Genomic DNA, 57,671 nt, shown 5'->3' with positions numbered 1-57,671 from the left:
GAATCCAATTGAACCCGCAGCCGCAACGGAACTGCCTTCTAAGAGTAAAACACTAACAGCAGCGGCAATTTTTATCCATAAAGTTTGTTGACCCAAACCTTTAGCAATATCTTCTCCCAAACTTAAAATTGTGATTTGTCTTGCTAAACCAAATGCCAAGATTGTGCCAATACAAATGTAAGGCAAGACTTGTAAAATAATGCTTTCATCAATACCCGCCAAGGAACCAGCTAACCAAAAGCGAATTTCTTCCAAAGTTCGCTGGCTGACTATTAAAATTCCCGTTGTAAGTGAAGCGAGTAAGCTACTAATAGCTGCACCTGCAATTGTCAAATTTAAGGGAGTTATTCCGCTACGACCAAGAGAAGCAAAAACATAGACAGTGACAACGGTGACACCTGCACCAATAAACGCAAACCAAATATAAACATTTGGAGCAGATGTACCAAAGAGAAAAATACTAATGACTACAGCAAAAGCTGCACCTGCATTCACCCCCAAAATACCAGGATCAGCTAATGGGTTACGAGTCACACCCTGCATAATTGCACCAGCAGTAGACATTGCTGCACCCACCAATATTGCCAAAAGCGATCGCGGTAAACGAATAGTTTGAATAATCAAATGTTCTCTGGAACCGTCAAACTGAATAAAGGCAGTGAGTATCTGATGCAGAGAAATATCTGCTGCACCAAATGAGACGCTGAAAATTAGACAACCCAGCAGAATTAGCAATCCCACAATTAAACCCGCAATGGGAAATGTTAGGGATGAAAACAATCCTCTGGTCGATGAGGGCACTGATCTACTCATTGTTCAAATTACTGGCTTCAAGCAGTGTAATTGTTGCTTGTGAAGATAAGCCAACACAAGCTGCTAGTTCTTCTAATGCCAAGCGATCGCGTGCGTTTGTATTTAGCATTTCCGTTGCCGCTGCAACATAGTCAGGATTTGCCATTTGACTAACTCGATCCGGTAAAGTTACTTGGGATTTCACGCTACCAATCAGCTCAGTTTTTGCTCCTACAAGGGCAAGCTGTTGCATTCGATAAGCGGCGATTTTTGTAGCTTGACGGGCTTGTAAGTAAGCAAGATAGTATTGTACAACTGCTACCCGTTTTTGCTGTTTGACTTCATGCCAGCGAGCTTTTCTCACCGGTAATTGCTGAATGATGTTCAAAAGTTTAATCGGGTCAATTGTCATTGCGATCGCAAAACTACGTTGACTTTCGGATGTTACATCGGGCAAGTTGTAGTTGGTGTTGGTTTGAGATGGTGAAAATTCAACACTCAAAACATCGGTGAAAGCACTCCATCCCATTGCAGCTTTTGCCTCCTGTACCTGCGAAGACTGACGTTGGGCGATCGCAACTAACTGCTCAATGATTTTCAGATCGCGATCGCTAATCTCAGTCTGAAGAATTTGTGGTTGATAATTATTCAGTTGTTTTTTTTCTGACAACGCTGGCAAAGGCAGATTAATAAGTGCGATCGCCAGGGCAATTTTCCAACTGTAAAGACAGACAATTGATCCATAACTCATAGCTGTCAAAAAGTTTTGCGTTCCTCCAAATGTGCTAATACTTCTGTACGAGTTCGCCAAACAGGACGCAGTTCCTTGCGAGTAAACAGTGGTAGTTGGTCGGTAATGTGGGGCGAACCGGTTTGAGTGGCGTTACCGTAGCTGATGAGAGCCATTGCTTTTACTGGTTGCGAAAACTCAATGGCCGCAACATAACTATCACCAGCGACGGCTTGAAAGCGTTCATCCTTAGCTGGAGCAAAATTGAGGACGCGGAATATTCCTAGATCCCCATCGCCACCATTGGCAGGTAAATCTAAGTTTCCGCTACCCACTCGGAAGACTTCACCCCAAGCAACATCTAGTTTTCCATAAGCTTTTTCAACTTTCGCAGCAGCTATTTGCAGTGCTTTTGCCGCACTTTCTGGGTCTTTTAAACCATCGGGTGTGGTATTCCACGAGTTCTCACTCCAAGGAATACTGAAGGTTTGGTTTTTATCCATTTCTTGCCACCAAAAAGAAAACAATACCGCGCCTCGACTATCAGCATCAGCATTGCGATTCCAAGCAGCCAAAATATCAGCAGCACGACCAGCTAATTGATCGCCATATTTTTGAGCCGCGGGAATTAAATCATCGAGGATGCGTTCTGCAAGTTCCATTTTGGTGGAATGTTTGTACTTAATCATTTCCGCAAAAGAAATTTTTGGATCTTCAGCCAGCATTTTTGCAGAACTTTGGGCGCGGAAATCCATTTCTCCTCGTGGAGCCATATAAGCAGGATAATCATCTGCTTTGATGACAGTGGGGAAAGTCGTTGTCCAAGGTGCATCATTAGCATTTTGCAACCAACCGCTAGGCGGGTCAATTACACGCGGTAAATCTTTGTATGGGTGCATTTTTGTCCACAAAGTCTTAGATATGTCACCAGGAATTAAACCTTGCCAGTATTGAAAGTCTCCCTGTTGACGAATTGGCACCAGACCGTTGAATAAGTGCATGATATGTCCTTCTCGGTCTGCATACATGACGGTAAACATCGGTAGTTGCAAGCGTTTCAATACCTTTTGAAATTGGCTTAAGTTTTGGGAACGCGCCATATCCCACCACTGTTCCAACACACGGGGACGATCTGCACCGACAACCCGCAGCGCCACAGCAACCCCATCTTTTTCTTGAACGACTGCGCCGTGGACGGAACTTTTGACTAATAATGGTTGTTCGACTAACGAGCCATTTTTTTGCTTAACTTTTAACAAAAACTTTGACGTTGTAAAAGGACGGACTTTGTTATCGAGAAGATAACCATCATCAGCCAATTTCAACTTGTATACATCCCAACCATCGTGAGTATTGACGGTATGAGTCCAACCCAAATAATCGTTAAAAGCGATTGTTAAAACTGGAATTCCCACCAGCGCTGCTCCAGAAGCATTCATTCCTGGGGCAGTAATTTGTGCTTCGTACCAGACAAATAAATCCGACCATAACAAGTGGGGATTTGCCAGCAACATCGCCTTGCCACTGGCAGAATGTTTAGGTGCGATCGCCCAACCGTTAGAACCAGCTTCCGATTGAGTATGAGTAATACCTGTTACCTGTTCTTGGCTGACGACAAAAGTAAAATACAGCACTCTTTGCAAATGCGCCAATACATCCTCTGGCTTGACAGGTAATACTATTTTTACTTGATCGTCAATTAAATCAGGATGGGCTTTGGCATAAGTATTTATTCCATTGGCAAAGGCATTTATATAACTACGAAAAGCTGGACTTTGTGCCCGATACCAAGAATTAGCACGATCGGGTACTCCCATCGTCAGTACCCATTTATCAGATTCTAAATACTCTTCTCCCCAGTATTCGGCTGCTTTTCCCCTAGCTTGACCATAGAGGCGCAACAGCAAGTTAGCGTGACTCTGCATTTGTGCCCAACCAAATACCTGGAAAGCGCTTGGAGCATCTTTACCATATATATGCGGTATGCCGTAAGTATCCCATAATATTTCTGTCGTTTTCGGTGCAGTCGCAAAACTGTTATTTGCCAAAACTACAACTAAAATGGCACTAAGGATAAAAGCTAAAAATCTAGAGAATTTTTTTTTCAGTATTGGCTGATTAAATTGCCACAAATACATCCCAATATTCAACATGATGGTTCGATTAAATTAATTTGACTGGAAAAATTTAGTGACTTTCGTCTATACTCTGTAACAAACGGACATTAAATCCAAACACACCCACTAGCAACATACATAAAGAACATAGAACGTATAACAGTGGCATCCCAGCAGCTTTGTCTATGCCAAACTTACTCCCAAAAAGCCATGCTAGCTAACCATCTGGTTTCATTGCTGGTTCAAAAACTTGATGAACTTCTTTAAATGGTGGTTGTAAGATGTGTATTAAAAGCACAGTAGTAATTGCACAAGTAAAAATCAGGATATCAATCAGCGAAATTCCCACCAAGCCGATTACATGGTATGAGTAGCCAGCAAAAGCTGGCGCTATAATTTTTGCACCATAAGTTGATAAAAATTTCATACTACTAGTGCGGGAATAATGCTTTTGAAGTAGCATCAAGCCCACAGATGCCGAATAGGCCAGCGATTGCATATTATCAATAATGCTTGACACTAATTCTAGAAATCCTTAAAAGCTATCTGCGACTAATTTGCATCTAACTTTAGTGCTATTAGGAGACATTATCATAAAGGGTACGCCTGAGCAAGCATTTATCAAAACTTCTGAATTTTATAAATCTGACTAACGTTGTGCGATAAATCCTTATATATAAGTCTTTTTAAGGTATCGATTTAGAATAAACTCAGTTTTGTCATCTATCTTGTGATAGATTTTTTAGCGGTTATTTTTTGAGTAAAAGATAATAATATTTTTAATTAAAAATTACTTGCTATCTTAGCTAAGTTGCTTTAAAGTCATAAGATTAATTGCAAATTAGTAGCAATACTATACTATTGCTCGATTATAAAAGCACAAGCAGCGACTCGAAATTATTGAGAGTTAGATCAATATAGTAGAGCGATCGCATCTCAACTCCAAATTTTAGAATTCACTGGAGAGCATGAGATGAACATTGAAGCACTTAAATACCAGTAAAATAATTTACTTTCTCAGCGCGTTGGTAACAAAATAACCAATTTTTAATTGCTAGAAGCCTTGGTTTTTAAAGCTCTCTGGGGAATGAAACACCCCTGCCCTTAAAAAGCTATCCATTACCCGGATCTTTCTTAACATTTGCAAGAGTCTTGACTCAGGTTTTTATAACCCTGATTTGTTCGTTGTTCATTCTCAATAAAAACGCAGTTTTAGCGAGAAGATTAAAAGCAAATTTGTCAAGTATGTCTAAATTCTCAGTGTCTAAGACGGTTATAGAACATGGGTTTCAAGATTGTAAAGAAAGATGTGGGTAACGCATAGCCTTAAAAAGGGGGGGGACTGGAATTAAAGCCCCCCGATAAATTGGGGGATTTAGGGGGATGTAAAACTTTTTGTTACCGAGAAGAGAACTTTTCAAACAACCCCTTATTATTAGATTAACCTACGGCTTCTTTAGACGTAAACATCGGCAACAGCGATCGCTACTACAACAAAAACAATGGCGACTAGAGCCAATTTCCAGATGTAGTAATCAGAAAAATTGTGGTTTAAAGAATCAAATGTCCGCAAAAGTATTGCTGGAATGCTTATTATTCCGTTGTGCAGGAACTAGAGCGATCGCTCAAATAGCAGTTGCAAAAGTTAATTGCATTCAAATAGTCTCAAACTCCTTTAAATGTTAAGTTCTGACTTGGAGGCACTTAATGTAAAAACAACTACATTATTCTTTAAGTTACACAGCGATTTGTAACTGTAAATCTAGTTTGCTTTCCCCTACATGCAACGGAGGAAGAGGAGGGATAGGTATAGGCTTTATTGGCTCGACTGTAGACAAATTAATGTCCACGTTAAGCACTAGTTGAGACTTACTTACACTTAGTGTTTCTACTAGAATTTTTTCAGGGACTAGTTGTTGAAGATTACTTCCAATTAGTGTTCCTCCTATAATTTTTTCAGCCTCCACAGATGTGATGTCTTGCTCAACAATTGATTCAATATAATCTAAATCCAGGATTTTCATTTTTAAGGAATAATGCATAGTAATCACCCAATTGATTATTTTTTCTTAGAGGTAAAATCACCTCTATTTAATAACCCAAGTTGCAGCATAAATTTTTCTGCAAATTGTGCAATTTATTCACAAAACTTTATAATCTTTGCTGTCTAAACTGCACACAAAGGCCCGATCATTTCTGTTATTAAGGGAAATTGATCAAATGACTGAAAACTTAGGCGGTTCGTGCTGGCTTTTAAGGTTAATGATTTCTTTAGCTCTTAGTGTCACATACCTCAATACTGGAGATTGCACCTTTGCTCAAATTACGCCTGATGGCACTTTACCGAATAATTCCACTGTCAAATTAGAGGGGAATACTAGAATTATTGAAGGAGGAACTCGAACTGGAAGTAATCTTTTCCATAGTTTTGAGCAGTTTTCTGTACCCGGTGGCACTCAGGCTGACTTCAACAACACTTTAGATATTCAAAATATTATCAGCCGTGTTACAGGTGGTTCTGTTTCTATAATTGAGGGTCTGATTAAAGCCAATGGCTCTGCTAATTTGTTTTTTCTCAATCCCAATGGAATTATTTTTGGTACTAATGCTCAATTGGATATCAAGGGTTCTTTGATCGCAACTACAGCAAACAGCCTCAAATTTGCAGATGGCGCTCTGTTTAGCGCATTTCCTACGCAAAGCACACCTCTACTAACAATAAATGTTCCCATTGGCTTGCAATTTGAGGGAACAGCAGGAAGTATTCGTGTAGAAGGATCTGGACTAAAAGTACAACCTGGTAAAACTTTAGCACTCGTGGGCGGTAAGGTGACGTTGCAGGGAGGTGAACGAGCAGCTTTAGAACCACGACAACCAAATTTGGCAGTTCCAGGAGGACGGATTGAGCTAGGTAGTGTGGCTGGTGTTGGAGAAGTGAGCTTGAACCAGAAAGACAATCATTGGGTATTGGGGTACGCCTCTGTAAATAATTTTGGCGATATTGGATTGGAAGATAGAGTGTATGTTGATGTTAGCGGTGCTGAGGGTGGTGATGTTCAGATTCAGAGCAATAATTTGGCTTTGAATCAAGGCTCATTGATTTATGCCGACACACAAGGTACAGAAGCTGGTGGAGAGGTGCTTGTCCACACAAAAAATACGGTGACTCTCACTGAAGGTTCGCAGATTACAGCCGATGTTGATCCTCCAGAAGCAATAGGAACCGGAGGAAATGTGACGATTCAAACCGGACAGTTAAGTATTCAGGGGGATAGGTCAAGGATAAGAACTGGTACCTTGGGCAAGGGACAGGGAGGAAATTTGACTGTAACCGCCACTGATTCCGTGGAACTAGCAGGAATAACAAATAACGGTTTGTTTACTGAAAGTCAAGGTGCTGGAAATGCTGGAAACTTGACAATTACTACTCGAAGGTTAAGTTCTCAGAATGGAGCGCGAGTATCAACTTCTACTTTAGGTGAGGGACAGGGGGGGAATTTGACTGTAACCGCCACTGATTCCGTGGAACTAATTGATGCTAATAGCGGTTTGTTTACTGAAACTCAAGGTGCTGGAAATGCTGGAAACTTGACAATTACTACTCAAAGGTTAAGTTCTCAGAATGGAGCGCGAGTATCAACTTCTACTTCAGGCAAGGGACAGGGGGGAAATTTGACTATAAACGCTACCGATTTGGTCGAAGTTATTGGTGTTGGTAGCGGCTTGTTTACTCCAACCTTCGGTGCTGGAAATGCTGGAAACTTGGCAATTAATACCAGACGCTTGAGTGTCCAAGATGGAGCGCAAATATTAACTATTAGTACTGGTCAAGGAGACGGAGGAAATTTGTTTGTGGATGCTAGGGATTTGGTGGAATTGAAGGGAACAGGAATATCATCTAATAGGGAGCCAAGCGCTAGTTTTTTATCTACTCAAACAACAAATATTGGCAATGCCGGAGACTTAACAATTATTACTAGGCAGTTAATTGTGGGAAATGGCACGCAGATAGCTACTGCTACTCAAGGTCAAGGAAACGGTGGACAGATAGAAATTAATGCAACTGAAGCTGTTAATGTTTTTGGATTTGCCATTAATAAAACAGCAAGTGGGTTATTTTCACGTACCACTCAAGGAGGGCAAGGAGGAAACATCATTATTAATACCAATGCTTTCCGGATAGCAGACAATGGGGTTGTAGATGCCCGCACTTTCCGTCAGGGAAATGCTGGCAATATCACGGTGAACACGAATACTTTGGAAGCGGTTAATGGTGGACAAATCCTTGCTAATGTTGCTTTCACAGGCAGCAGTGGGCTTGCAGGTAATATCACAGTTAATGCTACTGATAGAGTGATTATATCTGGCAGCGCTACCTTCAAACGGCGTGTCCGAGGAATTGATGGGAACCTTGTTGAGGATGAGTCTGCTAACAGTGGCTTGTTTGTTCGCTCTCGAGGATCAAAGGGTGCAGGCAACCTTCAGGTAAAATCTCCTTTTATTCGTTTAGACAATGGAGGGGAAATCACTGCTGAAACCGCATCCGGTAATGGTGGTAATATTACACTCCACAACCTAGATTTGTTGTTACTAAGCGGTAACAGCCAGATATCTGCTACCGCAGGCACTGAAGGGGCTGGTGGAGATGGCGGTAAGATCACCATCAATGCCCCTAACGGCTTCATCGTCGCCAAACCAAATGAAAACAGCGACATCACCGCCAATGCCTACAATGGTAATGGGGGAACAGTCACAATCAACGCTACTAAGATTTTTGGAATTGCCTCACTAACTAGCGAAGACCTTAAAAGGTTGCGCCCTAACGATCCAAACCCAGACCCGCGTAAACTTCAGACAAATGATATTACAGCAATTTCCCAAACAAGACCTGATTTAAACGGCATTGTAGAAATCAACACGCTCAATGTTGACCCCTATCAAGGATTAATTAACTTACCAGCCGTCCCAGTTAATAGTCAAGTGTCGCAAGTCTGTCAAGCCCGTACAGCACAAAATGAAAGTAGTTTTACGATCGCCGGACGCGGTGGCTTACCACCCAATCCCAGAAGCCAACCCCTCACTCCCGATGCAGTTCAAGTAGATTGGGTAACTCTCAACCCAAAGGGTGAAAACCACTCTAGTACAAATGTTTCAAATCAGGCAAATAGTTCCAGTCCAGCGCCAATTGTGGAAGCGCAAGGCTGGGTGAAAAATACTAAAGGTGAAGTTGTACTAACGGCTGATGCGCCGACAGTTTTGCCTCATAGTTCTTGGCTTACTACTTCTTGTTTCTAGGAAACATTGCCCTCTTTCAGGAAAGAGCAGATTACAGGGAGAAATGCTTTCTCGGTCTGCAAGTCAATCGATCTCAGATACCCAAAATTATCGACGATATTGATTTACTCTCTACAAATTTAGGTTTATCTCTACTCCAAGGACTTTTCAAGAACAACATGATATTATCTTTGCTGATTTAGAAACACAAATTGAAAAACGAGCAGATTCTTAAACAGGTCATGCCCAATACCCCTAAATCTTTGAAGCTGTTTGTTTGGCACTGGCGGGTTCAACAGGCAATGGTTGAGCGGCTTTCAATACCACATCCAACAACCCTGGAAATAGCACCTCTAACTCTTCACGCCGCAGGATGTTAATGTGATGTGTCCCTTCTTTGCGTGTAAAGACTATCCCTGACTCTCGCAAAATTTTAAAGTGGTTGGACATCGTAGACTTAGCGATCGCAAAATCAAACCTCGCACAGCATTGTTCCCCTTCAGTCGCCAACAGCCGCACAATCTCTAGCCGCACGGGATCGCCCAATGCATACAACACGCCCGGTAAAGAAATATTTTTTCTATCTGGATGATAAAGGAATCTCATAGTTGCATTATCTCATCAGGTGGCATATATTTTTATTATTCGATATTATCGAATTATAGAATTAAGTAGGAAGGCAATTTATGTCATCCATTACAAACGTCACAGAAGCCACATTCAAGCAAGAAGTCTTGGAAAGTGAAATTCCGGTATTAGTGGACTTTTGGGCACCGTGGTGCGGCCCTTGCCGGATGGTGGGCCCAGTCGTCGATGAAGTTGCTGCTGAATACGAAGGACAGGTGAAATTTGTGAAGTTGAACACAGATCAAAATCCTACTGTCGCTAGCCACTATGGAATTCGCAGCATTCCGACATTGATGGTTTTTAAAGGAGGTCGCCAGGTTGATACTGTCGTAGGGGCGGTTCCAAAAACTACCTTGAATAAGACCTTAGCACAGCATCTTTAATTTGAGTGCTGAGTGCTGAGTGCTGAGTGAGGAGTGAGGAGTGAGGAGTGAGGAGTAGTGCTGAGTTAGGAGTGCTGAGTTAGGAGTGCTGAGTGCTGAGTTAGGAGTGAGGAGTGAGGAGTTTTGTTTATCCCCCTCATCTCCCTCATCTCCCTCATCTCCCCTACTTTCTAGTCCCCAGTCCCCTGCTCATTTTGTTTCAATTAACGGGGAAAGAGCGAAATGGACTTGAAATTGCATGGTAAATCCGCACTGGTGAGTGGCTCAACCGCAGGTATTGGAATGGCGGTCGCTCTTGGGCTAGCTCAAGAGGGTGCATCAGTGATTGTCAACGGTCGGTCTGAAGAAAGAGTAGCTCAAGCGATCGCTAAAATTAAGCATTCTACACCCGACGCGAAAGTTTCTGGTGTTGTTGCTGACGCTGGCACTGCATCAGGGGTAGAGAAACTCATTCAAGAGGTTCCTCACGTTGATATACTCATAAACAATGTGGGTATTTATGAGCCAAAAACCTTCTTTGATATTACTGATAAAGATTGGTTAAACATATTTGAGATTAACGTCCTCAGTGGAGTCCGTTTGAGTCGGCAATATCTGCAAAAGCAGCTAGAGCAAAACTGGGGGCGGATAATTTTTATTTCCAGCGAATCTGCTATTCAGATCCCAGTGGAAATGATTCACTACGGCACAACAAAGACGGCACAACTTGCGATTGCCAGAGGTCTAGCAGAAATGACTATCGGGACTGGAGTCACGGTAAACTCCGTCCTACCAGGGCCAACTCGTTCCGAAGGAGTTGAAGATTTTATCACCAACTTGGCACAGGAACGCGGTATTACTCACGCTGAAGTTGAGGCTGAATTTTTTCAAACTGTGCGTCCAAGTTCTTTAATTAAACGTTTTGCAACTAATGAAGAAGTAGCAGCGATCGTAGTTTACCTTTCTAGTCCCGTAGCATCAGCAACTAATGGTGCAGCTTTACGGGTAGATGGTGGCGTTATTCGATCGATTGTTTAGTATTTGAACCACATCTGTCGTAAGGCCACAGCAATAGACCAAACCCTTTTCAAATCTCGTTTCCAGTTTGAGGCTGGAAATGCACTTCAATTGCGTCTCTGCCGCGAGTTCAGGAGGCGGAGCCTCAACGACGAGCATTCCCAGTCTCCGACTGGGAACGAGGCAAATGACAAATGACAAATGACAAATGACTAAAATAATTTGGAGACACAACCAATGAGTACTGATATCAACTTATTCTCTCCTTACCAGTTAGGAAATCTAGAACTACCTAACCGGATAGTGATGGCACCCTTAACCCGAAACCGGGCAGGTGAGGGAAACGTGCCACACCAACTGAATGCTACTTACTACGTCCAACGTGCTTCCGCCGGGCTGATTATTTCTGAAGCAACACAAGTAACTCCTGAAGGACAAGGCTATCCCGCGACACCAGGAATTCATTCATCAGAACAGGTGGAAGGATGGAGGTTAGTAACCGATGCCGTACATCAGCACGGAGGCAGAATTTTTCTGCAACTATGGCACGTAGGCAGGATTTCTCACCCTGATTTACAACCGAATGGAGTTTTACCTGTAGCACCTTCTGCCATTACTCCTAAAGGTGATGCTGCAACTTATGAGGGGTCAAAACCCTTTGTTACTCCCCGTGCTTTAGAAACTTCAGAAATACCTCAGATAGTTGAACAGTACCGTCAGGGAGCGGCAAATGCCTTAGCGGCTGGGTTTGATGGCGTGGAAATTCACGCAGCTAATGGTTATTTAATAGATCAGTTTCTCCGGGATGGCACGAATCAACGCACAGATAAATATGGAGGTGACATTGAAAATCGCGCCCGATTCCTATTGGAGGTAACAGAGGCGGTAACTAGTGTGTGGGATTCTAACCGAGTTGGGGTGCGTTTTTCTCCTAGCGGGACTTTTAACGATATGCGTGACTCCAATCCCCTGGAGACATTCGGTTATGCGACTCAAGCGTTAAATCAGTTTAATTTGGCATATCTGCATATTTATGAGGCAACAGAAGCAGATATTAGACATGGCGGGATAATAGTACCCACTAGTCATATACGCGATCGCTTTACAGGTACTCTCATCGTCAATGGTGGCTATACTCGTGAAAAAGGCAATGCTGTACTGGCAAACAAAGCAGCAGATTTAGTTGCCTTTGGCACATTATTTATATCAAATCCCGATTTACCCCGACGCTTGGCTTTGAATGCACCACTAAATGAACCAAATCAAGCAAGCTTTTACGGTGGCGGTGAAGAAGGATATACAGATTATCCATTTTGGTCGCCTGCTAATGAGCCAGTAGCTAATGCATAATTCGTAACTTGTAATTGTCCCTTGCGGTATTGTAGGCAAGTTATTTGTTCGGAAACAAGAAATAATTTTTGTTTTTGTTTCATGGATAAATAAATTCGCTTATATTCTAATCACAATTTACGAATTATTTGGTCATAATCCAACTATTAGGAGAATTTCATGAGTTCCATCATCCAAACCCAACCTTTAGATGTACCCAGTGCGATCGCTCAACGTCGTTCTATCAAAACTTTTAAAACAGACCCCATCGCCCCAGAACTACTCAAGCAACTGGTAGAGTTAAGCGTGGCTGCGCCCAGCAGTTTCAATATTCAGGACTGGCAAATTATTCTCGTGCAAGATGAGGTGCAAAAGGCAGCCTTATCAGCAGCAGCTTGGAATCAACAGCAAATTGTCCAAGCACCAGTTACTTTTGTTTTTGCTGCTGATGCGAGTGCATCTGAAAAAAACTTGAACCCGATAATTGAACAGGCTCTTGCAACTGGGGCATGGAATGAAAGCACAGCTAATTATTTTAAAACTGCTATTCCGCAATTTCAAGAGACACTGGGAGATAAGCAACGGGAGTATGCGATCAAAGATGCGATTATCGCTGCTACCCATTTGGTGTTAGCAGCTGAAAGTCTAGGTTTATCTACCTGTTTTATGAATGGTTGGCTTGAAGACAAGGTAAAAGAAGTGATTGGTGCAGGAGATAATCCAGATTTAGCGATCGCTGTTTTAGTTCCTGTGGGCTATGCAGCCGAACCACGCTTAAATCCAGGTCGTTTGCCATTTTCCTCCAACGTTTCTGTAGACAGAATCGGTAATCCTTATGCAGGGTAGCTTTCCCTAAATTGGGAATGACGCATTGGAAGAGGCAGAGGGGAAAAACTTACTGCAACTTCTCCTCTGCTCCCCCGCTGTACAGTGACTTTTTATTTGCCGTAGTGCCAAATTAATGTCATCGAGGATGTGAAGCTTGAACTCTCTAGCGTTCAGCTTAGAACCAGCACAGAGAACTTACAGGCGATACCAAGACAAATTGTCGCAAACCTAAAGTGGGTAAGCTTTAGCTTGAAGATATTCAATTGATGAATTTGGGTTTTAATAGCTTTTCTGAAAATGACTTTTATCAAATCCCAAAAATCACTTTAGCCGATCTTCCGGTTTAGGCTAGCCGCAGTCCCGCGTTATCATCTGAGAAAGATAAAACTGTTGTGCTCATGAGGAGGTCTTTCTCACTTCAGGAATTCCAACAACTAAATCATCCCATAAAATAGACAGGCAAGAATCCTGCCCGATAAAAATATGGGAAAATTTTTGGGAAATCCCTCAAGACTCAGGACTCGCTACTTATCTGCTCACTCAGGACTCAGGACTCTTTATGTTAGCAGGCACAATTTTGCAGGATGGAAAATATACCCTTATTCAAGAAATAGGGCGGGGTGGCTTTGGCATTACCTTTAAAGCTACGCATCACTACTTGGGTCAGGAGGTGGTGATGAAAACCATCAACGAACGGCTGCGACAACATCCTGATTTTGCCAAATTCGAGCGCCAATTCCAAGATGAAGCCAGACGATTAGCTACGTGTATTCACCCAAATATAGTCCGAGTTAGTGACTTTTTTGTAGAAGCTGGACTGCCTTACATGGTGATGGAATACATTCCTGGCGAAACCTTGGGAGACGCATTTGTTTTACCAGGGATAACTCTGCCAGAAGCCACAGCAATTCATTACATCCGGCAAATTGGGGCAGCGTTGCAGGTAGTACACAACAACGGTTTGTTACACCGCGATGTCAAACCAGATAATATTATTCTTCGTCAAGGAACACAGGAAGTAATACTAATTGATTTTGGCATTGCCAGGGAATTTAATGGCGGTGTCAGGCAGACCCACACAGGTTTGGTTTCTGAGGGTTATTCTCCCATTGAGCAGTATATGACGCAAGCGGCGCGCACACCCGCCACGGATGTTTATGGTTTAGCGGCAACCTTGTATGCACTGTTGACAGCCCAAGTTCCCATGCCAGCATTATTGCGCGATCGCGAACAAATGCCTTCCCCCCGCGAACTGCAACCACATTTGAGTGCTGCTGTCAACCAAGCAGTAATGCGCGGTATGGCGGTAGAATCTCGTTTTCGGCCAGCGACAGTCGCTGAATGGCTACAATTGCTACCTGGAAATCAGGTGAATGGAACACCGCAAGTTTTACCCACTTACGCGGTGCCAACTGTCAATTTATCTGCCCAGCAAGCAGTAACTTTAATTGGGAAAAGTGCCCAAAATTCTATTCATAGACCATCTGTGCTGGCGCAGCCCAACCCAGGCATCGCTAAGGAAACTGTACTGGCTAAAAACCTGGGGTCATCTAAAGTATTTATTGGTATGGGTGTAGCCCTAGTTGCTGCGACAGCAGGTTTTGGGATCGCCAGTATATTACCCAAATTTCAGCAGCAGCCGACTGCCAAACCACTTGTTGAAAAGCCAACTCAAGAATCAGGTGCGAAAGCACCTAATTTTGATAGTACATCTTCACCCAGAGGTGAAGAGACTAACACCACTTCAAGAAGCGAAAAAGCACCCGTCTCTAATTCCAAGCAGCGTCGCCGCAATCGTCGTTCTTCCCAAGAAGAATCTACCAGCAACCCTACAAGAGAATCGCAACGCGGTGATTCCGAACAATCCACACCTTCACCTAGCGTTTCTCCCACACCCTCCTTAGTGGAGAAACTACGGGCAATCCGCTCATCTCGAAAAGCTTCCCCTGCTCCTGCACCGTTGCCATTCCCACAAAATAACTTACCCACTTCTAGTCAAAATCCTGCTTCCCCTCAACCCGTAATTCCATCAAAACCTCTATTTATACCACCAGCACCACCAACAGAATCCAAACAATCAGATCCTTCTGCTGTGGTAGTACCAACACTAGAAAAGCAAAATTCACCGACTAATAGCCAACCCCAGAATATTCAGAAGTTTGAGGAAAAACCGCAAGATGGCAATAACTAGTCAATTTTGGATTCTAGTAAAGCAGTGTGGTAAGTCCACAACTACCCTGGCTCCCAATACTTGTCGGGTTTTGGGGGAAAGGGAAAAGGTTAAAGGGAAAAAACCTTATATATCGAGCCTTCCAATCCTTTTCCCCTTACCCTTTTCCCTTTAAGCGAGCAGTATTGCGCTGACTCCTATTAACTAATTACGAATTATTTTAGGAAGGATTAAGCTTCTTCTGTACAACAACTTCCCCCTTCTTATTAATCTTCACCGGATTCTTGGGAAAAGCTTGATTATTCAAATAACGCATAAGTCTTACAGTTTGAAAACTCCGATCAATATGAGGGATTCCCTGCCGATCCATCCGAACGGGAATAATTTTACTTGACACCAAATTTCCTGCTGAGTTGAGTTTGACTTCTAAAATCATTGAGTCACCTGTTTGGGCATTTGTAGATAAAGTCCGATATCCCAAAAAGTTTCCTAAAGAATAGGCAATGATTTTTCCCTGATAAATTTCCATCGCTCTCGGAACGTGAGGGCCATGTCCTAGTACTAAGTCTGCTCCTGCATCAATCATGTTTCGAGCAAACGCGATCGCATTACCTCGATTTTCTCCATAAAAAAACTCTGTTTGATTCTTAACGTGTAGTGCCCCCGTTCCTTCCGCTCCAGCGTGCATCGATACTACTACAATATTGGCTTTATTTTTGGCTTTTGCCACGAGTGCTTTAGCTGCTCCTAAATTATGGATCGAATTATACATTTCATAAGGAGAAAATCCGATCATTGCCACAGGAATATTGTTAGCTTCCAAATAAAGAATTTGATTTTTATGACCTAATGTTGCAATGCCCACAGCCTGAAGATTTTTCATTGTATCTTTGAACCCTACCGGGCCAAAGTCCATAGCATGGTTATTTGCCATATTGAATACATTAAAACCAGCCTCAGCAAAAAGCTGGGCGTATGCAGGTGGAGAGCGAAAGGCAAAGACTTGTCCTCGACTAATATCTTTGGCAGTATAGGGATAATTAGTTAGACTACTTTCAAAATTACCAAACAAGATATCAGATCCTTGCAAGTGAGTTCTCACTGACTTTGGTAATAATTGATCTCGAAAGCGGGGTAATCGATAGTTAGGGAAATTAGTGCCGGGAATAATATCTCCAACGGCTTTGATGGTAATAGTATCTGGAAAGGTTTGTTGTTGTGTTTTTGATGGCGTAAGTTCAGGAATAGCTAATGGAAATTGCACAGGCTCAGTAGGCATAGTAGCAGCGTTTAATCGCTGTGATTGACCAAGCCGGATAATGACTCCTATACTAATACCCAGATATAAACAAATGCTGATCAGACTAAATGAGAATACTCGCCCCAATCTGCGATCTACCATCGTTCACTCCTCACACGATGGCATTAGTTTATCCCAAAAATCCGCGTTAGCGGTGTATATTGTAGTGTTTTTGCCAAATATTTGACTACGTAAATATTGAACGATAATCCTATCTAATATCATGTCCGGTTAAAGACAGCTCATTAAAACCTTAGAGGGACAGAGGAGCAAGATTTTTGGGCTTTCTGCATAGATTTGGGAATTATAACTAATTAGCCAGACATGATATAACTTGTAAATAAAGGACTTGCAAAAAATAAATTATCCCAAATTCTTTCTAAATTTGTAGGGGCGCAAGGCCTTGCGCCCCTACTATGAGATATTTTTTTAACTGGAAATCCCTAAACAGACAAATTGCTCAAGACCTTTGCTAAAACTAGGCAAATTTCTGCCACATTGTAGTAAATTTCCAGTAATCTTTTGAACGGAGAGGGGGGGATTCGAACCCCCGTTGGGTTTCCCCAAAACGCATTTCGAGTGCGTCACCATGAACCGCTCGGACACCTCTCCAACTATTTATTCAGACATTTGAGTATATATTCTACATTCAAATGCTGTAAATTTAGGGAAATCTTGCTGAATTCCCTATACTACTATAGCATTATCGCTTTTTTTGCGTAATGCAATTCTCTAAGAATGCCAATACCATTAAAGCCCACGACATTTTTCATCGTGACGGTTGGTGAAATTACCTGACAAGTCAATGAGACGCAGAGATTTATATAAAGCTGTGAAAAAACGTTTCTTATGCCAGGACGAGGGGTGCAAACAAGCGTCAGGAGTACGAGCTTGTTTCAATCGGGATAGCTTGGGTGCCTAATTTCGATTAAGTAATGCAGAAATACCCAATTTACTTTATTTGGTAGGCATAGAGACTTCCCAAATCCCTTGATTTCCACCATATTCCAGAACATAAATCTTATTGCTAATAATCTCAGCATCAATGGGATTACTAAAACCTGTGACAAGGCGCGTAGCATTAAGTTTATAGTTGGTATTTCCTACTTTAGTTAACTTTAAATGCAGTAGGTCTTGGCTGGCATCTTTAAAAGGGCCTATTAGTGTTTCGCCAGTCGGATCGCCTGCTGTCCAACTCAACATAAATCCATCTCTCTTGAATTCTGGACTCATTACTCCTTGTGTATCAAAAACTAAGCCTAAAGGAGAACGGTGTGTTGTAAAAGTGCTAAAAGGTTGCCCAAGAACACTAGCATCTTTTATTTTTCCATCTACAGGATCGCGGTAATTGTCTGCGTCCGGGCCAAGATTAGGAATTGGTTCAATCAAATTTTCAGTAGGCCGAATAGGAAAGGTTGGATCGTTGCGATAGTAGCCCTTTTGGATAGCGTTAAATTGAGGGCTTAACAATCGGTCAGTGGCAGGATTATAATTGGGAAATTGTTGTGGATTATCTGTTCCACCAATACGCCAAGGAAAACCGTAATTCCCACCTAAACGTAGCCAATTTAATTCTTCTGACATATCGCGATCTGGTCCATTTTCTGTGCCAAATAAATCCCCATTGGGTGCAAAAGCCATATCGAAAGTATTACGTATTCCTTCTGCAAAAATATAGCCAGCTGTCTTTAAAGTTGCTCGATTGTTTGCCAGAAAGAGATTGTTACCATTACTAGGAAGACGGAGTATACAGGCGGTTAATCCGACTTCGCGGGTATTGGGATATAGGCCATCAACAGACTGAACCTCACCATGATCGGTACGAGAACCGCTATTCACATAGATAAAGTTACCGTCCAGGCTAACAACTACGCCGTTGAATCGATGGTCATAAGCTGTTTTGCTTTTGGGATAGGCTTCACTCTTAGCTAAGATAGACCAGATACGCTGTCTTGTACTCGAATTAATTACACCTTTAACAATAATTGCTTGAGTTTGGTTATTCACAAGGTCTGCATTGCCAACTAAATAAATTGTGCCGTTAGGACCGATGGCCATACCTTGAGTTTCACTTAAATTATGATTACTAGAGTTGTACACAGGGGTTCTAGTAGAGGAGGCTAAATTCACTTGATAAATCTCACCATTTCGTTTGAGGTAATAGAGAGTATTGTTTCGTGGATCTTTTACAATACGCACAGAAGGAGAGACTGATAATGTATTAATAATATTGCGAACCTTGATATCAGAATGCAGGGCTTGAGGTACAACAGTTACTCCAGTAGTGCTATGATTTAATAAAACTATTGTAAATAATAGTGTTATTGTAAATAATAGCGTTTTGGCAGCAATATGATTGAAAAATTTGCGTTTTACTTGGTTAGAAGATTTAATGTTATTCATGTTTTTCTTGATAAAATTGCCAGTTAATTTTGTTGCTAAATCCCTCTTGATGAGGGGAAAGTTTTTGGAATTTTAGCTTGGCTTTTAGGAGACCATAGTGCTGAAAGATTTAAACCTTTATGGGACATTGTTTGCAGTTAGGCAATGCTATTTTTATGTGACTGGCGGATGGACAGTTTACTCCAGTTTTATTAACCCAGAAGATCATATCGTCAGTAAAACATCTATGACCAGAGTATAAGGTGAAAATACACGTTTACGTGATTATCTTGCACGCCTACCGTCGCTACCGTCGCTACCGTCGCTACCGCTTCGCTATCGAAAAACATTATGCTATTCCAAACCAGCAGATATGCTTAAACGTTCAATTCTATTGTTACTTTGATATTTGAAGTATAGATAAATACCTGTATTTAGCTAAGTTATGCCGCATTTATGCAAGGCCAAACTTTCCAACAAAATATTTCGGATCGTCTAATAACTTAATGTATTCTGGGATATCCTACCTTATGGAAAGCCAAATGATGACTATGAATATGCAACGACTCATTAAAAAAACTGCTAACCCAATTCGCAAGACAACAGAAGTAACTCCACCATCGACAGAACCGATTGAGATGCCTGAGAGTCAAGATATTCCTGAATCGGTGGTTGAACCAAATCTACCTGTGTACATCGAAGCATCCGAATCGGACTACATCTGGGAACACTATCGCCCTTTGCGCTCTGTTGGTAACTCTGGCTGGCAACCGTCTGATGTGTGGCGCGAGTTGAGGGTTGATAATTTCTGTGGGTGAGTAATATGAACGCAGAGAGCCATTCGATTTATGGCTAATTCCTCGGCTACAGCAATAAAGTAGCACTGATTTCTTAGTCCCATCTTTTTGATACTGTATAAGTCTCAATTATAAACAAATATATATTGGACATCTCAAAAAAGGCTACATATCATACTCGTACAGAGATTTGATTGAGGCCAGAGCCATGAGTGAAAAAACAACGTCAGAGAATTTCAGAAGTAAAGTTGTCACACAAGGGGTACAGCGATCGCCAAATCGGGCTATGCTGCGTGCAGTAGGTTTTCAGGATGAAGACTTTAAGAAAGCAATTGTCGGTGTGGCTAATGCCTACAGCACCATTACTCCCTGTAATATGGGAATTAATCAACTAGCACTCAGAGCTGAAGCTGGAATTAAACTAGCCGGGGCAATGCCGCAAATGTTCGGCACAATTACTATTAGTGATGGGATTTCGATGGGAACTGAGGGAATGAAATATTCCCTAGTGTCACGAGAAGTGATTGCTGACTCCATTGAAACCGCCTGTAATGGTCAAAGTATGGATGGCGTGATTGCCATCGGTGGCTGTGATAAAAATATGCCAGGGGCAATGATTGCAATGGCACGAATGAATATTCCGGCTATCTTTGTTTACGGTGGGACAATTAAACCCGGACACTACAACAGCCGTGACTTGACTGTTGTGAGTTCCTTTGAGGCTGTGGGTGAATACAGTGCTGGCAAAATTGACGACACCGAACTGATGGAAGTAGAACGCCACGCTTGTCCTGGTGCTGGTTCTTGCGGTGGGATGTTCACAGCCAATACTATGTCCTCGGCCTTTGAAGCGATGGGTATGAGTTTACCCTATTCTTCCACAATGGCGGCGGAAGATGACGAAAAAGCCGATAGCACTGAAGAATCAGCCAAGGTATTAGTAGAAGCAATTCGCAATCAACTGTTACCCCGGCACATTATCACGCGCAAATCTATAGAAAATGCTATTTCTGTAATTATGGCTGTGGGTGGTTCAACTAACGCCGTGTTACATTTTCTAGCGATCGCTCGTGCAGCTGGTGTAGAACTTAATCTAGATGATTTTGAAACTATTCGCGGTCGTGTCCCGGTTTTATGCGATTTAAAACCCAGTGGTAGATATGTCGCCACAGACTTACATCAAGCTGGTGGTATTCCCCAAGTGATGAAAATGCTATTGATACATGGATTACTTCACGCTGACTGTATCACCATCACAGGTAAAACCATTGCCGAAATTTTAGCAGATGTCCCCGATGAACCACCCACGAATCAAGATGTGATTCGTCCTTGGAATAACCCAATGTATGCCCAAGGTCACTTAGCTATCTTGAAAGGGAATCTTGCTACAGAGGGAGCAGTCGCCAAAATTACTGGGGTAAAAAATCCTGGCATTACCGGTTCTGCACGGGTATTTGATTCTGAAGAAGAATGCTTAGATGCCATCCTTGCAGGTAAGATTAAAGCCGGTGATGTAATTATCGTCCGCTACGAAGGGCCAAAAGGTGGCCCTGGGATGCGGGAAATGCTAGCACCCACCTCAGCACTTATTGGTGCGGGTTTAGGCGATGCAGTCGGGTTAATTACTGATGGACGCTTTTCAGGCGGTACTTACGGGATGGTAGTCGGACACGTTGCTCCTGAAGCCGCCGTTGGTGGTGCGATCGCTCTGGTCGAAGAAGGTGATAGCATCACTATCGATGCTAATTCTCGCTTGTTACAAATCAACATTTCTGATGCAGAATTAGCCCGTCGCCGCGCCAAATGGCAACCCCGTCCACCCCGTTATACAAAAGGCATCTTAGCAAAATATGCCAAGTTAGTTTCCTCTAGTAGTGTTGGTGCTGTCACAGACTTGGATTTATTTCATGAGTAGGGAGTAAGGTTAGAGACGCGAGATATCGCGTCTCTCTACAAGAGTATGAAAAGACAATTTTCTGGCATTGGCTGTGAAACTTACTTATGTTTTAAAGTAGAAAATAGTTGAGTGAAAGTGTTTGTTACTACCAATGAAAGTTTTAGGGTCAGTCTTGCCAATCCTGTTGTTGTTATGCAGTCCTGCTATGGCAGTTGAGCTTAAAGGACAAAATATTGACGGTCAAAAGCTGCCTGCTACAGCTTATTATTATGCAACTGGTGGGGTCTACAAAGTTCAGGTGCGCTTTCACAACAAACGAGCCACAATTTACTTTGATGACGGCAACCAAACAACTATACAGCTGAACCAGCAAGCGATCGCTGACTCAAAGAATATTGAAGGTTTTGGAAAACTAGGACAATATCCTCTAAATAGAATATTCAGTGTGGGGTTGGTGTATGACAATAATTGGCTCGGTAGCAATGATAGTCAATTCCAACTGTCCAATCCGCTAGACGGGTTGTGGAAAATTAGTTTGGAGTGAATACACATCCGACTTTAAAAAGGTTTTTCACTTCTTACAGGGCAACTCAACAATATGTCCTCTGCTAGACTCGGAGTAACTACTTAATTCATAAAGTAACATATATCTAGGACTCCTATTTAATTTTTGAATAACTAAGCTGCTTAAAAGCTTGCTAGACAAAGATTTACTTTTCAGTATCCTGAACAGGGTTCAAGTAGGATTACTAGATGTATATAAATATAATAATTACATAAATGAAAGTTGGCATTCAAAATACAGTAGAAATTCTAGAGCAAGTTCACCAATTAGAGTCCACACTAGGTCTTAAAAATGAAGCCTGCCGTTCTAAATTTTTGATTCATCCTGACTTCACGTCAAAAGTTTTTTTGTTTTTGCATGGTTTTACAGCAGGCCCTTACCAGTTCGAGCCGCTTGGTAAAGCCTTCTTTAACAAGGGATATAACGTTCTGATTCCTTTACAACCTGGTCATGGACGCTCAGGTGACTGGAAGTCTCAAAATCCTCCACCGCTGCCAACAGATATTGAGATTTATCAGCAATTTGTCATCAAATGGTTGCAGATTGCAAAAACGTTAGGTCAACAAGTTGTGATTGGTGGATTATCAACAGGTGGAACTTTAGCTGCTTGGTTAGCTTTAGAGCATCCTGAAGAGATTGACCGCACTTTATTGTTTACGCCTTTTTTAGGTAGCCGCTATTTACTATTCGATCAACTCATCAAAATTCTGCCAATTTACTTTGAATGGTTCAACAAAGATGCACCTGGGAATTTTGGTTATAAAGGTTTTCGTTTCAAGGCCTTACGGATATTTCTAGAATTGGGATATCAGGTTTTAGACAAGGCTCAAGGCAGTGTTTCTGCCCCAATTTTAATGGTATGTAGTGAGGCAGATCGTGCTGTTAGTCGCTCGAAACAGCAGGATTTTTTCCGAAGAGTACTTAGACAGCAACCGAAATCCTGGTATTACTGTTTCGATGATTCACTTCACATTGAACACCGAATGATGACAAAATTGGAAGACAATGATTATGAAGAACTGGTAATTATCCTTGCTAAAGCATTTGTTGAGAGTAATTTAACTTGGGTAGAGTTTCAGGAAATGGCAAAGCGGATAGCGCAGGGACAAGCTTCTGACCAAATCATGCGAGAACTCAACTTTGACGAACAAGTTTTTCCACAGCTATCTGCAATGATGACTCAAGGTTTTGGCTGTGAGCATCTTAAATGTATTAATCCAGATTTCTAATGAGTATTTCAATTTTGCAAAAAATGGAGAGGTTAAAAAATATTTGCCATTTCAAAATAAACTTTAACTCTCAATAGGTTTAGTTAACGATTAGTGGTGTAGATAATTGGTCTTTAAAGACGCGATAAATCGCGTCTTTACAAATGGTCTACTTGTCGTATTCTTTTTTTAAATTAGTATAACTTTTGCTATTGGCCGGTGGTGGTTCCAAGTTAATTTTGAGTTTGAGCCAGAATCGGTAAGGTAATTACAAATTCTGTTCCAACGCCCAAGGTAGAATTCACAACCAGTGAACCGCCATGTTTTTCTACAACAATAGACTGAGCGATCGCTAATCCTAATCCCGTTCCTTTACCAACACCTTTCGTAGTAAATAAGTGGTCAAATACTTTTTGTTTGACTGATTCACTCATGCCTTGACCATTATCAGCAATGCTCACTTTAATTTGTTTATTTATTAGAGAGGTAGTAATTTTAATTCGATTGGGATTGGCTTGAATTTCTCCAAAACTCTGACCTGTATTTGATTCATCCAAGGCATCAATTGCATTTGCTAAGATATTCATAAATACTTGATTTAATTGACCAGGGAAGCATTCAATTTGTGGTAAATTTCCGTACTCATTGATTACTTCAATAGCTGGACGTTCTTCGTTGGCTTTCAGGCGATGTTTGAGAATTAAAATCGTACTATCAATGCCTTCATGAATGTTAAACGGTACTTTGTAATCTCTATCAGCACGGGAGAAAGTACGCAGACTGGTGCTAATGTTCTTGAGCCTGTCACACGCCATTGTCATCGAATCAATCATCTTGACCAAATCTTCTAAGGTATATTCCAAATCGATTTCTTCAGCATGAATTAAAATTTCATCTCCGGGAGTAGGAAACTTTTGTTCATATAATTTCAAGTGTTCGATAACATCAATAAATGTTGGTTTAGCTTGTTGGAGACTGGCAGCAATAAAACCAAGAGGATTATTCATTTCATGAGCGACGCCAGCAACTAAGTTCCCCAATGCAGACATCTTTTCACTTTGGACGATTTGTAATTGAGCTTGTTGCAAATCTTGTAAAGCTTGCCCAGCTTGCTGATAAAGCCGAGCGTTTTCTAAAGCAATTGCTGCTTGGGAGGAAAGTAGGTTAATCACCTGTAAGCGGTTACTAGTAAATACTCCTTGATTCAATTGATTTTCTAGGTAGAGAATCCCCACCAAATGACCTTGGTTAATAATGGGTGTACATAATACGCTTTGAGGTTGATGTCGGAGCATATATTCTCCAATTACACCAGGAATACTCGTTTCAGAATTGTCTATGATGACAGTTTCTTGAGTATTTTTAACGTAATTTATTAGTTTTTTCGGAATATATTGGCAAGCATCTATTAGTTGTGAATCAAGAATGGTTTTGACATCAGTCTGGGAATTTGACTGTTGATCGATAAAAGTAATTGCCCGCACTTGCCAAGTATCCTCTTGAGGAAGAATTAATACAGATGTTTTCGCACCAGAATTTTCTAAGATAATGCGAGTGAGACTGCTGATAAGTGCGTCTAATTCGATACAACTGGAGATAGTTTGAGCTGCTTTGAGAATGCAGGTTAAATCTAGAGCATCAGAAATATTAGTGCTGCTGGTAGTGTAAGAAGTAGATGTACGAGCAATGCTGGCTATGGTTTCTAAGGGATTTAAGTTAAATTCTTGCTGTTGCAAAATAGGTTTGAGTAATTTGGGATAGCTTTTTTCCAAGTCATCAGTTTTGGCTTTTGCTCCCCAACGGGCATAACTGTAATATGCTTGTTGCAAATATCCTTCTGCGGCTTTTTCTTTACCCCATTCTAGGTAAAATTTGGCAGCAAGTTCGTTAGCGATCGCTGCTTCCTGAACATAACCATTGGCGATCGCTTCTTGGATCGCTATTTCATAATAATCTGCGGCTTGTAAGCGATCGCCAGTTACACGAGCTTGTTCAGCTAAAATTAAATTGTACTTGTGCTGATAATTTACGGGTGCATGAGTCGCCCATTCTTGCATTTTTGACTGGTTTTCGGCTACTTTCTGGAGATAAACCTCTTGCTGTGCTTCATTTACCTGAGAACAAAGAGCTAACAAACTTAAAGATTGATAGAAATTCCGCAAAGGAACAATTAATAAGCCTGCTGCTCCCTGCTCATACTGCTCAAATTTTTGGGAATATTCCCAAGCAGATTCGTATTCACCAAAAAGATAAGCCAGTAGCGTTTTTGCTAGATAGACATAACAAATACCATTGATATTGTTAGTTTCAATTAGAGTCGGTAACATTTCAACTTCGTGAAAATGCTTACCAATTAAACAACAGGGATTAGCCGCTTCTCCTTGTAAATTTAGCACCGTCTGCCGCCAGATATTTCCCCAAACCAAAGATACTTCTTGTTTTATTTGCTGCATTAGATCGCAATATTTATCTGCTTCCAGCACCGCATTTTCTAGGTTTTCTCCACTCCAAAAGAGAAATTGACAATAACAATTGGCACAATAGCCTACATATTCTAAATTTCCGGTTTCTAATCCACTCTGCAATCCCTCCAAAAAAAGATTCAATGTGGATTTAATTGAATCTTTCCAATGTTTAATAAATAGACTAAATGTTAAATAAACCCTACTTTTAAGCTCTTTAGTTTGAAACTTCTCTAAAAGTTGTACTGCCAGTTTACCAAACTGATACCCATCTTCAATTGCACCAATACTGCACAAAAATAATCCATAGAGACTATAAGCAACAGCTGCCTGTGGTGAGTTGCCATACTTGATACAAATTTTGATCATTGTAAAAATTTTGAGCGGCAATAACATCGGTTTGGCTATATAAACTGGAGCAAACAAACCCGATAATATGCGGAGGGCAACTAATTTTTGGGGATCAATGATTTCTGGTATATCTGCCAATGCTGCAATCGATTGATGAACCAACATTTGTTGTAAATTGTCGTGTTCATCAAAAATCATTTGAGTGTTACCCTCTTCAGGTAACGTCAAATCTAGTAATTGCAGTGCTTCTCTACCTGTGGCTATTGCTTCAATGAATTTATTTTGCGCCGTATAAGATTGGATTTGAATCTCATAAGTACGAACTTTTTCCAATGGAGATTTAGCGTTTTTGAGGATAATCTCTACTAATGATTTTGATGCCTCAAAGTTTGTATTGAGATATTCTGCCTCAGCCGCAGATTCGTAAACCGCAAGGGCCAAATCGTAGCTACTTTGCCAAGCATTTATCGGTAATAGAAGAATTGCCACTTTTAAATACTCAACTGCTGTCGCATAAGCAGTCGAGTTTTTGGCTTTACAACCAGCTATCAGATTTAACCGGGATAAATGTTCTCGTTCGTCAGCTTCCTTTAATAATTCCAGTCCGTAATTTAATTGGTTAACGATCGCAAAAATTCCTGATTGCTGCTCTTTAGGTGTATTCTGCAACAACAATTGCCCAATTTGCAAGTGTGTTAACTGTTTTTGTGCATCTGGAATGAGTGAATAGGCAGCTTGCTGGACGCGATCGTGTAAAAATTTATATACAACCATCTCAGAATGTTCTTGAGTAGTTGCTTGATTTTCGGAATCAACAAAAAACTTATAAACCTCACTTTGCGGTAAAATCAACCCTTCTTGCAAAGCCTTCCATAAACAATCTGCGGTTTCTACCTCAGATTGTTTAGAAACAATCGCTAATGTTTTTAAATCGAACTGATTACCAATACAAGCGGCTAGCTTCAATTGTTGTTGAGTTGATTCTGGTAATCTTCGTAATTGAAAAACCATAAAATCAACAACATTGTCTGCTAAAGTTTGCTGATTTATTTGAGAAATATCACATTGCCAACACCCTTCGGCAAAATTGAATTGAATTAGTCGATCTTGATGTAATGATTTCAGGATTTGAGTTGCAAAAAATGGATTTCCTTGAGCTTTACGATAAATCAATTGTGAAAGAGATAATGCCACATTTTCTGCACAATTTAACGTATCGGCTACAAGTTGGTTCAATTGTAATTGGTTGAGTGGTTTCAGGTTAACACTATTTACCTTTACACCTGTTTTGCGAATTTCATCCAACAGTACCATCAATGGATGTGCTGGGAATACTTCATTGTCCCTATACGCACCAATTAACAATAAATATCCCTGATTAGCTTCATTCATTAATAATTGCATGAGTTTCAATGAAGCCGAATCTACCCACTGCAAGTCATCTAAGAATATGACTAAAGGATGTTCTTTAGTTGTAAATACTTGGAGAAATTTCTGAAATAATAAATTAAATCGGTTTTGTGCTGCGTTACCTGATAATTCTGGTGCAGGTGGTTGTTTACCAACAATTTTTTCTAATTCGGGAATGACTTCAATAATTACTTGTCCGTCTTCACCTAATGCTTGAATAATTTGATTTTGCCATTTTCGTATTTGGACATCACTTTCTGCTAGTAATTGCTCCATGAAGTTACGGAAAGCTTGGACAAATGCAGAAAAAGGAATATTCCGATTAAATTGGTCAAATTTGCCTTTGATAAAATAACCGTGTTGACGAACAATAGGTTTATGTACTTCGTTAACAACGGCAGTTTTACCAATGCCTGAAAACCCAGCTACTAGAGTTATTTCTGTTGCTCCCAGGCTGACATTTTCAAATGCTTCTAGCAAAGTTTCTACTTCTGCTTCTCGTCCATAGAGTTTATCAGGGATAATAAATCTGTCGCACACATCTCTTTGGGCAATTGGGAAACTTGCAATTTTGCCAGTTGTTTTCAGTTGAGCTAAACAATTTTCTAAATCATACTTCAATCCTAATACACTCTGATAGCGGTCTTCAGCATTTTTTGACATTAATTTACTAACGATATCTGAAATTACCGCCGGAATTTGTAAGTTAATTACATCTATTGATGAGGCTACCTTAGCAATATGGGAATGCACCAATTCCATTGGATCGTTTGATTGAAAAGGTAACTCACCTGTAAGTAATTCGTAAAAAGTTACACCAAGTGAATAAAAATCAGTCCGGTAGTCAATTCCCCGATTCATTCTCCCTGTTTGTTCTGGAGAAATATAAGCTAGTGTTCCTTCTAATACATTGGGGCTAATTAACGTTTGCGTTTCCCTTGGTAATAGAGAGGCAATACTAAAGTCGATTAATTTAACTTGTTTGGAATGAGGATTAATTAAAATATTGCTCGGTTTGATATCTTTATGGATGATACGGTGACTATAGAGTATCTCTAAGGTATTACAAAGTGCGATCGCTATTTGAAAAAACTCTTGTAAAAACCTAATGTCTCGTGTTTGATCGCGAGTAAAATAATCTTTTAGAGAAATGCCACCAAAATCTTCCATCACCAACACATAGGTATTCTGATACACCTCCAGCCCGTAGGTTTGGACGATTAAAGATGAGTTTAGATTTTTGGCAATGGTGTACTGATTGCGAAACTGCACCAGTTCGTTGAAGGATGGATATGGATTTTTCAGCAGTTTGATCGCTACAGGTAATGAGTCACTTTCTCGATACCCTCGATAAACTATAGTTCTCGAACCATTGTAGATTTCTTCAACGATTTGATATCCAGAAATATTAACATTAGTGCTAAACATACTGTGAAATCCTAGTAATTTATAAATTTATTATTCCCAAATTAGTAACCGCAGCGGTGAGGACAAGCTTTTAAAGCATCAAATGCAGAGATAGAATATCTTACACAAACGCGTCAAGGTTCTCAGTAGGAAATTAGGAAGCTGCAAAGCGTAAGCTAGTAATTTGTCAACTCAAAAATGTGCTTGTGAGGGCTGGGGAAAGATTAAAGGTAAAGGGATTAGAAACCTTTCACCTTTACCCTTTAATCTTTGAAAAGCCAAGTGAACAAAAGCTAACTATTAGAACCTGTTGGGATTTTTATTTAGGTTTCGTAGTCTGACTAAAGGCAATTACCTACTCAAATAGGAGAGACTATTATTGATTGACAGTAGCGGAAGTTTGTTATTCCGCCGACTGTGATTGATAGGGTTATATTGAAACCAGCCCTCAACTACGGTTATCTGGAATTACCGCATAAGCATCAATTTCAAACAACATACCGTCAAGTGCAAGTCTAGGAACGGGAATAAGAGTGTTTGCTGGTGGTTTATTCCCCCATAAATTTATAATTTCACGTCCTAACGGGATCAATTTATTTTGGTTGTGGTCTACTATAAGAACAGTAGTTTTTGCGACATCTTGTGGTTGTGCCCCAACAGCTGCTAAGGCATAACGGAGGTTTTTAAAAGCCTGTATTAACTGCTTTTCAAAGTCATCCGAGACAAGATTCCCTTGTAGATCCGAACCAAATTGACCAGAAATATAGACGGTTCTTGCCCTTGATGGTGTAACAGCTATATGGCTATAGCCATTTTGGGGTGCATTATATAACGTTGGTGGGTTCACCAATTTCAACTCTTTGTTGTCTTTAGCACTCACTTCCTTTTGTGTTCCCACCATCAAGGCGGTAGTTATTCCACTACCTCCAAGCCACAAAAGTGCATTTCGTCGTGATAAGTTTGCTACTAATGAATTTACAGCACTGCTAATAGGTCTAGTCATTAAAGCTCCTTAAATGTGAGTTCTTTATTTTTGCTCATACTTGGTTTTATTATCTATCTAATTAAGTTAAAAAGCACTAGCTGCAAGCTTTATTCAGTGTAATCACATATACAATAAGTCTGGATTGGTTTCAGTTCCTTTAGCTTGCAATATGGATACAGTTAAAACTTATACTAAATCAGGTTATTAACCCTCAAAAAGTGTATTAGGCGATCGCAGTGCGTGGTATTTTCGTAATAACTTCAGAGCGCAAACAACAGTCGTAGGGGCGCAAGGCCTTGCACCCTTACCGCGTGGTCTCACAAGAAGCTTATCCACTTGTACTGTTAGCCATACGGGAAGCTAGAAAGCCAGGGTAAGATTCCTTTCGGCGTTTATTGTTTTGTTCTGATGGCAACTATGGTCGACTCCACGCATCGGTGATGAGCCTACCGAAATTTTACTTTGAAGTCTCCAGTAACTGCGTAGGCGTAGCCCGTCGTAGACATCGCCATATCTATCGGTAAGAATCTGCGCAAGTTTCTTTTGCAGCCCTCAATATTATGTCTGCTTGATTACTTATTAAACTAGTGAGATTTTATATAAGGATATCTAAGTTTCCCGGCTTAGATATCCATTAGCAACATAAACCTACATTTAATAGATTGTTAATTCTATTCTAATTACTATTTTTTGTTTGTACATGGTTCTTGAGACAGTTATAAATTCATCCTAAAGTTGGATGTCAGAATTAGATATATATTTTACGTTAATACAGCTTGCAAATTGAATTAAGAATTTTTTGTATAATATAATGCTACTTATTAATCACACCTTCTTAAAAAGTTATTAGATAAATTTTCTGATTTTTACTTGAAGATTTTATATTGGGACTAACTTCTCATGCTGATTAGAGGATGTCTGAAAACTTTTTGTTGTTGTATTTGAGACTTCTAGATTCCCCTAAATCCTCCTTAAAAAGGGGGACTTTAAGATAAATTCCCCCTTTTTTAAGGGGGGCTAGGGGGGATCGAGCGAAATGTTTAATACTTCTCAGACATCCTCTTAACGATCGCAAGCATAAATATAAGCTATGTGCAGGTGCGTTACACTGTGTTAACGCACCCTAATTTCTAAGACAAGTTAGGAATACTAGACTTTTCTAAACTTGCTACTAATTTCACTCCAAATTCTTCTTCAAACACTCCTTTCTTATAATCTAAGCTCCAAAGTTCTAAAGCACAATCATCATCTGATTGAGATGGAAAAATTAGCAGGTTGACCTGCCTAAGTTGTGAATAATACTCACATTGCACTTTAGCGATCGCACCAATTTGTCGTCTATCTAATGCTACTGCCAATCTTAAAATGGCACTTAGTTGACTAACAATTTGTCGTTGTTGTTTAGTTAGCAAACTCTGGTAGTTTTCATGTTTTTTCTTGGGTGGCGATTTGCGATGATAACGCGCTAAATTGGCAATGATTTCAATTTCGGTTTCTGTATAACCGAGTAATTCTCCATTGCGAATTAAATAGTAAGAGTGCTTGTGGTGAGATGAATGGCTAATATAATGACCGCAATTGTGTAATATTGCCGCTGCCCACAGCATTTGTCGCTCGTCAGTTCCCCAATGATGTAGAGTACCTTGAGTTTGGTCAAATAAACTCTCGGCAAATTTTGCCACGCGATCGCTGTATTCTAAGTTGATGTGGTATTTATCCGCGAGTTTGAGAACATTCCGTTCCCGAACTGAACTTTGGTAGCGTAGCTTATCTTCAATTAAACCGTGGGTTAACATCCAGTCTACGATTACGCCTTCTCTCAGAGAACGCTCACAAACTGTTACCGATTCACTACCCAAAAGGGTCATTGCTTCCTGTAATATCACTGCGCCAGCGAGGATAACTTCAGGGCGCTTCTCTGGCATACCTGGAATCTCAGCCCTTTCGGAATTACTCAGTTTCCGCAAGCGGTTTACCAACTCTTGCAAGTCTTTAAGACTAAACTGGTAGCCATTGAGAGTAGTAGGAATAACACCCGACTTTTCTCGTGCATGAATCATCGCCAGGGTTTCAATTGTGCCAGATGTACCCACCAAACGGGGAGATTCCCCAAACTCTAGGTTGGCTAGGATCTCATCCACGGAACGTTCCAACATACCGCGTGTATAAGATTCTAGGTAGTTAAACTCAGTATTACTGATGGGGTCAGTGGTAATTAACTCGCTAGTGAGTCGCACTGCACCAACTTTGGTACTGGTGAGAGCGCGGGCTTGGTGACTATCGCCTAAAATCAATTCTGTGGAACCACCGCCAATATCAATAATCATGTGGGGCTGGTTGTGAAATTCCATCCCCGACAGCACGCCAAGATAGATTCGCCGCGCTTCTTCTTGACCAGAAATCAAGTCAACGCTTAAACCCAACTCCGCTTCTATTTTGTGCAAAAAATCTTTACCATTGGGGGCTTCCCGCACAGCACTAGTTGCCACAGCGATGATAGTTTCAGCGTTGATAGTTTTGGCAACTTCTTGGAAGCGTCCTAAAGCCGCGATCGCCTTTTTAATAATCTCTGGCTTGAGTTCTCCAGTGGTAAGATTGCGATCGCCAAGCCTCACAGTTTCCTTTTCTCTAGCAATAATGCTGAAAGCTGGTAGTGTAGGGTCAATCTTGACTACTACCATGTGTAGAGAATTTGTTCCCAGGTCAATGGCAGCAATAATCCGATGTTGCTTAGATGGTTGAGTAGGAATACTCTCCCAGCTAGAAACTAAATTCAGCATCTAGTTTTCTCTCTTTATTAAGAAATGATGGCAAACGGTGATACGTCGGGGTAGCTAGCACTGATATTTATGACAACACACTTGCTCAGACTGAGTGCTGTTAGCGGTAGCAGGACGTTGAGCCAGTGCTGAATATTGAGTAAATTAAAAAATACTCAGCATTCGCAACTCAGCTTGGTCGAGGGTAACGGAGCTATGTATGTTCACCCTACTATTTATAACCGCAGTGACTATTTAAAGATATTTAAAGTTGCCACTTTGGGTTATGTTTTTACAAATAACAAATAACGTTATTCTATAGATGTAAAGAAGTGTGAATTCATCTCTCTAAAGTTATTTGTTGATTTCTATGTTAACGACGCCAGAACGCCCCCAGTCACCAATTTGGCTTGTAATTATCCAGCTTTTACGCTGGCATAAACCAGAAGGGCGGTTAATTTTAATGATTCCTGCCCTTTGGGCTGTGTTTTTGGCAGCTTCAGGGAAACCGCCTTTACCTCTGGTTGGTGTGATTATATTGGGTACTCTGGCCACGAGTGCGACTGGATGTGTTGTCAACGATTTGTGGGATCGGAATATCGATCCAGAAGTAGAGAGAACACGCGATCGCCCCCTTGCTTCTCGCGCCTTATCTGTGAAAGTTGGAATTATAGTTGCGATCGTCTCGCTAGCGTGTGCAGCAGTCTTGGCCTTTTATCTTAACCCCTTGAGTTTCTGGTTATGCGTGGCAGCAGTGCCTGTAATTTTGCTTTATCCAGGTGCAAAGCGGGTGTTTCCCGTACCGCAACTGGTGCTTTCCATCGCTTGGGGTTTTGGGGTTTTGATTAGTTGGAGTGCGGTAACGCAAAGCATTTCTCAACCAACTTGGTTGCTTTGGGGCGCAACTGTATTGTGGACATTGGGATTTGATACAGTTTACGCCATGAGCGACAAGGAAGACGATCGCCGCATTGGTGTTAATTCTAGCGCCCTTTTTTTTGGTAATTATGCCCCTCTCGCTATTGGAATTTTCTTTGCTGGCACAATTTTGTTATTGTCTTGGTTAGGTGTAGTTATACATCTGCACTTAGCCTTCTGGATTAGCCTTGCAATTGCTACTATCGGATGGGTTTGGCAGTCTCTGCGATTAAGAAAGGAAAACTTACCTAATTCTGCTTATGGTGAAATGTTTCGGCAAAATGTGTGGATTGGTTTTATTTTACTTGCTGGGATGATTGCTGGATCTTTTTAAGAATTCAGGAGGCAAGAGGCAGAAAGCATTTTGAATTCAGGAGGCAGGAGATAGGAGGCAGGAATCACACTTGGCATCACACAAACTAAGTTAATGCGAGTTCGCCTTGAAGTGTATACTAACGCTTGACGATAGTAACGCAAAGCGATAGTATTGTGATTGTTAGTTTTAAATCTGAAGAGACAAAGCTTATCTTTGACGGCTTTACATCTTCTCAGTATCCGCCCAATATCCAAAAAACTGCTTTACGAAAACTGCTCATCCTTGAGGCTGCAACGTCAATTAGCGATTTGCGCTCTCCACCTGGTAATCGTTTAGAAAAGTTAGTTGGCGACAGGAAAGGGCAGTACAGCATTCGTATTAACGATCAATGGCGAATCTGCTTTGTTTGGACGGATGAGAATAATGCTTCGGAAGTTGAAATAGTAGATTACCACTAATGCAGGTCAATAATTATGAATAACACCCGTCTGCCAAATATTCACCCTGGGGAAATCCTACAACTAGAATTTTTAGAGCCACTAAATATTACCCCTTATCGATTAAGCAAAGATATAGGTGTAGCTCAGACACGAATTAGTGAAATTTTATCTGGAAAACGCAGTATTACAGCAGATACAGCGTTGCGTTTATCTCGCTATTTTGGTAGCAGCGCTCAGTTTTGGTTGAATTTACAAACGCAATACGATATACGTCAAGCTCTTGAAGAAAATGCAGAAGTTTACAATCAAATACCTAAACTTCCGTTTAATGATGTAGCCTGAGTTCGTTAAAAATTTTCCATGCTATTTGATGCGTTTAAAAATCGTAAATCTCCTAAAATCGAATTCATCAAAACTAACCCAACCTGGCGCGTAGCGTGGGGAACAGTTGATGCAAGTTATGAAGATATAGCTTGGCGAGATGAAAAAATTTCTGTAATTTTACCACGCACAACTTCGGAATTGCCGACAGAGAAATTAGCAATCAGTTCTAGAGGACGATTTGTTGTTGTTGGTGATGTTTGGTTAACTAACCGAGTGCAGTTGCTGCAAAAATTGGGAATTGAACCGGATAGCTTTCAAGGAAGTTCTCTGCAACTGGTAGCCAATCTTTGGGAACGATGGGGTAGTGAAAGTCTTAGCCAACTTGTGGGGATGTTTGCGCTAGTGGTTTGGGATAGAGACAAACAGGTGTTGAGATTGGTTCGCGATCGCGTCGGTGTTCGTACTCTCTATTACACTACCACTGGTTCGGTTCGTTGGATTGCGCCTCGACTGAGAACTTTAGCACCTCATCGTTCATCTGATTTAGATTTGGTGGCGTTGCGAGATTATCTTTGTTGTGCCTTTGTTCCCGGCGAACGAACCCTTTGGGAACAGGTGCAAGAACTCCGACCTGGAACCGTTTTAGAATTTCCTGACTACAAAGTTACAGCTTATTGGCAGCTTCAAGAACAGATTATCGCAATCGATCAACCCTTAGCATGGCATGGCGATCGCTTACGAGAACTCCTAGACCAAGTTGTTCAAGAATATTTACCACCAGCAAATGAACCCGTTGGCGTTTTCCTTTCTGGTGGTTTGGACTCTAGCAGTATCACTGCTTTAGTAGCAAAATTCCACAAAGCACCAGTCCACACCTTCTCGATTCATTTTGGTGCGGAATGTCCCAATGAGTTAGAATTTTCCAGTCTCGTTGCATCCCATTGTCAGACGCAGCACCACATTTTAGAAATTACTTTTAAAGATATGTGGTCACGCCTGCCGGAAACAATGGCGTATTTAGATGACCCCATTGGCGACCCACTGACAGTTCCCAACCTGTTACTCGGACAACTGGCGAGAGAAAGCGTAGAAGTAGTTTTGAATGGTGAAGGTGGCGATCCCTGTTTTGGTGGGCCAAAAAATCAGCCGATGCTGATTAATAGTTTATATGGCTCTGTCACCAATCAAGATGCATTGCAAGCTTATTTAATATCCTTCCAAAAGTGCGCTGTTGACTTACCGCAACTTTTAAAACCAGAAGTTTGGACAGCAGTACAAACAGCACCTTGGATTTTTACAGAAGACTTATATTCTCAAGCTAACTATCTGAATCGTTTGATGGCAATGAATATCAAATTTAAAGGTGCTGACCAAATTCTGACTAAAGTTAGTAACTTGACTCAAGCTGCTCTTTTGCAAGGTCGTTCTCCTCTGTTTGACCAACGATTAGTAGAGTTAAGTATGGAAATACCTCCAGAGTATAAACTTTCTGGAGTGGAAGAAAAAGCAGTTTTAAAGCAAGCCATTGCAGATATTTTACCAGACACAATTATTCATCGTCCCAAAAGCGGCATGATGGTACCGGTGCAGTTAGGATTTCGGAAATATTGGCAGCAAGAAGCCAGAGATTTATTGCTAAATCGAAATGCATGTATTACTCCTGACTTAAACCAGTTACTAATTCGTAATTGGTTAAATTATCAAGGAGATACTTGGAGTCGTTATGGAGTAAAGTTGTGGTTGCTTGCTAGTTTAGAAATTTGGTTACAAGTAAATCAAAAAGCATAGTAGTGAAAGTAACAACGAAAGCTTCTACAAGCGATTTAGCGCCGAGTTGCAGCAATTAGCACCGACAGTAGCGAGCGAATGGGTTGGCAAGTTTCTGCGGCGGGCGGGCTAACAATGGCATGAACCGTACCCTTAGCCTAGATGTAGCCCGCCGTAGGCATCACACCTTTTTGCCCGACCTCACCAAATCGCGTTGCTCCCGTTTCAACGTGATTTACTACTGGGCACAGGCAGCCGATAGCGAAGAAACAGCAACAGGTGTGTTTGCAGGAGCTTCGGCAATTAAGTGAATATTACCTTTGCCATCTGCCACCCATTTTTGAGCTTCTATAATTTGTTGCTCAATATTCACAGAAGGTGTAGTAGATGCAGAAATATCTTGAGATTTATTCTCCCAAGTAGATTCAAGCGTTACCCACGGTGCGATTACTGCCCGCCCCCGTAATGGTTCATGGGGGCTTTCGGGCAAACCGCTGCGTCCTGTGGCGATAAACCGACTATCTGTTCGTCGTCCTCTATTAGAACAACCTTGAGCAATTTGGGTGGACGGATCGACGAGATTGGTAAGTAGTTCAACCAAGCCTCGGCTGGGGTCTACATCAGGTGTATTAATTTGTACTGTGCCACTTAAAGAAGGGTTTTCTTGAGAAACGGCAGTGATGTCATTTGTTGGCAGTTGACTTGGGTCTAAATCAAGCGGGCGCAATCTTTCCAGGTCTTGCCGACTAAGTGGTGCGATGCCAAATGTTTTAGTAGCATTGATTTGGATTTTGCCGCCAGAACCGTTGAATGCATTGGCAGTGATGTCGCTATTTTCATTGGGGACAGCGACAATAAATTTTGAGTCGATATTGATATTACCGCCATTACCGCCTTTTTGCTCAGTACCAGCGTTGGTGGAAATTTGACTACCATGACGCAACAATAACAAATCGCTATTGAGGTTGAGATTGCCACCATTACCAGAAACAGAATCAGCATTGAGTCGGCCTTGATTGTCTAGAATAATTTTGGGTGAATTTATTTCGATGTCGCCTGTGATTCCTGAGCCAAAAGCACTGACGAATAAACCACTGTTACCACCAATATTTGCTACTCTGCTAGAAGATTTAGTAATGGGATCATTATAATAAGTAGAGTCGATACCACTAATAAATACTTGATTAAGAGCGCTCACTGTAATTTTACCTGCGCGTCCATTACTTGAAGTAATAGTGGATATCTGTCCACCGCTGAGTGCTTCAAAGAAATTCGTCTCGATGCGAATATTACTTGCATTTCCTTTTCCATAAGTTGAGCCAGAAACTATAGCATCATCTCGTAATGAGAATGAACCTGAATCGATGCGAATATTACCTGCATCACCCTGTCCATAGGTAGCAGTTTCCAATATGGCATAATTGGTAACAGAGAAAGAGTTGGTTTCAATTGTCAAATCGCTTGCATTCCCTACTGCCTCCTGTCCAACTGCGACGATGATAGCACTAGGGACTATCAGGTCATCTCCTAAATAGGGATACGGAGTGAACCCACTTAAGGATACGCGATCACGTGCGTGTATAGTAACTCTGCCTGTATTGCCTTGGCCCTGAGTAGCAGCATTTATCTGAGCACCGTTGGTAACAGAGAGTGAGCCAGTTTCAATTCTAATCTCTCCTCCTGTCCCTTTTGCTCCACTATATACTAAGGTTGTCATACCACTAGGACTGGAGGGAATGCCATCTTCAATGCCAACTCCATCTAGATAAACACTATTTGCTCGCACAATAATACTACCTGCATTTCCCTCACCTAAGGTAGCAGCTGTTAAAAATCCTCCGTTTGTCAAGAAAAGCGATCCAGTTTGAATCTGAATATTGCCGCCCTGTCCAACTCCACCACTTCTAACCGCGCTACCAGCGCTACTAGCAAAACTATTGTTTCCAACTCCATCAAAAGCAATGTGATCGGCTCTAATCATTATGTCACCTGCTCTGCCCTGTCCGGAAGTTCCTGCAACTAGTTCAGCTCCATTGGTTAATTCTAATACTGGAGTCTCAATTACTATTTTCCCGCCATTACCTACTGCACCAGTTTTAACATCACTACGAATTGCAGTCGAAATTCCATCATTTCCCACTCCATCCAAAAAGACACTGCGGCTGGAATTAACAAATATACTACCCGCTTGACCTTTCCCACTAGTGCTTGCTTCTAACTGTGCTCCATTGGTCAGCGAGAGAGTTTTAGTAGAAATACGGATGTCTCCACCTTGGATTTGGCTATTTGATGTTATGGGACTGAGAACAGTATTGATAATAAGGCTAGAAAACTTACCATCATCACTTCCTCCATCGATGGAAATGCTCTCGCGCGTGTCGATGCTAATACTGCCCGCATTGCCCTGTCCTAGAGTGCCAGCAATTAGTTGACTGCCATTTTTAATATTAAGTGTTCCAGTTTTAATAATCACGTTGCCACTATTACCCATTGCATCAGTATTGACAACGTTTTGAATTACGCTCAAGTTTCCCAGCCTGATAGCATCAGTTATATCGAGTATAATATCTCCCCCTTGATTGCTCGTTGATCCCAAGCCTTGAACCATTCCAGCCTTGAGGACACTTTCTGAAATATCCAGATTGCGAGCAAAAATTGCAATATTACCACCCCCTTCTACGTATACACCCGCTTGATTGCTAAGGAATACCGAAGCACGATTCACATTTTCAGGAAATCCCAAGCTCAATTTATTCCCATCAAACAGAAGGTTTACATTCCCAGATTCCGCCAATCCTCCTAACTCAACTGTCCCACCAAAAGCATTTAATCGTCCACTATCCATGCTGACATTACCGCCCATAAGTAGCAAACTCTTACCATCTGCTACTCGCAAACCAAATGCATTCAAACCTGCTAGGTCTTTTCCTGCTGGTGCAACTGAATTATTTTGAATTGCTGCATTTTGATTGATTTGATTAAAGACCAAAGCTGAAGGGTTGATTTTCAACAAAGGGGAAGAAAGATTTTTTTCAGTTGCACTGAAAAATCCCAGATTCCTAAATTGCAGTGCATTCGCCGTACTTGCTACAAACGAACCGCCAATATTCAAGCTGGCATTTTCACCAAAAATAATCCCATTAGGATTGAGTAGAAATAGGTTAGCCATACCTAAGCTGCGAATCAATCCATCAATGTTCGATACTGACCCACCTGTTACTCGGCTAATGATGTTCTGAATATCTGGAGCATTGTTAAAGAAAGCAGTGTCGCCAGTAGGAACTGAAAACTCTCTAAAGCTGTGGAAGAGATTGCTACCCACTCTAGTTCCGCCTTCAATCAGGTGAGTATTTCCTTGAAACGTGATGGCGGAATTAATAGGTAGAGTGTCATCCGGGGCAATTTGAGCAAAAGCACAATTTGCCCAAAAAGCAAGCGCCATTCCTATTCCTACACAAATAGCAATTTTTGAATAAAGGTGAGTTTGTATAGTGATTGTGGTGGTCGGTATTTTAGACTGTGTCATCAGGAGCGATGCCTATCGGCAACCTAACGAAACGCTTTAATGCTTTGTCCTAATTTTATGGTGGTAAGAGTAGTAAAAAGCAATAAATTTTCTAAACAAATACTCAGAGCAAGCCGGTATCCAACTATTTTTATGGTCTAGGGATGTCGCCGCACAGGGGCTACGGAGGTAGCAAGTAAACTCAGCCGAGCCGGAATGATTAGCTACAAGCGTGGAAATATTACCATTTTGGATCGACCGGAGTTGGAAGATACATCTTGTGTTTAAAGGTCATTCAACCCTTTGAAAGATTTTTGTCCGTGAAGTGAACGCTAGCATTGCAACTAATAGGTTTAAGATTATTTTCTGACTTTTAGTTCCCGACCTATCGGGGGATTTTTGTTAATATTCTCTATCTTGACGCTGCCACTATTTATCTACAATTTCTTTGGCAGCCACAAGCACAGGTGCGATCGCTTTCGATTCATCAAACTGGCGAGAGTTAGCTCAAGCGCTCTACCGATTTACTTAAAACATCTTTGGTGGTGCTTTTTTGCCAGATAATTGCTCCCATCCCCGACCAAAGGAGAAATCATAGAGGTGGGGGCGGTTGCTAATCGAGTAGGGATGAGGGCAGGGGCAGCGATAAGCGACCAAGATAAGCTCAACATCACCGCCAAGATATCTCGCCTGTCCGCTTCATCGACTTGTTAGCTGGCTGGCGCTACCAACTATTAACTAATTCTTTCCCCTGGCTTTTCATAAAAAGCCCTAGTGAAATCGAAGTCATTGTCATTAGTACCAATGACCAAGTACAAATGACTCTTGTTATATGAATCTTTCCTGACTTATGTCAGCATTTTTTGTTTTAAAAACCACTGAAAAAACGCATTTTCAAGTGATTGCCGATTTTCTTTTAATTTATTTTTGATTATTTACTGAGCTAATCTCCGTTTGCGGTGTACTCTCAATATACGGTAACTACCAATACTTCTCGGTTAAGGGGTAAAAAGAAAGGGAAAAGAAAAAACCTTTAACCCAAACCCAGTAACCTTTACCAAAACCCGATTCCGAATTAAAAATGCCTAACCGAGAAGTATTGCGGTAACTAACACACTCAACCTTTGAGATCAATTACACCCAGAGGTGAATACCATGAACAATTATCCTCAACAACAGGAATTTATTTTAAGTCAAATTACAAATAAATATTTTCAGCGTCGGGATTTCAGTGGATGTGACTTGAGAGGAATCGACCTGAAAGGAATTGATTTAAGTGGTATTAATTTAATTGGAGCTGATTTGCGTGATGCAAATTTGTCTGGCTGTGTTCTGACTCGTGCTAATTTAAGTGGCGCAAATTTCATGCAAGCTAGCTTACGCGAAGCTAATTTGTATGAAGCATCTTTATGTGAAGCCAATTTGACTAATGCTGATTTAACAAGAGCAAATTTGTGCGGAACTTTCTTATGGCGAGTGAAATTCATAGGTAGTAATCTTTGGGGTGCTTCTTTATGTGATGTAGATTTGAGAGAAGCAGACTTAAGTGAAGCCAAATTAATTGAAGCATCGCTGATTGAAGCTAACTTAAGTTTTGCAAATCTCACACGAGCCAAGCTATGTGGAGCAAAATTACTAGAAGCTAATTTGACTGAGGCTAACTTAACTAGTGCAGACTTGACATGGGCAAATTTAACTAAAGCAAACTTGAGCAATGCAAACCTTTGGAAGACAAATTTGATTTATGCGAAGTTACGAGATACTATCATGCCTGATGGTACAATTGAGCAACCTCAGATAGTTATTTATTAGCTAGAAATAGCTCTGCCAAAGTGAGATAATCTTGTAATTTCGTTTCTATACTCTACATGGAAACGTAATGCAGCATAATTCAGAATTTAAAAGTCAGAATAAGTAAACATAAAGCGAGAAGTATTGACTTGAAACCTGAGTTAATACAGCTTAAGCCTTAGTTATAAATATTCCTTATATGATAATTAATCCTTAAGCTGTAATTAATACGACTTCTTCTGTGATTATCAATGCTCAAGCTGTAATTAACACAGCTTCTTCTGTAGTTAGGAATGCTCAAACTGTAATTAACACAGCTTCTTCTGTAGTTAGGAATGCTCAAACTGTAATTAACACAGCTTCTTCTGTAGTTAGGAATGCTCAAACTGTAATGAAAATATAGCCATTCCCATTCTGATGTAGTACAGCATTATACCAAGGGGTGTCGGGGGACGGCACTGCCCATTGGTGTCAACTTAAGAAGATATAGCAGTTGCCAGGTAGATTAAAATATAATGACAAGCGTGAATCTCAGGAATAGCAAGGTTTTTACCTCCTGTCTTCTGCCTCCTGCTATAAAGCCCAAATTTGTTGGGTGTTGCACTAAGTCTTTCCCCTCTGCCCCTCTGCCTCTTGTGCCCAATGCCCAATGTCTAAAATTCGCGTTGTGAAAAGATCAAAATAGCGATCGCTAACAACATGGCACTATAAAGTAAGCCATAACCAGCATTCATAATCAGTGCAGTGGTGTCAGGTAGTGCTTGCAGACCATATACGGCATCATTTTTCAAATCTAATCGAGATAAATCTGGCAAGAAAAGAAACAAAGCTTGAGTTAGACGTTCCATACCAGGGTTACGGCTAAGACGACCAAGTTGTACTAAATCTTGAGTAATATTTCCGATTAAATATACCGCAAAGGTTAAAACAGTCGCTAGCAGAGAAGCAGTAAAAACACCAAAGGTAATAGCCACGGCAGTAATTAATGACAACTGCAAAAATAAGAAAATTGCAGCAATTAGAATGCTTGCCGTAGGATGAGGAATACTACCAATTTGCAGAAATAGCAGATAAATTACTGTCATTGTGGCCACAAGCACAGCTAGGACTGCGGATAAACCTAAATATTTGCCGACGATAATTTCGCTGCGACTAACGGGTTTAGCAATTAATACTAAGATAGTGCGTTTTTCAATTTCTTTATTAATTAGTCCCGTACCAATAAATATCGTAATAATTAACCCGATGGCATTCATCGCTGCCATCCCAAAGTCTAAAAACATTTTATCTTCAGCCGTAGCTGCAAATTCAGGAAGGACGCGGAAGGCAGTGGCGAGTACTAGCGCATAAAAACCAATAATATAGAGGATGCGATCGCGTACCACTTCCTGAAACACATTCTTTGCCAATACAAAAATTCTGTTAATAGTCATTTGTCATTTGTCATTTGTCATTTGTCATTTGTCATTTGTCATTGGAAGGAGACAGCAAAGAAGAGAGCTGTTCAATAATTCCCCCTTGCCCCTCTGCCCCCCTGCTCCCCTGCCCCTCTGCCCCTTTCCCCACTCCTCACTGCTGTGGAGGCGGTAAACCAGGAATTAATTTACTGGCGCGATCGCATTCAATTTCTGCAACTGTAATCTTATTCTCTGAATTAGTAGGTGCTGCAACTGGTTCAATGCGACAAGATTTTTTTAAGTAATAGCCCCGTGGGTTAGAACTTGGGCCTATCCAAATACTTAATAAATCTAATATATATCCAGACTTAGTATTAGCTACACGCGGTTCAACGCGCCATAATTCCTTCTCTTCATATTTACTCAGGTTCTTTTTAATGATTCCCCTACCCAGATTTACTACCCGCTCTTTTGCATCTAGCAACCATTTCTCTACTTCTGACCAAGGTCTTTCAGCTATTTGATCTACTACTATTGGTTGAAGTTTCTGGAGAATTACAACGCCGTTTCGGGGAACTTTTACTGCCTGTTCTGTTCTGACAATAAAGGTACTATGTTTAAAAGTATCTGCTTGCAAACTGGGATATTGCCGTAACCAATTATCTGTCACAAAGTGAAACTGAATCCAGCAACTTAGAAGCATACTACTAGCAACTAAAATTATGATTCTTTGGCGATCTTCTGGCTTAGGAATACGAGCTTTTGCATCGGTGTCATTTCCTTCAATAAACTCTGGTATTGCTGTAATTAGTGCTGAAATTGTCGGCCAAAAAACGATTGTTCTTGGTGTAATTACATCTTGTTGATCTCCAAACGCAAAAACACTCACTAAGAATCCAGTGATTACTGCCCCGACTGGCATAAAAGTACCAGGAACCCTCAAAGGATCTTCAGTTGTATACCAAGCTGTGCCGGCAATTAAAAATAACCAACCGAAAAAGGCAATTACATCTTTGATATAACCTGTGGCACAATATGAAAGTACCCAAGAAAAAATACTCAAATAAATAAATGTCTGCCAAGAATAAGCTTTGGGTGGAACTAATATTTTTCTAATTCCTGCATAAAGCCCTTCAGCAAATTTAAAAACCCCAAATACATCTTTTAGTAGCGTATTCATATTCCTCCGTATACCCGATTGCTCAATATTTTTCCTCTAAATTTAACAAGTACTTTCTTGCTATTTTGAACGAAATAATAAAATAATAGTTATTGCAGTATAGCTTAGAGAATTTGCTATTAGTATAGTTGTAACTAAATTAGTATTTTGGAAATTAAGGGTGGTAAAACGACGCCGTTGCAAGCGCTGAGATGTTTTAGGTTCCTCTTCTCTTTTCGCAAATGATTCATTTAATGAGACTAGTAAAGCCTTTAAAATGAAAAATTTCATCAAAAAGGTAGTAAAAAAAATTATACAAGCAGTTAAAATAATTAAAGGTTGTGTGTTCGGCGATTTAAAATTATTAAAAAACATATAGTTAATTAATTCTGATTTCACCTGTATTGGCAACATTGGTTCTGAGACAAAAAATATGAACCAACCAATTACACTGGAAAACAGATTGATAGAAATTGCATAAAAAGTACTGGTTTTTTTGTCAAATTTTAGTCGAGAATGCAAAACATAAGCTTCGATGGGGATGGCAATCAGTACAAATAAAAAGTCAAACAGAAATCCACCAATGGGAAAAATCCTGGGAAGCATCCAATTGTCAGGCATAAATGGTTATGGGTAAGGGTTAACTGTAGTGAGTATAACTGGGATAGTAAGGGTGATGGGGGAAATTATCCCATTGTTCTTGTCCTTTACTATGCGAGTGTGCCAGTATTCCTCTATTAGACTTCTTCCAGAAGTGGGGGAAAGGGGAAGGGGTAAAGGGTAAAGGGTAAAGATATGGAATTATTCCTTCCCCTTTAACCTTTAACCTTTCCCCAACCGGAAAGCAAAAGTTACTTTTGCTTTCCGGTCTATTGATATTGTTAATAGATCGAACTGACCCTTGTACAGACGTGTTAGAGGGGGAGTTTCTCTATCTGAGAGTACAAGAGGTTAGGTAAGATTAAAGACTGCCATAGTTATAGCTTTTCGAGAGATGACAAGGAACGGTATTGGGATTCGGACGGCGCAAGTGCGTCAAGAACGGCTTATTGGTCAAATTCACGTCTACGATGGTCTGGGTAAAGGTAAATCTCAAGCGGCTTTGGGGGTGGTTTTGCGCTCCATTGGCTTGGGAATAAATACGCCTAGCAATTCTAATCGTGTTTTACTGCTGCGATTTTTAAAAGGGCCAGAACGTGATTATGACGAAGATGGCGCGATCGCAGCTTTACAACGCGGGTTTCCCCATTTAATTGACCAGGTTCGCACCGGGAGAGCCGAATTTTTTGGCCCGGAGGAAATTACCACCTTTGACCGAGACGAAGCAATGCGGGGTTGGGATGTGGCCAAAGGTGCGATCGCTAGTGGTTTATATTCAGTTGTTGTCTTAGATGAAATTAACCCAGTTCTGGATTTGGGTTTGCTACCAGTGGATGAAGTGGTAAAGACATTAAAATCCAAACCCCAAGAGTTGGAAATCATCGCTACCGGACGCGCCGCACCCCAAAAGTTGCTCGATATTGCAGATTTGCACTCAGAAATGAAACCTCATCACCACCCAACAGCCAAAGCCCTCTTCCTGGAAGGGATTGAGATTTATACTGGTGCTGGAAAAGGCAAGTCTACTAGTGCTTTGGGCAAAGCCTTACAGGCAATTGGTAGAGGAATTAATCATCCAGGGTCTACCCGTGTATTGATTATGCAGTGGCTTAAAGGTGGTAGCGGCTACACAGAAGACGCCGCGATCGCTGCTTTGCAGCAGTCATATCCAGAAGTGGTGGATCATCAGCGTTGCGGTGGAGATGCGATCGTCTGGCGAAATTCCCGACAGGAATTAGATTATGTAGAAGCCGAACGAGGTTGGGAAATTGCAAAAGTTGCGATCGCCTCTGGATTGTATAAAACTATTATTCTCGATGAACTCAATCCCACCGTTGACTTAGAACTACTCCCCGTTGAACCCATTGTCCAAGCTTTACTCCGCAAACCCCGCGACACCGAAATTATTATCACTGGTCGTTGCCAAAATCCACCCGCGTATTTTGACTTGGCCAGTGTCCACTCAGAGGTTTATTGTCACAAACATTATGCTAATCAAGGTGTAGAACTTAAAAGAGGGGTAGATTTTTAGGCGTTGCTGATTAAGAGTTATGAATTTAGTCTCACCAAACAAGGCAAAAGTTAGAAGTTAAAAGAAAAAGAAGGGTTTGAGAGCAACTAAATTTATTTATGAAATATTGAAAAAGATTTGTTTCAACACATGCAGTGCAAAAAACAAAGCATCCTGATTAAATCCCCTAAATTTATTTCTGGGGATTATCTTTTTGCTTTTTATTTTTATCCTTTGACTTTTTACCAGATATCTAATAGGCGAACCTATTAGATATCTGGTAAAATAATTTGCAGCCCTTGTACAGCTTGGGCTGATATCTAATTTTTAGAGATGTCTATTATTTAACAGCTGAGAAGTTGTAATTTCCAAAACTGCCTAAAATAGACGAAAATGACCCGCCTATTCTCAATACTGTTGCATTTTGTGAAAGGTTTCCTTCATAGTATTGAATTGTCGTGCCGTTACTGATACGTGAAAACCCAATGTTGCCACTAAAAGGACAATAGAAACCTTGAATTGTATCTGTTGTAAAGATAGTACCGCTGATGGGTCGGCAATTTAGAGTGCTGCTCGGCTGATTGATTACCAATGTACCCTGAGACTGATTTGCTGATACAGACCAAGTTCCTGCCACGCTCACTGGCCAACCATCTGCACGGGCAGCACTAGCCCAACACAGTGTACTCAGACAGACTGTGAGCGCAGCACTTTTTTTCAAGTTGAAATTCATCAGATTTCTCCCAAGAAAATTTTTTATTTAATTTAGTTTTCTTACAACTTCAACATAGATCAACTCGTAAGTCAGCGATAGACTAAGCCTGCTCACTGCAACGAATCTTGATGAATTAAACTCAGTACCAATACTTTTTAATAACTCTCGCTAGAGAATAAAAAAGGTCAGTCCGAGCGGGGTTATTTGTCGTAAGCATTTTTTGAATTGGTATAACCTTGCAGCTGTTAGCCATGTCAATAAATTAATACCATAGCTTTAAAATTGCCACCTGATTGGGCTGTACCTACGGTGGTTGAAATTCCGCTACCGTTACGCAATAGTAAGCGATCGCTAGCAGTTAAATTTATATTTCCACTATCACCAGAGTTGGTTACTGCTGCAATAAATCCTTGGTTATCAAGTATTGTAGAACCATAATTAATATTAATATCTCCGGCTTTCCCTTATGAGTCCTATAAAGTAAGGCGTTGAGCGGAAATAAAGCACCTATTCTAAATCAATAAAACGCTGACGCTGAATTCATTTTGACTTTTGACTTTTGACTTTTGACTTCCGCCTGGCGGCGCGGTACTAGCGGAAATTTGTACTTTCGGGTTGTAGAATATTTTGCACAAAGCGATCGCGTCCTGCTGCCTTTGCTTGATACAACGCTCGATCCGCTGCGGCAATCATTTCTTCTAAGTCAGAATCTGGCTGAGGAATTTCTGTTGTAAACCCAACACTAATAGTTACATGAGAACTAACTTGGGAATTTTGATGAGGAATTGCTAGGGTTCGCACAGTATGACAAATTTTTTTGGCAACATGAATCGCCCCCTCGGTGTTTGTGTTCGGTAAAATCACAGCAAATTCTTCCCCACCATAACGGGCAACTAAATCTCCGGGACGTTTAATAATATCTTTGATAGCTTGGGCAATTTTCTGAAGACAGCGATCGCCTACCCGATGACCATAGGTATCATTATATAATTTGAAAAAATCAACATCGCAAAGAATCAGGGAAAGCGGACGTTGCTCGCGTTTTAAACGCTGCCACTCTTGGTAAAAATACTCTTCAAACCGTCGGCGATTGGCTACTTGAGTTAATCCATCGATAGTTACTAATCGCTGCAATTCCAGATTTAAGGTTTCCAGTTTTTGCTGTAACTGAGATTGCTGAATCAAGCGTTTTACCCGTTGTCGCAAAACTGGCCAATGAATCGGTTTGGTCACAAAATCCATTGCTCCCACTGCAAATGCACGGTCAACTGACTCTTGATCTTCAAGTCCTGTAATCATTAAAATCGGAGTGTGCTTATTACAATCCAGTAGCTCCAACTGAGTGCAACACTCGAATCCATCCATATCCGGCATTATGGCATCAAGGAGTACTATATGAGGGTGCAGTTGGTTAAAAACTTTTATTGCTTCTATGCCATTTTGAGCTTCCGCTATTTGATAGCCTTCCCGTTCTAAGAAATGCCGCAGTATCAGGCGAATAAAAGGTTCATCATCAACAATTAAAACTAAAGATTGGCTTTCTTCAGCAGTGGCTTTCATGGTGCTTCCTTCGTAAGTTCTTTTTCTAAGGCAGTTTTAACTTGTTCATATTCCTGATCCAGTAGTAAAAGTAATTCTAAATTGTTTTCTAAGTTACTGCTGCGTGCCTGTGCTTCTAACACCTTGCAAAGCTGTGCTAAGGCGATCGCTCCAATAGAAGCACTGCTGGATTTGAGTTTGTGTGCTGTCTTCCATATAGTCTGGATATCCTGAGTTGCGATCGCTGTGCTGATCTGTTGCACTAGTCTATCTGTCTCTGTAAGATAACACTCAATGAGTTCAGCAAATGCCACACGATCTCCTCTGAGCATAAGCTGCAAGGATTCGAGGATTTTGGCATCAATTTTGGCGCTTTTTAATATCTGGTTTTGCCATGACTGTAAGAGATTTGCCGAAGGTTGCAATTGTACGCGCATGACTTCCCCTGGTTGTTCGATGGAAGTGAATTCAAAATTTCTTTGGGGTGCACATTTGCTGAGTGCCTGAGCTAACTCTTCCAGCTGAATGGGTTTGCTAATGTAGTCATCCATACCAGCGGCAAGACAAAGTTGGCGATCGCCCTGCATGGCATTGGCAGTTATGGCGATGATATGGGGACGAAAACCCACCCCCCATTCTTGACAGATTCTCCGAGTTGCTTCTAAACCATCCATTTTGGGCATGTGAACATCCATCAACACTACGTCAAATCGCTGTTTTTGCAGAACTGCGATCGCTTCTAGCCCATTGCTGACGACATCTGCGCCATAACCTATTTTCTGTAGCATTAATAGAGCAACTTTCTGATTAACAACCGTATCCTCTGCCAGAAGAATTCGCAGTGGCAGTCGATGGCCCAAATGCCGATCTACCAAGGGAAAATGAGAAATACTGCCGATCCTCGGCTGATTTCCCAAAACACGAGTAATAATATCGTAGAGTTGAGAGTGTTTGATAGGTTTATTCAAAAAAGCAGCAAACTTGACATCATTAAAGTCAGAAGGAGTTTCTATTTTCGCTAAAGAAGTCATAATCACTAAAGGCAGATTTTGACAACCAGATTGCTTGCGGATTTGACGAGCTAGGGTTATGCCATCCATTTCTGGCATTTGCATATCTAAAATAGCAATATCGAACTGCGTTCCCTGAGCAAGTTTAACTAAAGCTTCTTTTCCAGATTTGGCAGCATAAGTTTCCATCTGCCAAGACTCAGCTTGCAAGCTAAGAATTTGGCGATTGGTTAGATTGTCATCCACAATTAATAGTCGCTTGGATGCAAGCAGCGGCGAAATGCTTAATTCAGCTTGTTCTGATTGAGCAGCGACTTTGGTAAGAATGGTGAAGTAAAATGTTGAACCTGGTGAAGAGTCAGGAGATGATAATAATTTTCCTTTATCCCATCTAGGGCTAGGATTGCCACCAACAAACCCCTGGCTTTCCACCCAAAGAGTGCCGCCCATCATCTTACTGAGCCGCTTACTAATCGCCAATCCCAGCCCTGTGCCACCATATCGTCGAGTCATGGAGACATCAGCCTGAGTGAAGGGTTGAAATAATCGCTCTATTTTCTCTGGTGCGATGCCAATACCTGTATCTTTGATTGCAAATTGAATTTCGTAGAGAAGTTGCTCTTTTTCAACAAGTATCGGGGGCTGGGGATTGGGGACTGGGGAGCAGGGGAGCAGGGGAGCAGAGGAAAAGTTGCAGTAAGTTTTTCCCCTCTGCCCCTCTGTCCCTCTGCATCTTATGCCCAGTTCCCGATCTCCAATCCCCAGTTCAACAGAGAGTAATACTTCTCCGGTTTCCGTAAACTTAATAGCATTGTTGAGCAAATTCATCAAGACTTGCCGCAGACGAGTCAAATCACCGACGATCTGAATGGGAACTTGGGGCTTGATCAGATAAACTAGTTCGATATCCTTTTGGGCAGCTTTCGGCGCTAAAAAGGAAATAGCCTCCTCCACACAAACTCTCAAATCAAAAGGCTGTTCTTCTAATTCCAGTTTGCCCGACTCAATTTTGGAGAAATCTAGAATATCGTTGATGATGGTGAGTAAAGTATCTCCGCTACTGTGAACTATTTCCACAAAGTCTTGCTGTTGAGGTGTGAGATCGGTATCCAACAGTAAACCTGTCATGGCAATAACAGCATTCATTGGAGTCCGAATTTCATGGCTCATCATCGCCAAAAACTCACTTTTTGCCCGATTTGCGGCTTCTGCTTGACGTTTTGCCTGCTCCAAAGCAAAGTTTTTCAAGGTAAGTTCTTCACGTTGGCGCGTTTCTTGTTCTAGTAAGTGAGCTTGTGCTAGAGCAATACCTAGTTGAGCCGCCACAGCTTCTAGTAATTCGATTTCATCTTGTGTCCATTGGCGAAAATAGCTGCACTGATGTAAGCCGATCGCTCCATTGGGTTCTCCTTGATAGGAAGTGCGGATTGACAGCATAGACTTCAGCCCAATTTCTTGGCAGATAGGCTGAACCATTTGCAGTAAAGGCTCAACGTAGACATTTGGAGAAGCGATCGCACTTTCTTGGGCCATCATCTGCTCGGCATGAGGATTGTTAGTCATGGGAACTTCCAATTTCAATACAGAGCAGTAACCAGGGAGTGTATTATATTGTGCTACTAGGGGAATTTGTGGTGTGGGGTTACTAATGTAAGAGTGAATCAGGCAGCGATCGGCTCCAAATGCTTGTCCCATTTGGGTAGCAGCCGTCTTAAAAATTTCGCTGGTGTCAAGACTTTGACGAATTTCCTGAGTAATTTGTTCAAGTAGTAGGGTGCGATGCAATTGCCGTTGCAGTGCTTCTTTAGCTCGTTTATTTTCGGTAATGTCGTGATTAATGCCGACAGTCGTAACAGTTTCCCCTTGTTCATCCTGTAGAGCAACTACAGTTGTTTCGCAAATTCCCTTGCTACCATCTTTGCGAATAAAGTGTATTTCCCCTGACCAGCGTCCTTGCTGATTGACTGTTGACAAAATGTTAGCGCTTAATGTTGCGGCTACTTCCGGCTGATGCAAAATACTGGGATGTTTAGCCAAAACCTCGGCTTTGGTATAGCCAAACATACTTTCAGCAGCAGGATTCCAGTCAATAATACTTCCGGTTAAATCTGTGATAATTACGCCATCATGCATATTTTCAAAGGTGAGGGCTTGCCGACGCAGATTGGCTTCGGCTTGCTTGCGTAAGCAAAGCTCGTTGTAGACATTGCTAATATCTCTCTGAATACCAATGAAGTGGCTTAACTCACCATTGTCATCATGAATAGGAGAAATACTCAATTCGTTCCAAAACAAAGTACCATCTTTGCGATAGTTGCGGAGAACAACTTTGCAACTTCTTCCACTTTGAATAGATGAACGCAATTCATTAAGTGCTGGTTGCTGGGTATCTGTGCGTTGCAAAAATCGACAGTTTTGCCCAATTACATCAGTAGCACTGTAGCCTGTTATTTGCTCAAAGGCAGGGTTGACGTAAATAATTGGATTGTAGGCGAGTTTGGCATCGGCAATAATAATTCCATTACTGGTAGCGGCAAGTGCCCTTTCCCTCAGTCTCAAGGTTTCTTCAACCAGCTTCAAATCAGTAATGTCAAACATAAACCCCCTCAGCCCGATCGCAGTTCCGGCTTCCTCAACGACACTAACAATGTCTCGCAGCCAAACAACTCGCCCATCAGCAGCTAACATCCGGTATTCAAATTCGTGATTCTCGCACCTAGCAGTTGCTTCTTGACAAAAACGAACCGAATTTTCCTTGTCATCTGGATGCAGATGATTAACCCAAAAATTTTCCTCGTACCACTCTGCGAGCGGATAATTTAGCAAATCTACCGCTTGCGGCCCGACGTAAATAAATCGCCAAGTTTTCAAGTCCAATTCCCAAGGGATGACTTTGACAGTTTCCAGTAGCTGTCGCAAGCGATTTTCACTGGCGATCAGGGCAATTTCTATCTGTTTCTGTTCAAAAATCCTGTGAGTTAACTCCTGATTGATTGCTGTTATTTGTTGATTTCTTGCATTCATTGCCAAGGCAAAATAGATTGATAATGTCAGCGTGACAACAACTAATAACCCTGCTATCAATTCTAGTTGTGTTAATAACCCCGGATTTCGGGTTAAAAGTCTCTGCCAGAGTAGGAATACAGAGATTGAGAAGAAAATCCCCAGCAACAGGGCGAGTAATTCTCGTTGACGGAAAAATATCACAGCTTTGAACCAGTTATATCGGTGCTGTTTTACCACTTATTAACTCTCTAGTAGTTTCAAGGCTTATTGCACTAACTTTTACTTTTAAGTAATCTAAAATATCAGTAGCAAGAGGGCAATTACGGAATTTATTTTTAGTAAATATATTAATATGTTTATGTATTGCCAGAAAAATTTAATCATTTCTGATTATAACTACACTTCTTTTGATACCAACTCTTTATGAAGACGCATAGAAAGAACCCACCGTTTGCGGCGCAGGTTGGGAGGGATCAAAATATGTGCAGCTTCACCGAGAATTAGTATGAGAACTGCATCTGTATTAGTAGACTGTGGCGGAAGTTTGCTTACCTTTAACAAGTTGCTCAAAGTATAGCCGTAGTCACACAGATTAGGACAGTGTTGATTGCTCAAAGTCTTGAAAAAACTGGATTTTTACTCAGCACTCAGCACTCAGCACTTAGCTATAACTTGTCTGATTAATTGAGATGATAGAAGGTACTACAAACCAAAAGATCCCCGACTTCTTAAAGGAAGTTGGGGATCTAAGCCTCTGGCTGGAGAGCAAATTAAATATAGTGATTCGCGCAAATTTTAAGTAGACTACGCCTGCGATCGCAAGAAAAGGTAATGGAAATTAAAAACCAATACAGTCCAGAATGAGCAACAAAACCCAGATTGTAGAGACGCGATTTATCGCGTCTTGAAAGACCAATAACCCTTAACCCAAGCGTATTGGATTAAAAACAAGAGCTAATGCCTATGCTTGTACTTTAAATTGCAGCTTCTTGACGTTGACAATCAAAAACTACCATGTAGGAAGCATCTGGTATTTCTTGAGGAAGGTGTCGCATATAGCCATCGGCATCAGAACGGCTGCGGAAGCGAGCAACAATCTCCCGTTGCGTATTAGGAAGTTGACGAGCGATCGCCCAAGAATTGAGGCGTTCTTTATACGCAATAGTCTGATTGTCTGATTGAGAAGTTTTGTTATCCGTATTTTCTGGCATAATTATGTTAACCGTATGAAGTTTAATGAAGGGCGTTAATTAGTTTCTAAGTAGGAATGCACTAACGCTTTTTTTAATGCTGCTGCCACCTTGTTATTCGATTATTAATAAATTGTCAACACTGAGCGCTATATTTAAGACCAACTAAGTTGGAATTTTCAGGTGGCAATGAACCTCAAAACCTTAACTTGCAATTGTTTCCAGGACACAACAATGTTCAAGCAGAAAGTTTAGCAATTATTGGGTTTGCATGATTTGTATGCATAGACATAAGTAAAGTCCGCATCAGTGGTAAAAGAAACATTAATGTCTGAAAACAGACTATTAAAACCTGAAGAGAAAATAAATAGTAATGTACGTAGAAATAATCAGTACGTACACGCTCTTAATTTTTCTCTAGTCTGATTGGTAAACCTAGATTGCGGGCATTAACATTTTTTATAGTTAGTTGAGAATAATTAAATTAAGTTTTCATAGATTATTTAAATATTCAAAATTGAATTTTCCTTGAGCTTTTGACTACTTTAGAGTAAATTATTGATTTTGAGTGGAGGTGGAGTAGGAATTGCTCACCTCCTGAACTATTTTTTAGTAATAATTCAGAAGTCATAAATCAGGATTTAGAATAGTTAAAGAATCAGCAGAGCATTTGATAAATAAATATACTAATAATTCTAGATTCCTGATAAATTATAACTCCTGACTCCTGGTTGCTGAATTCTTACCTTTTTCTTTACCAGTCCTTATCTAATAAAGATTCAAATTCAGCTTGTAAGGCGTTTATATCTGCCAACCTTGTGACTAGTAAATTATCCTTACCAGCATCATTTAAACGTACTTTCCAATAACGAATACTGTCTGAGTTATTCAACCAAAAGTTAATCACGGTATCTACTACTTGATCCAGATTCCAATCCCACTTTGCTGGAACTGATTCCACCGATTCTAAAAACGTATCTAACGTACATGTATGCATTCCCAAGTATTCCACACCTTGGTGGGGCGGTTTTTGCCCATTTTGCTGTTGCTGATTAAAAAACTGTAAAAGTGGAGAAATTCCTACAATATCAAAAGTGTATTTCATGCCATTACTCCCAACTTTATATTACTTACAGCAAATATTTAGTTTTTTCTATCTCTAAAATAATATCTGCAAAGGAACTAAAGCATCTGCAAAAAGTGCAGTTTTGGTCTATATCATAGGCATTAAACCTCAGCTATAAATTAGCACTGACAAGCATTGAGTGCTAATATTTATTTAATAGTTTGATTGATTACTAAAGAGTTTCAGGCATTAATTGAAGGATGTATATATCTTTAATAATTATTTAATTAGTTACGTTACGGCTTGTAAAGGCTAGTACCGCAAGGCGGTAGTCAAAAGTCAAAAGTATTATCGAATAAGCTTTTTAGGGATTTTAAATGGTTGCTCTATTTACGCTGTGGCGTACTAGATGCTCTCTAACTCATCTTTTGAGGGCTTGTGAGGATAAATAAAGTGGCTGTGTAATGAAATCAACAGCCCAACACATATACTAGATGCTATCAAGTCTGCCAATCAAACCGTCTTTCTGGAGCGATCGCACCCAAAACGCAGATAGGATCAAGTCAAGGGAGTATAAATTTAAACTCAATTGACGGTGCAGTTTTAAAAGTGTCACTTACTAGACTCGCCTTTTGATTGAAGCAGTGATACTATTTATTTGTGTGAGGAGCAAGTTAAAAATAAAAAACGCCTGGGGTGGAAACACGGCAACACTCCCAGGCGTTTTTTAATTGGTACACAGAAAAAAGTCTTTGCAGATTCGCCCAAACCGGATTGCTATGCATCGGATGTAGCAACAGCCCAATCTAAAGTCTAAAATTCCTTAAGTTGCACCAAATTCAGTTTGTAAGGCTTCGTCGTTATTATCAGCGATCGTTGCCACAACGGTGATTAGCCGAGACACTTCGCCAGGAGATAACTCTGCTAAGGTGCGTGTCGATATTACAACCACCCGGTTTTCAATGATGCCGAAACGTGCTTCAAAAGTACTAGAGCAGTTTAACTCCAAAAGATAACGCATCAACTTAGGTTCATTTTTCGCAGGTAAATTTAGCACCGCAGACCAAACTGTTATTGTGTCTTCATCGTTTGTCCCGTTGAGTTGGACAAATACTTCCACGCTTCCATACTTAAATTTCCAGAGATAACCACCCTCTGGAGTGTGGCTAACCATCGCGCTATCATCTTGTTCTAAAGAGTCGATGACATTTTCAATTACCTCAACATGGTTAATGCTTGCCGTCTCGGCGATTAAATCATTAACGGATTCGTTATTAGTTAGGGTTTCTGGGTAGCTTGCCATACAGATTCTTTCTCAACATACTTGCTGTTTGCTCTACACATACTTTATAACTTGTGGACGCAGTTAGTTTGAGCTTCCTTTTGGTCTACTTTTCAAATGCCTAAAGTGTGGAACTGCGATCGCTCTCTAAAACCAGAGTATCTTGTCTACATCAGAAAAATTAGCTGGAAGCCCAAAACGTTCCTCCCGCCACAATGCGGGATGGTGACGGGAGGAAGAATTATTCCGGAAAAAATCAATGAAGGTTAACTTAACCTACATCATCATGGGCAAAGCGGTTAAACAGGAAATCTAGGGCATAGTTACGCAGTTGGTAGTATTGTGGATCTTCCATGATGCGGGCGCGATCGCGGGGACGAGAAAAAGGAATTTCCATAACTTCGCCAATCTTTGCATGGGGGCCATTGGTCATCATTACCAATTTATCTGCTAAAAATAGTGCCTCGTCGATATCGTGGGTAATCATCAGTACTGTACAACGGTTATCACCCCAAATTTTCAGCAATTCTTCTTGTAATTCTTCTTTGGTGATGGCATCCAGCGCCCCAAATGGTTCATCTAAAATTAAGACTTTCGGACGAATCGCCAAAGCACGGGCGATAGAAACCCGTTGTCTCATTCCCCCAGACATTTGCATTGGTTTCTTTTCCATTGCATCAGCCAATCCCACCATTGCTAAATGATCGCGCACGATCGCTCTTTTTTCGGCTTGTGGTTTATTGGGATAAACGGCGTTGACAGCTAAGTAGATGTTTTCAAAAGCAGTTCGCCAAGGTAGCAAGGCATAGTTTTGGAAAACAACCATTCTATCTGGGCCTGGCTTGGTGATTGGTTCTCCTTCCAGCAACACTTCCCCGGAGGTGGGAAAGTTAAAACCGGATACCATATTTAACAGTGTCGATTTGCCACAGCCAGAGTGACCGATAACGCAAATAAATTCCCCCTGTTCGACGTTGAGATTAACGCCGTCGAGTACGGTGAAGGGGCCTTTCTTTGTCGGGTAGACTTTGGTAACGTCTTTAATTTCTAAAAAAGGTCTGCGGCTGGTGGTTGCAGTGGCGAATGATTTTTCTAGTGTGGTTGTAGCTGTTGAGTTGCGGTTTTGCATGGTATTTGGTATTTGGGGATTAAAAAGCTAAATGTACGCGATGGAAAAATGAATATTCTGACCTCTCTCCAAACCTCTCCCCTTCTAGGGGAGAGGCTTTGAATTTTCCCCCCTTCCCTACAAGGGAAGGGGGTAGGGGGTTAGGTCTTTTGCTGGTTTTTTCAGATGATGTAAAAAGTCAGATCATTAACGGAGATAAAAGGTGGATTCATCCAGTTCAAATACTCGTTGACGGAGA

43 protein-coding genes, 1 tRNA gene and 1 pseudogene (1 of these 45 running past the window's edge) are annotated in these 57,671 nt (G+C 41.0%); 20 read left to right on the top strand and 25 right to left on the bottom strand.

The genetic code is table 11. The features are described from left to right. From RMY16_RS05640 to RMY16_RS05620, 5 genes are all read right to left on the bottom strand, one after another. On the bottom strand, window positions 1-813 hold the 5' portion of the coding sequence (locus tag RMY16_RS05640; RefSeq protein WP_322735527.1) for an iron ABC transporter permease. Its footprint begins 219 nt before the window's first position; only the first 813 of its 1,032 coding nucleotides appear in the window; the start codon lies at window positions 811-813; its stop codon lies off the left edge, out of view. Further along, window positions 806-1,543, bottom strand: a complete 738-nt coding sequence (locus tag RMY16_RS05635) for a hypothetical protein (RefSeq protein WP_322735526.1) — start codon at window positions 1,541-1,543, stop codon at window positions 806-808. Before RMY16_RS05635 ends, RMY16_RS05640 begins: the two co-directional genes overlap by 8 nt. Before the next feature lie 5 nt (window positions 1,544-1,548). After that, window positions 1,549-3,675 (bottom strand): acylase, encoded by a 2,127-nt coding sequence (locus tag RMY16_RS05630; protein ID WP_322735525.1) that lies wholly within the window; start codon window positions 3,673-3,675, stop codon window positions 1,549-1,551. 181 nt (window positions 3,676-3,856) lie between these two features. Beyond that, window positions 3,857-4,159 (bottom strand): hypothetical protein, encoded by a 303-nt coding sequence (locus RMY16_RS05625; RefSeq protein ID WP_322735524.1) that lies wholly within the window; start codon window positions 4,157-4,159, stop codon window positions 3,857-3,859. A gap of 1,216 nt (window positions 4,160-5,375) precedes the next feature. After that, window positions 5,376-5,681 carry a hypothetical protein gene (locus RMY16_RS05620; protein ID WP_322735523.1) on the bottom strand — a complete coding sequence of 102 codons (306 nt, stop codon included), beginning with the start codon at window positions 5,679-5,681 and terminating at the stop codon, window positions 5,376-5,378. Window positions 5,682-5,859: 178 nt separating this feature from the next. Here RMY16_RS05620 and RMY16_RS05615 point away from each other — a divergent pair, with 178 nt between their 5' ends. Next, on the top strand, window positions 5,860-8,934 hold the full coding sequence (locus tag RMY16_RS05615; protein ID WP_322735522.1) for a filamentous hemagglutinin N-terminal domain-containing protein: 3,075 nt from the start codon (window positions 5,860-5,862) through the stop codon (window positions 8,932-8,934). Window positions 8,935-9,168: 234 nt separating this feature from the next. Here RMY16_RS05615 and RMY16_RS05610 read toward each other — a convergent pair whose 3' ends face one another. Further along, window positions 9,169-9,519, bottom strand: coding sequence for a helix-turn-helix transcriptional regulator (locus RMY16_RS05610; RefSeq protein ID WP_322735521.1), 351 nt, complete (start codon window positions 9,517-9,519; stop codon window positions 9,169-9,171). Window positions 9,520-9,599: 80 nt separating this feature from the next. Here RMY16_RS05610 and trxA point away from each other — a divergent pair, with 80 nt between their 5' ends. The 5 genes from trxA (at window position 9,600) to RMY16_RS05585 (ending at window position 15,267) form a co-directional block, all read left to right on the top strand. Then, window positions 9,600-9,923, top strand: a complete 324-nt coding sequence (gene trxA, locus RMY16_RS05605) for a thioredoxin (protein ID WP_012412473.1) — start codon at window positions 9,600-9,602, stop codon at window positions 9,921-9,923. 222 nt (window positions 9,924-10,145) lie between these two features. Then, the gene (locus RMY16_RS05600; RefSeq protein ID WP_322735520.1) at window positions 10,146-10,940 is read left to right on the top strand and encodes an SDR family NAD(P)-dependent oxidoreductase; all 795 of its coding nucleotides are present in this window, start codon (window positions 10,146-10,148) and stop codon (window positions 10,938-10,940) included. A 216-nt stretch (window positions 10,941-11,156) separates the two neighbouring features. Further along, a complete protein-coding gene (locus RMY16_RS05595) occupies window positions 11,157-12,269 on the top strand; it encodes an alkene reductase (protein ID WP_322735519.1) in 1,113 nt (370 codons plus the stop codon). Between the two features lie 159 nt (window positions 12,270-12,428). Further along, a complete protein-coding gene (locus RMY16_RS05590) occupies window positions 12,429-13,094 on the top strand; it encodes a nitroreductase family protein (protein WP_322735518.1) in 666 nt (221 codons plus the stop codon). Between the two features lie 541 nt (window positions 13,095-13,635). Further along, the gene (locus RMY16_RS05585; protein ID WP_322735517.1) at window positions 13,636-15,267 is read left to right on the top strand and encodes a serine/threonine protein kinase; all 1,632 of its coding nucleotides are present in this window, start codon (window positions 13,636-13,638) and stop codon (window positions 15,265-15,267) included. 199 nt (window positions 15,268-15,466) lie between these two features. Here the strand turns inward: RMY16_RS05585 and RMY16_RS05580 are convergent, their stop codons facing one another. The 3 genes from RMY16_RS05580 to RMY16_RS05570 all read right to left on the bottom strand — a co-directional run bounded on the left by RMY16_RS05580 (window position 15,467) and on the right by RMY16_RS05570 (window position 18,949). Further along, window positions 15,467-16,648, bottom strand: coding sequence for a CapA family protein (locus RMY16_RS05580; protein WP_322735516.1), 1,182 nt, complete (start codon window positions 16,646-16,648; stop codon window positions 15,467-15,469). Window positions 16,649-17,073: 425 nt separating this feature from the next. After that, a tRNA-Ser gene (locus RMY16_RS05575) sits at window positions 17,074-17,158 on the bottom strand. Between the two features lie 345 nt (window positions 17,159-17,503). Beyond that, complete coding sequence (locus RMY16_RS05570; RefSeq protein WP_322735515.1) at window positions 17,504-18,949, bottom strand: PQQ-dependent sugar dehydrogenase; 1,446 nt, start codon at window positions 18,947-18,949, stop codon at window positions 17,504-17,506. A 66-nt stretch (window positions 18,950-19,015) separates the two neighbouring features. Here RMY16_RS05570 and RMY16_RS05565 point away from each other — a divergent pair. The 5 genes and pseudogenes from RMY16_RS05565 to RMY16_RS05545 all read left to right on the top strand — a co-directional run. Continuing rightward, window positions 19,016-19,334, top strand: a pseudogene (locus tag RMY16_RS05565) (IS1 family transposase); the annotation flags it as partial. 136 nt (window positions 19,335-19,470) lie between these two features. Then, on the top strand, window positions 19,471-19,746 hold the full coding sequence (locus tag RMY16_RS05560) for a hypothetical protein (RefSeq protein WP_322735514.1): 276 nt from the start codon (window positions 19,471-19,473) through the stop codon (window positions 19,744-19,746). 187 nt (window positions 19,747-19,933) lie between these two features. Further along, a complete protein-coding gene (ilvD, locus tag RMY16_RS05555) occupies window positions 19,934-21,640 on the top strand; it encodes a dihydroxy-acid dehydratase (RefSeq protein WP_322735513.1) in 1,707 nt (568 codons plus the stop codon). 187 nt (window positions 21,641-21,827) lie between these two features. Further along, entirely contained in the window at window positions 21,828-22,166 is a 339-nt protein-coding gene (locus RMY16_RS05550) for a hypothetical protein (protein ID WP_322660052.1), read from the top strand. Between the two features lie 236 nt (window positions 22,167-22,402). Beyond that, window positions 22,403-23,416, top strand: coding sequence for an alpha/beta hydrolase (locus tag RMY16_RS05545; RefSeq protein ID WP_322735512.1), 1,014 nt, complete (start codon window positions 22,403-22,405; stop codon window positions 23,414-23,416). A gap of 212 nt (window positions 23,417-23,628) precedes the next feature. Here RMY16_RS05545 and RMY16_RS05540 read toward each other — a convergent pair whose 3' ends face one another. From RMY16_RS05540 to RMY16_RS05530, 3 genes are all read right to left on the bottom strand, one after another. Next, complete coding sequence (locus tag RMY16_RS05540; protein WP_322735511.1) at window positions 23,629-29,046, bottom strand: AAA family ATPase; 5,418 nt, start codon at window positions 29,044-29,046, stop codon at window positions 23,629-23,631. Window positions 29,047-29,473: 427 nt separating this feature from the next. Next, a complete protein-coding gene (locus RMY16_RS05535) occupies window positions 29,474-30,028 on the bottom strand; it encodes a RidA family protein (RefSeq protein WP_322660058.1) in 555 nt (184 codons plus the stop codon). 1,112 nt (window positions 30,029-31,140) lie between these two features. Beyond that, the gene (locus RMY16_RS05530; protein WP_322660060.1) at window positions 31,141-32,790 is read right to left on the bottom strand and encodes a Ppx/GppA phosphatase family protein; all 1,650 of its coding nucleotides are present in this window, start codon (window positions 32,788-32,790) and stop codon (window positions 31,141-31,143) included. A gap of 349 nt (window positions 32,791-33,139) precedes the next feature. Here RMY16_RS05530 and RMY16_RS05525 point away from each other — a divergent pair, with 349 nt between their 5' ends. From RMY16_RS05525 to RMY16_RS05510, 4 genes are all read left to right on the top strand, one after another. Next, window positions 33,140-34,021 (top strand): 4-hydroxybenzoate solanesyltransferase, encoded by an 882-nt coding sequence (locus RMY16_RS05525; protein WP_322735510.1) that lies wholly within the window; start codon window positions 33,140-33,142, stop codon window positions 34,019-34,021. A 155-nt stretch (window positions 34,022-34,176) separates the two neighbouring features. Continuing rightward, window positions 34,177-34,461, top strand: coding sequence for a type II toxin-antitoxin system RelE/ParE family toxin (locus RMY16_RS05520; protein WP_416211649.1), 285 nt, complete (start codon window positions 34,177-34,179; stop codon window positions 34,459-34,461). Window positions 34,462-34,476: 15 nt separating this feature from the next. Further along, on the top strand, window positions 34,477-34,785 hold the full coding sequence (locus tag RMY16_RS05515; protein WP_322672404.1) for a HigA family addiction module antitoxin: 309 nt from the start codon (window positions 34,477-34,479) through the stop codon (window positions 34,783-34,785). 18 nt (window positions 34,786-34,803) lie between these two features. Then, entirely contained in the window at window positions 34,804-36,555 is a 1,752-nt protein-coding gene (locus RMY16_RS05510) for an asparagine synthetase B family protein (protein WP_322735508.1), read from the top strand. A gap of 217 nt (window positions 36,556-36,772) precedes the next feature. On the opposite strand, the gene RMY16_RS05505 is transcribed toward RMY16_RS05510, so the two are convergent. Next, entirely contained in the window at window positions 36,773-40,060 is a 3,288-nt protein-coding gene (locus RMY16_RS05505; RefSeq protein ID WP_322735507.1) for a filamentous hemagglutinin N-terminal domain-containing protein, read from the bottom strand. A gap of 1,134 nt (window positions 40,061-41,194) precedes the next feature. Between RMY16_RS05505 and RMY16_RS05500 the strand changes: the two genes are divergently transcribed. Both RMY16_RS05500 and RMY16_RS05495 read left to right on the top strand, forming a co-directional pair. Next, window positions 41,195-41,851, top strand: coding sequence for a pentapeptide repeat-containing protein (locus tag RMY16_RS05500; protein ID WP_322735506.1), 657 nt, complete (start codon window positions 41,195-41,197; stop codon window positions 41,849-41,851). A 220-nt stretch (window positions 41,852-42,071) separates the two neighbouring features. Further along, window positions 42,072-42,233, top strand: a complete 162-nt coding sequence (locus tag RMY16_RS05495; protein ID WP_322735505.1) for a hypothetical protein — start codon at window positions 42,072-42,074, stop codon at window positions 42,231-42,233. Window positions 42,234-42,483: 250 nt separating this feature from the next. Here the strand turns inward: RMY16_RS05495 and RMY16_RS05490 are convergent, their stop codons facing one another. The 3 genes from RMY16_RS05490 to fraC form a co-directional block, all read right to left on the bottom strand. Further along, window positions 42,484-43,263 (bottom strand): ABC transporter permease, encoded by a 780-nt coding sequence (locus RMY16_RS05490; protein WP_322735504.1) that lies wholly within the window; start codon window positions 43,261-43,263, stop codon window positions 42,484-42,486. Window positions 43,264-43,399: 136 nt separating this feature from the next. Next, entirely contained in the window at window positions 43,400-44,407 is a 1,008-nt protein-coding gene (gene fraD, locus RMY16_RS05485; RefSeq protein ID WP_322735503.1) for a septal junction protein FraD, read from the bottom strand. 60 nt (window positions 44,408-44,467) lie between these two features. Then, on the bottom strand, window positions 44,468-45,007 hold the full coding sequence (fraC, locus tag RMY16_RS05480; RefSeq protein ID WP_322660081.1) for a filament integrity protein FraC: 540 nt from the start codon (window positions 45,005-45,007) through the stop codon (window positions 44,468-44,470). Window positions 45,008-45,380: 373 nt separating this feature from the next. On the opposite strand from fraC, the gene RMY16_RS05475 reads away from it, so the two are divergent. Then, the gene (locus RMY16_RS05475) at window positions 45,381-46,517 is read left to right on the top strand and encodes a cob(I)yrinic acid a,c-diamide adenosyltransferase (protein WP_069068662.1); all 1,137 of its coding nucleotides are present in this window, start codon (window positions 45,381-45,383) and stop codon (window positions 46,515-46,517) included. Between the two features lie 319 nt (window positions 46,518-46,836). On the opposite strand, the gene RMY16_RS05470 is transcribed toward RMY16_RS05475, so the two are convergent. After that, window positions 46,837-47,229: a hypothetical protein gene (locus tag RMY16_RS05470; protein ID WP_322660085.1), complete on the bottom strand. Its 393-nt coding sequence runs from the start codon at window positions 47,227-47,229 to the stop codon at window positions 46,837-46,839. Between the two features lie 264 nt (window positions 47,230-47,493). On the opposite strand from RMY16_RS05470, the gene RMY16_RS05465 reads away from it, so the two are divergent. After that, a complete protein-coding gene (locus RMY16_RS05465) occupies window positions 47,494-47,649 on the top strand; it encodes a hypothetical protein (RefSeq protein ID WP_322660087.1) in 156 nt (51 codons plus the stop codon). Window positions 47,650-47,802: 153 nt separating this feature from the next. Here the strand turns inward: RMY16_RS05465 and RMY16_RS05460 are convergent, their stop codons facing one another. From RMY16_RS05460 to RMY16_RS05430, 7 genes are all read right to left on the bottom strand, one after another. Further along, the gene (locus RMY16_RS05460; protein ID WP_322735502.1) at window positions 47,803-48,771 is read right to left on the bottom strand and encodes a PleD family two-component system response regulator; all 969 of its coding nucleotides are present in this window, start codon (window positions 48,769-48,771) and stop codon (window positions 47,803-47,805) included. Next, a complete protein-coding gene (locus RMY16_RS05455) occupies window positions 48,768-53,003 on the bottom strand; it encodes a PAS domain S-box protein (protein ID WP_322735501.1) in 4,236 nt (1,411 codons plus the stop codon). The genes RMY16_RS05460 and RMY16_RS05455 overlap by 4 nt, the downstream gene beginning before the upstream one ends. A 159-nt stretch (window positions 53,004-53,162) precedes the next feature. Beyond that, entirely contained in the window at window positions 53,163-53,381 is a 219-nt protein-coding gene (locus tag RMY16_RS05450) for a hypothetical protein (protein ID WP_322735500.1), read from the bottom strand. Between the two features lie 359 nt (window positions 53,382-53,740). Then, window positions 53,741-53,977 carry a hypothetical protein gene (locus RMY16_RS05445; RefSeq protein ID WP_322660092.1) on the bottom strand — a complete coding sequence of 79 codons (237 nt, stop codon included), beginning with the start codon at window positions 53,975-53,977 and terminating at the stop codon, window positions 53,741-53,743. A gap of 733 nt (window positions 53,978-54,710) precedes the next feature. Then, a complete protein-coding gene (locus tag RMY16_RS05440; RefSeq protein WP_322735499.1) occupies window positions 54,711-55,061 on the bottom strand; it encodes a hypothetical protein in 351 nt (116 codons plus the stop codon). A 451-nt stretch (window positions 55,062-55,512) separates the two neighbouring features. Beyond that, window positions 55,513-55,638, bottom strand: a complete 126-nt coding sequence (locus RMY16_RS05435) for a hypothetical protein (RefSeq protein ID WP_322660095.1) — start codon at window positions 55,636-55,638, stop codon at window positions 55,513-55,515. Window positions 55,639-55,845: 207 nt separating this feature from the next. Next, window positions 55,846-56,325: a YbjN domain-containing protein gene (locus RMY16_RS05430; protein WP_322660097.1), complete on the bottom strand. Its 480-nt coding sequence runs from the start codon at window positions 56,323-56,325 to the stop codon at window positions 55,846-55,848. 96 nt (window positions 56,326-56,421) lie between these two features. On the opposite strand from RMY16_RS05430, the gene RMY16_RS05425 reads away from it, so the two are divergent. After that, window positions 56,422-56,574: a hypothetical protein gene (locus RMY16_RS05425; protein WP_322735498.1), complete on the top strand. Its 153-nt coding sequence runs from the start codon at window positions 56,422-56,424 to the stop codon at window positions 56,572-56,574. A gap of 1 nt (window position 56,575) precedes the next feature. On the opposite strand, the gene RMY16_RS05420 is transcribed toward RMY16_RS05425, so the two are convergent. Continuing rightward, window positions 56,576-57,433, bottom strand: coding sequence for a nitrate ABC transporter ATP-binding protein (locus tag RMY16_RS05420; protein ID WP_322660099.1), 858 nt, complete (start codon window positions 57,431-57,433; stop codon window positions 56,576-56,578). Window positions 57,434-57,671 lie beyond the last annotated feature (238 nt).

Source organism: Nostoc sp. DedQUE12b, assembly GCF_034530835.1.
Taxonomy (GTDB): domain Bacteria; phylum Cyanobacteriota; class Cyanobacteriia; order Cyanobacteriales; family Nostocaceae; genus Nostoc.
Note: the sequence above shows the minus strand (reverse complement) of the source record. Positions and strands in the feature narration are given on the sequence as shown.

Excerpts from the sequence above, each read along its gene's own strand:
- RMY16_RS05635 (WP_322735526.1), bottom strand. The coding sequence starts at position 1,543 with ATGAGTTATGGATCAATTGTCTGTCTTTACAGTTGGAAAATTGCCCTG.
- RMY16_RS05630 (WP_322735525.1), bottom strand. The coding sequence starts at position 3,675 with ATGTTGAATATTGGGATGTATTTGTGGCAATTTAATCAGCCAATACTG.
- RMY16_RS05620 (WP_322735523.1), bottom strand. The coding sequence starts at position 5,681 with ATGCATTATTCCTTAAAAATGAAAATCCTGGATTTAGATTATATTGAA.
- RMY16_RS05615 (WP_322735522.1), top strand. The coding sequence starts at position 5,860 with ATGACTGAAAACTTAGGCGGTTCGTGCTGGCTTTTAAGGTTAATGATT.
- RMY16_RS05610 (WP_322735521.1), bottom strand. The coding sequence starts at position 9,519 with ATGAGATTCCTTTATCATCCAGATAGAAAAAATATTTCTTTACCGGGC.
- trxA (WP_012412473.1), top strand. The coding sequence starts at position 9,600 with ATGTCATCCATTACAAACGTCACAGAAGCCACATTCAAGCAAGAAGTC.
- RMY16_RS05600 (WP_322735520.1), top strand. The coding sequence starts at position 10,146 with ATGGACTTGAAATTGCATGGTAAATCCGCACTGGTGAGTGGCTCAACC.
- RMY16_RS05595 (WP_322735519.1), top strand. The coding sequence starts at position 11,157 with ATGAGTACTGATATCAACTTATTCTCTCCTTACCAGTTAGGAAATCTA.
- RMY16_RS05590 (WP_322735518.1), top strand. The coding sequence starts at position 12,429 with ATGAGTTCCATCATCCAAACCCAACCTTTAGATGTACCCAGTGCGATC.
- RMY16_RS05585 (WP_322735517.1), top strand. The coding sequence starts at position 13,636 with ATGTTAGCAGGCACAATTTTGCAGGATGGAAAATATACCCTTATTCAA.
- RMY16_RS05580 (WP_322735516.1), bottom strand. The coding sequence starts at position 16,648 with ATGGTAGATCGCAGATTGGGGCGAGTATTCTCATTTAGTCTGATCAGC.
- RMY16_RS05570 (WP_322735515.1), bottom strand. The coding sequence starts at position 18,949 with ATGAATAACATTAAATCTTCTAACCAAGTAAAACGCAAATTTTTCAAT.
- RMY16_RS05560 (WP_322735514.1), top strand. The coding sequence starts at position 19,471 with ATGATGACTATGAATATGCAACGACTCATTAAAAAAACTGCTAACCCA.
- ilvD (WP_322735513.1), top strand. The coding sequence starts at position 19,934 with ATGAGTGAAAAAACAACGTCAGAGAATTTCAGAAGTAAAGTTGTCACA.
- RMY16_RS05550 (WP_322660052.1), top strand. The coding sequence starts at position 21,828 with ATGGCAGTTGAGCTTAAAGGACAAAATATTGACGGTCAAAAGCTGCCT.
- RMY16_RS05545 (WP_322735512.1), top strand. The coding sequence starts at position 22,403 with ATGAAAGTTGGCATTCAAAATACAGTAGAAATTCTAGAGCAAGTTCAC.
- RMY16_RS05540 (WP_322735511.1), bottom strand. The coding sequence starts at position 29,046 with ATGTTTAGCACTAATGTTAATATTTCTGGATATCAAATCGTTGAAGAA.
- RMY16_RS05535 (WP_322660058.1), bottom strand. The coding sequence starts at position 30,028 with ATGACTAGACCTATTAGCAGTGCTGTAAATTCATTAGTAGCAAACTTA.
- RMY16_RS05530 (WP_322660060.1), bottom strand. The coding sequence starts at position 32,790 with ATGCTGAATTTAGTTTCTAGCTGGGAGAGTATTCCTACTCAACCATCT.
- RMY16_RS05525 (WP_322735510.1), top strand. The coding sequence starts at position 33,140 with ATGTTAACGACGCCAGAACGCCCCCAGTCACCAATTTGGCTTGTAATT.
- RMY16_RS05515 (WP_322672404.1), top strand. The coding sequence starts at position 34,477 with ATGAATAACACCCGTCTGCCAAATATTCACCCTGGGGAAATCCTACAA.
- RMY16_RS05510 (WP_322735508.1), top strand. The coding sequence starts at position 34,804 with ATGCTATTTGATGCGTTTAAAAATCGTAAATCTCCTAAAATCGAATTC.
- RMY16_RS05505 (WP_322735507.1), bottom strand. The coding sequence starts at position 40,060 with ATGACACAGTCTAAAATACCGACCACCACAATCACTATACAAACTCAC.
- RMY16_RS05500 (WP_322735506.1), top strand. The coding sequence starts at position 41,195 with ATGAACAATTATCCTCAACAACAGGAATTTATTTTAAGTCAAATTACA.
- RMY16_RS05490 (WP_322735504.1), bottom strand. The coding sequence starts at position 43,263 with ATGACTATTAACAGAATTTTTGTATTGGCAAAGAATGTGTTTCAGGAA.
- fraD (WP_322735503.1), bottom strand. The coding sequence starts at position 44,407 with ATGAATACGCTACTAAAAGATGTATTTGGGGTTTTTAAATTTGCTGAA.
- fraC (WP_322660081.1), bottom strand. The coding sequence starts at position 45,007 with ATGCCTGACAATTGGATGCTTCCCAGGATTTTTCCCATTGGTGGATTT.
- RMY16_RS05475 (WP_069068662.1), top strand. The coding sequence starts at position 45,381 with ATGACAAGGAACGGTATTGGGATTCGGACGGCGCAAGTGCGTCAAGAA.
- RMY16_RS05470 (WP_322660085.1), bottom strand. The coding sequence starts at position 47,229 with ATGAATTTCAACTTGAAAAAAAGTGCTGCGCTCACAGTCTGTCTGAGT.
- RMY16_RS05460 (WP_322735502.1), bottom strand. The coding sequence starts at position 48,771 with ATGAAAGCCACTGCTGAAGAAAGCCAATCTTTAGTTTTAATTGTTGAT.
- RMY16_RS05445 (WP_322660092.1), bottom strand. The coding sequence starts at position 53,977 with ATGCCAGAAAATACGGATAACAAAACTTCTCAATCAGACAATCAGACT.
- RMY16_RS05440 (WP_322735499.1), bottom strand. The coding sequence starts at position 55,061 with ATGAAATACACTTTTGATATTGTAGGAATTTCTCCACTTTTACAGTTT.
- RMY16_RS05430 (WP_322660097.1), bottom strand. The coding sequence starts at position 56,325 with ATGGCAAGCTACCCAGAAACCCTAACTAATAACGAATCCGTTAATGAT.
- RMY16_RS05425 (WP_322735498.1), top strand. The coding sequence starts at position 56,422 with ATGCCTAAAGTGTGGAACTGCGATCGCTCTCTAAAACCAGAGTATCTT.
- RMY16_RS05420 (WP_322660099.1), bottom strand. The coding sequence starts at position 57,433 with ATGCAAAACCGCAACTCAACAGCTACAACCACACTAGAAAAATCATTC.